The organism is Roseburia sp. AM16-25, assembly GCF_003473825.1.
Classification (GTDB): domain Bacteria; phylum Bacillota; class Clostridia; order Lachnospirales; family Lachnospiraceae; genus Pararoseburia; species Pararoseburia lenta.
Genome location: NZ_QUCW01000002.1, coordinates 346,030 through 403,700, shown reverse-complemented (window position 1 = coordinate 403,700; position 57,671 = coordinate 346,030). Strand labels below are relative to the sequence as shown.

The following is a 57,671-nucleotide window of genomic DNA, read 5'->3' as shown; positions in this document are numbered from 1 at the left end:
AGAAAAGGCTTCCTCGCTATGCTCCACCTCGTATGCCTTCTGTGCGATCAAGAAAATGTGCGGATCAAAATCTTTGACCTTTTCCATCACATGCAAGACCTGCATTGCCACATCTTTGGTAAAGGTCACATGTCTTGCTGCCCAGTATAAGATCTTGGTCGCATGCGCATCAAAGGCATGCAAAAGATAAGGATCCTGCACATACATGGCATATGCCTCAATATATAAAAACGGTGTATCGTTATCTGCTTCGATCCATTGTAAAATGGCTTTGAGTTTCCGCGCCGGATTTTCCATATATTCTTCTCGCAAAAAAGATAAAAACCAGAAGAGTCTGACATCCTCCGGGTGCTCTCGAAAGATAGTCTCGATCTCTTTTGTCAGGCGGTCGACATAGGACTTTTCCTGCTCGATCAGGGTGCAGAGATACAAAAGATATGCCCAGAGAACGCTCTGCTTGTCTGCGATCTCCCGCTTCATATCGGAAATGATCCAAAGTGCCTCCTGCCGCTTTTTGCCCACGATCAGGCACTGCGCCTTCATCAGGCGATACCATGCATTATTCGGGCGGCGCTCTAACAGTTCATCTAAGATCTGTACCGAGCCATCACACCACTCGCCTGTCGTGATCTGGCGGAAACGATACGCTTTGTAGGTATCCGTCAAATCTGCCAGACACTCTTTATCCCTGCGCCATGGAAATTCCTTTTTTTCATCTTCCTGATCAAAGGTCGCCATGATGTCAATGACACGCACCGTTCCCTTGCAGGAGAATGTGATCCGCGCACGGTTAATGCCCGCGTGCATGCGGTTCTTGTGTATATAATAATTGAGAAGCATGGTAGAACCAAGAAAATAGTCTGTCGTAATCAGATCTTTTTCCACAGTGACAAAAGGACTGTCACTCTCCACTGTGATCTCAATATAGCCCCATGTATTCTTGGCAACCACTAAGGTCTCCTTGCGATTTTCGCTCACGCGGTAAAATTCTTCCTTGCGCTCGCGCACCGTAAAATCGACGGCATCTTTTAAGCCCACCGCCACTAAAAATTCTTCTAAATTGGCTGAAGACGGTAAAGCCTTACGATAGCCGGTATAGACCATGCGGACTGCCTTTTCCTGTCTTGCAATGAACTTTTCAAAAGCCTGCGAATAAAACAACTGCATGGCTTCTGCCCAATGTCCCTGTGCAAGACTTGCAAAATCGGATAAACTTGTGATCTCGCCTGTAGATGCATACAGGCGGTCTGCCTCAAATTGCACATCAAAAGGAAGGCGACACTCCCTCTGGTTACATACAATGGTAAAATAACCGGTAAGCCTGTCCCCTTCTTGATAATCCTGACCCAGCACTTCAAAACGGATCGTCGCTTCCATCCCGTCAAACTGCGGCTTTACGATGCGCACATATGGATTGGAAGAATAGACGATTCCCCGGATAGAGACCTCATTGGTAGAGTGCATGAAAAACTCACCCTGTAAGCGTTCTCCCTGCCTGCCACGCACGGTGACTGTCTCCTCTGAAAATGCTATCTGCGGCCTTCTGTTGTCAAATTTATCTTCTGACATCCGCCAGATTCGTTTTCGCAAAATATGACACCCTTTTCCTGCCGTTTTGTCTTCTGTCGGTTGCAATTTTCGACGCAAAAAGACTATAATGAATTATAAACTATTTAAGAAGGACATGCAATAAACTTTGTCCTTTGCAGGAGGAAAGCATGCTTACACATAAAGACCATTTCCATGGCAGCGACTTAGAAAAAATAGAGCAGATCTACGGTATCCGCAAGGAAGATATCATAAGTTTTTCAGCCAATGTCAATCCCCTGGGTATCTCACCGAAGTTGCGGGAGCATCTGGCAAAACATATCGACTGTATCACGACCTACCCTGACCGGGAATATTCTTCCCTGCGTCAGTGCATGGCAGATTATGTCGGCACAGAAAAAGAAAACATCATTGTCGGCAACGGCTCTACCGAACTGATCTCCCTTTTTATACAGATCGAGCATCCAAAGAAAGCCATGATCTTAGGACCTACCTATTCCGAATATGAAAGAGAAGTTTCTCTCGGTGGAGGGACGACCGTCTACTATCCGCTCAAGGAGGAAAGCGGTTTTAAACTGGATACCACCCACTTTACCTCAAAACTGGATGATTCCATTGATCTTTTGATCCTCTGCAATCCAAACAATCCTACCTCCAGCTGCATTTCCTTGGATGATATGCGTACCATCCTAGATGTCTGCAAGGAGCATGGTATCTATGTCATGGTCGATGAGACCTATATCGAGTTCGTTGAAGATGTAACTCATACCAGTGCCGTCTCACTGACTGCCTACTACAACAATATCATCATCCTGCGCGGCACCAGCAAATTCTTTGCTGCACCGGGTCTTCGTCTCGGCTATGCCATTACCGGCAACGAAGACCTGCTCCGTAATATGAACCAGCGCAAAAATCCATGGATGATCAATTCACTTGCTGCGATCGCCGGGGAACTCATGTTTCAGGATGACGAATATATACAGGCGACCAGAGATCTGATCAGCACGGAACGCGCCCGCTGTTATCAGACAATGCTAAATTCCAAGCGTTTCCATCCATACAAGCCGACTGCGAATTTCATGCTCATACGCATTATGGATGAAGACTTAAACAGCGGTATCCTGTTTGACCGCGCCATCCGTGAAGGGCTTATGATCCGGGATTGCTCGACTTTCCCATTCTTAAATGACAAATATATCCGCTTCTGCTTTATGGATCCTGCGGATAACGACCGGCTTTTGGATTGTCTCTTACGTTAGATCACTTATTTCATATGATGCAAAAAAGAGAAAGGCGAATGCAAAAGATGCAAACGCCTTTCTCTTTTATTCTGTTCTCATAAATTATTTATTCTGGAAGTATTCGTGAATACCCTTTGCAGCAGCCTTTCCTGCACCCATGGCAAGGATAACTGTTGCTGCGCCTGTCACGGCATCACCGCCTGCGTAAACAGCTTCTTTTGAAGTTGCACCATCGTCCTCACAGATGATGCATCCTCTCTTATTCACATCAAGTCCTCTTGTCGTAGAAGAAATGAGTGGATTTGGAGAAGTACCAAGTGACATGATGACGGTATCTGCCTCGATCTCATACTCAGATCCAGGAATTTCCACCGGTCTTCTTCTTCCGGATTCATCCGGCTCCCCCAGTTCCATCTTGATGACACGAACGCCCTTGACACAACCGTTTTCATCTACTAAGATCTCGGTCGGATTCTGCAATAGATCAAAGATAACGCCTTCCTCTTTTGCATGATGTACTTCTTCCACTCGTGCAGGAAGTTCTGCTTCACTACGACGGTAAACGATATGTACTTCTGCGCCCAGACGGAGTGCTGTTCTTGCAGCATCCATAGCAACGTTACCACCACCGACAACAACGACTTTCTTGCCGCGTGCGATCGGTGTATCATAACCTTCCTTAAATGCTTTCATCAGGTTATTTCTGGTAAGGAATTCATTGGCAGAGAATACGCCCTTTGCCTGCTCGCCCGGGATTCCCATAAATCTAGGAAGACCTGCACCGGAGCCGATAAAGACTGCCTCAAATCCTTCTTTTTCCATCAACTCATCAATCGTTACGGAACGACCGATGATAACATTTGTCTCAATCTTAACACCAAGAGACTTTACATTTTCTACTTCTGCGGCAACAACCTTGCTCTTCGGCAGACGGAACTCAGGAATACCGTAAACCAGTACACCACCTGCTTCGTGCAGTGCCTCAAAAATAGTAACATCATAGCCAAGTTTTGCCAGATCACCGGCACAGGTAAGTCCTGCAGGACCGGAGCCGATCACTGCGACCTTGTGACCATTCTTTTCGCTAGCGCCCTGTGGCTTGATGCCATTTTCTCTTGCCCAGTCAGCCGTGAAACGCTCCAGTTTTCCGATGGAAACGGCTTCGCCCTTGATTCCACGGATACACTTGCCTTCACACTGGCTCTCCTGTGGGCAGACACGTCCACAAACGGCTGGAAGTGCAGAAGACTCGCTGATCACTTCATATGCCTTTTCGATGTCGCCATCTTTTACAGCTGCGATGAAATCCGGGATCTGAATGGAAACCGGGCATCCCTTGATACACTGTGCATTCTTGCAGTTCAAGCAACGGGATGCTTCTTCCATAGCCTCTTCTTTATTGTATCCTAAACATACTTCTTCAAAGTTAGTGGCACGAACCTTTGGATCCTGCTCACTGACCGGAACTTTTACTAAAACATCACCCATTACTTGTCACCTCCACAATGTCCGCATCCGCCGTGGTGTGTATCACCTTCCTGTAAAGCAAGCATCGCGCGACCTTCTTCTGTCTTATACTGCTGCTGTCTGGACATAGCCTGATCAAAATCAACCAAGTGACCGTCAAACTCCGGTCCGTCCACACATGCAAATTTTACCTGATCTCCAACAACCAGACGACAAGCACCGCACATTCCGGTACCGTCTACCATGATCGGGTTCATAGATACGATCGTCGGGATACCAAGTTCTTTGGTAAGTTTGCAGACGAATTTCATCATGATCATAGGTCCGATGGCTACACACCAGTTGAACTCCTGACCTTCGTCTACCAATGCCTGCAACTGATTGGTTCCCATTCCATGGAAGCCATAAGAACCGTCATCTGTTGTAACACAAAGTTGTGTGGCAACTTCACGCATTTCATCCACATAGAACAAAAGATCCTTGGTACGGGATCCCATGATCACGGTCGTTTCTACGCCATGCTCTTTCAGCCATTTTACCTGTGGATAGATCGGTGCGGTCCCCACGCCGCCCGCGATAAAGACGATCTTTTTCTTCTTTGTCTCCTCGAGGTTCTCCTCTACACACAGTTCTGACGGCTGTCCCAGCGGACCTACAAAGTCCATAAAGGCATCTCCCACAGCAAGGTGTGACATTCTCTCTGTGGATGCTCCTACGGTCTGGAATACGATCGTGATCGTACCAGCCTCTCTGTCATAATCGCAGATCGTCAGTGGAATTCTCTCTCCCACTTCATCGATCTTGGCGATGATGAACTGTCCCGGCAGACAATTATCTGCCACTCTCGGTGCCTTCACATCCATCAAGAAAATCTTGTCAGCAAGTTTTTCTTTTTTTACGATTGGATACATAGTTTTCCTCCCATTTTCTTATTTTCTATTTGATATGCCGATCCTTAGCGGATTTCTCGCCTCCTAAGTGGAATACACAGCATATAAAATACGATTCTTCTGTTAACCCTGTGTTAAGCCTGTCTTTAACTAAAGTAAACCAACTCGTCCTGTGGTTTTTCTGCCGGTTTCATCTCGATCGGATAAAGGATCGGACCCTTGCCCTTATATTCTCTTGCAAATTCAACCTTGATACGTGCGGTAAGGTCGATCCAGGAGCGATGCTCCGGTGTATTTTCCATGCCGGTCTTGCACATCATGCCAAGGAAGGTAATGTCCTCCACGCAACAAGTCATGGCAAAACGTCCCGGCACGATAACGCCGCGCTTTAACTTACCATCCTTTGGATTGTAGACCAAACCTAAGAAATGCACTTTCTTGCCATCGTATTTCTTTGGATTTTCCATGCAGTCCATAAACCAGAGGGCATAATCTGCATCGGAAATCTCGATCACATCTGCATTGATGTCAAAAGGAAGTTCTTCCTCACGATCGTCGATCGTACCATCGGCTCTCTCATAAACGATCTGCGCCGGACGGTTGACTGCCTTGATATTGCCACGGAACTTGCTCTTTGGCGTGTTGTCATCACAGCGGTTGAAGATAACAACTTCTGCCTGAAAGAATTGCTCCATCATCATGGAACGCATATTTGCCATATACATCTCAAAAGTCGTTGCATCCACAGTAGCGAGGGACTGCACGATCACCCAATTCTTTGGAAGCTCCATCTCATAGACTTCGCCTACGCCCCAGGTTCCATTGTATTCAACGAAAACGACATCCGGACGGTACTGGTCTGCAATTTCCTGTAAATGCTCTGTATTAAACTCTGCTTCTGTATCAATGGTTGCGACAGATGCGTTGATCGTCTTTAACTTTTCGGTGTCATACTCCACATCGCCGTCTTCACAGGCAATGATGAGAATACGGTCATCATCTTCAGCAAAGCCATTTTCAAATAGGGTTTCCTGGATCAAAGTGGTCTTACCACTATCCATAAAACCCGTGAAAAAATATACCGGTATTTCTGCCATAATCTTTCCTCTTTCTTATAATTCTATGTCCTATCAGAAGATAGAGTATCGCCATATTTAGGCGATACCGAAGAGTTCCTCTAACTGATGTTCGTCAATATCTGTACCGATAACTACCAGACGTCCTGTGTAATCCGGCTCACCGGTACGCAGTTCGTACTCGCCATCTACCAGATCAAAGTAGATCCATGTGCCGTCAGTAGACTGTACCATACCCTTGGAACGGATGACGGTTCCGTAGTCTTCTGTCTCAGCAAATGCCTTCAGAGCATTCTCGATCGTTGCACGTTCAAAGATGTGCGGTGTCTCTTTGCCCCAGCTTGTAAATACATCATCTGCATGATGATGTTCATGGTCATGGTCGTGACATCCACAAGTACATCCTTCGCCATGCTCGTGATGATGCTCGTGCTCGTGGTCATGATGGTGTTCATGCTCGTGGTCGTGATGGTGTTCGTGCTCGTGGTCATGGTCGTGATGATGTTCATGCTCATGTGCCTCGTGTGCTGCTTCTGCCAATGTCTTCATTTCAAGATTATCCTGTCCTTCGATAACCTTTAAAATCTGACTTCCCTGAATTTCATCCCAAGGTGTTGTAATAATCGCAGCTTTTGGATTGAGCTTTTGAATCTGTTTTACGCAAAACTCCAGCTGTTCCGGTGTAGCCTTCTGACTTCTGCTCAATACAACCGTTGTTGCATATTCAATCTGATTGTTAAAGAATTCGCCAAAGGCTTTCATCTGCTTCGATGCCTTTAATGCATTTACAACCGTAACAAGTGCGTTTACCTTAACATCATGTGTCTTTTCTAAATCAATCACAGACGCCATAACATCTGATAATTTGCCTACACCTGATGGCTCTATCAAAATACGGTCTGGTGAAAATTTATCTAAAACTTCCTGTAAATTCTTTGCAAAATCTCCTACCAATGAGCAGCAGATGCAGCCAGAGTTCATCTCTGAAATCTCAATACCGGAATCTTTTAAAAATCCACCATCAATACCAACTTCACCGAACTCATTCTCTATTAATACAAGTTTCTCACCAGTGTAAACTTCATCAATCATTTTCTTGATAAATGTTGTCTTACCTGCTCCTAAAAATCCAGAAATAATGTCAATTTTTGTCATAATTTCATCCTTCTTTCTCTTGACTTTCTGCTTATAAATATAGCAACATATATTATAGCATAAATCCATTTGTGTACAATGGTCGAAATTTTCCTTTTGTGGAAAAAAAGATTATGCAAAAACCACAAAATATTTTTTTAAAATGGAGGGTAATTCTATGGATCCAAAGAGAGAACATCACAAAATATTAGCCAATCAGTTGATTAAAAATCTGGCAAAACGTCATATGGAAGGATTTTACTGTGAAACACCAGAAGAGGCATGTAGCCTTGCTTCTTCGCTTATGAAACAAGGTTCTTCTGTATCCTGGGGTGGTACGATGACCATGAAAGAAATTGGTTTGGACAAAGTAATTGCCAACCGCTCTGATTTGATTGTCTATGACCGTGCTAACGCAAACTCGCAGGAAGAAATTGATGAAATCTATCGCAAAACTTTTTCTGCAGACAATTTTATCATGAGTACAAATGCCATTTCCCTTGATGGACAACTCGTAAACATTGATGGCACAGGAAATCGTGTTGCTGCACTTATCTTCGGACCAAAGCAGGTCATTGTTATTGCCGGCATGAACAAGGTCTGCCATGACTTAGATAGTGCTATGGTGCGCGCAAGAAATATCGCATCCCCACCAAATGCTCTTCGATTTGACAAAAAAACACCTTGTACCGCAAATGGAAGTTGCGGTGACTGCCTTTCTAATGATTGCATCTGTAATCAGATTGTAATCACCAGAAACAGTCGCGACGAAAACAGAATCAAAGTAATCCTTGTAGAAGGTGAATGGGGTTACTAAAATAACCCACAAAATGCCTGTCTTTCCTGTTCTCACAGAAACGGCAGGCATCTTTTATCTGTATCCTAAATATTCTAAGAACCCTTCGCATCCAGCCACAATATCGCGATATGTTGCTTCGAAGTCTCCCGTATACCAGGGGTCCGCCACATCATCTGTTTCCTGCAAGCACTGATTTTTCTTATAATCTGCAAAAGAAAGGTTGAAATCCGTGAAGAGCAAATCAACATTTCCGATGCTTCTCCCAGAATGCGACTGCATCCCGCAGCCAGCCATCTGCCGCAGTATCTATCCCCAGGCCAAAGCCATGACCCAGCTTATCATACATGACGATATCGACATTTTCCTGCCCCAGCGCTTTCCTGATGTCCGGGATGATTTTCTCCACGGCCGCAAAACCGGTAGGGTCATCCCGCCCGACCCTGGAAAATACAGCAAGCCCCTTGTCCTTCTCGTGAACCTTAAGCTCCCAGTGCAGGCCATAGATGGGGAAGATGGCGGCGGGCCTTGGCAGATTATGTTTATGGCAGCAGTCCTTATAATCAGAAAATGCGTAGGCTGTCGTCATCAGGCCTCCAGCGGAGAACCCGAACATACCAAAGCCGTCCATCGTATAGCCGTACTCTGCCTGATGCCCTATCAGATACCTTACCGCCGGCAGCACATCCTTGGATGCCTCCTCGCCCTTGGCCTGCGGTTCGGTTTCATGCAGCTCCACATTCACACGGTAGACCAGCACAAACACACTGTATCCCCTCCTGTGCAGCTCCATGGCTGCCGGGATGCTCTCCAAATAAGAGGCTACGCCGTCAAACCCGCCGCCCGCAATCTGCACAGCCACGGGCTTCCCTGGCTTCCCCTGGAACAGGATCCCCTGTACCTTTCCCTTGTCGGGATCACGCCTTACCTCATCCTCCGCATAAAGCCCGCTGATGAAATGCACCTTTTTCAGCCCTTTCTGCTCCACGACATAGTTGAAACCATCCACGATGCTCTGCGCCTGTGCGGGCTGCCCGATAAGATTGCACAAACCATGGACGCTCATGCCTGACATGGCATATATTTCCTTTGGCGACCCGGTCTTCATAAAAAGCTCCGGCCTGCCCTCCCATACGGGATGCTGCAGGAAGAACGCCATCTTGTCATTGATCGTAGCCCTGCGGAACCCTCCCGCGTCATTGTAAAACTCCGATTCCTTTACCTTCGGCATATGCTTGACGCCTAAGATTGCCGGCCAGAACAGCCCTTTGTACTTACCCATGTTTTTTCCCTCCTTATCTATTTCAGAACGGTCTCGGAAACTCCATAAAGCCCGAATCTCCGCTCTTTTTGTACTTGTTACTTTTTTCGTTTCCTCCCATTTTCAGAGAAGGATTTTAAATTTTTTCAGCAATTTTTCAAAAAACTATTGACATTTCTCGTGAATTGTGCGTTTCTTTATCCTGTTTTTTCTGCTCATTTCTATGGGACTTACTCCACCCTCTCTTACTCTTTGGAAAGCTCAGGAAATAAAGCCTAAAATTACGGAGGTTCTTGTAAACCGCCTGCTTAACGGAAAAATTATTCATTTTAATTTCGAGGCTACCCTTCAACATCTCTTTTATTCCGTTGCTGTTCTTCCCTCCGTTCAATGCGGTCTGATTTCTTCTGAAAACCTTACGGTTTCCGGCGACGGTACCGCTGTCCATACTCATGCCAACCCGAGGGGACACCGTTTAAATCCTGACCCCGATAAACCATACAACCCGGATGTTCCTCGCCATTTTTCAGCCCCCGATGCCTCATGGGGATGGGACAGCGATATGGAAAAATACTATTACGGATATACCCTCTTTCAGCTGTCCTGCCATAACCATTCACTACACGTTGATATTCCACTCCTTTTGCGGTTTACCAGTGCCAAAAGACATGATTCTGTCAGTTTTCTGGTAGCTTTCCATGAATTTGAAAAACACATGCCCGACCTGCACATATCAAATATGTGCCTTGATTCTGCCATGGATAACTATCCAACATATAACCTGTTAAAAGATCGGCATATTCATGCTTTTATTGACCTTAACGCTAAGTGTGGTCGCCCGAAATCTATTCCGGATAACATTCATATTGATAAGGACGGAACTCCTATCTGCCAACAGGGAGAACGCATGGCTCCCAATGGCTATGACAAAGCCTGTGGTTGTCTTTTATGGCGATGTCCTTATGGTAAAAACCACTGTTCTAAATGTGAGCACCATAGTTGGGGGGCTTTTGACCCCAACATCTTTTAAAAAGGTCAAATGTTTTATAATTTTATAAAACACTTGACCTCTCAAAGTTCACTCTTCCTGTTCTTGAAAAAATTATTTCCGATGTGCCTCCCAGAATTCCACTGCCTCTTCAAGCCAATGAGGTACTATGGTATTGGAACCAATACCAAATCCATGTCCGAGATTATCGTAAATCCGTACAGACACATTGTCCTCACCCAACACGGATTTCAATTGCGGAAGTCTCTTCTCTACATTTCCGAATCCATATTCGTCCTCGCGCCCTGCGATGGAAAATACCGCCAGTCCCTTATCCTGCTCAAGCGCTTTCACATTCCAGTCCAGACCATACATCGGGAAAATCACTTTTGGTCTCGGCAGTTTTACTTTGTGACAGCAGTCCTCGTAATTTGCGAAGGAATATGCCGTAGTCATCATGCCGCCTGCCGAGAAACCGAATATCGCATAGTCATCCATATCCACAGACAGTTCCTGCTCATGCTCCTTTAGATAACGGATTACCTGCACCAACTCCCTGACCGCTGCCTGCCCCTGTTTTTCCTGTTCCGTTTCTCCCAGCTGTTTGCCAATCGGGTAACTGATTACCAATACGGAGTACCCCAACTTGTGTAATTTCATTGCCACGGGATATCCCTCGCAATCCGTCACATTACTGATAAATCCACCTCCGGGAACGACCACCGCCAACGGTTTTCCTTGCTTTCCTTTGTAAAACATTCCGGTCAAATGAGACTGATATGGATTCTGTTCTATCATTTCCTTCGGGTTAATATCGGAAATCAACTGCGCCTCTCCACTTTCCACAAGCCGGGTCAGGTAATGAAAAGCCTCCAGTGCATTTTCCATCTGATCACTTCTGCCCTGCGCTTTTAGAAAATCTGCATATTTTGCCGGGGCAATCGCTTTTAACACGTTATCCTCAACATTAAAAAACATATGCTTATAGCCGCCAAACACCGGATGCTGCATAAAAAATGCCATTTTATCATCTTTTTCCGCTTTCCGGAATGTTCCGTCTGCCTGATAATAATCTTCCTTTTTTATATTCGGAAAACCGCCGATGCCAAACAGTGCCGGCAGAAACATCGCATTTTTCTTATAAACATACCCCACGAAGCCGACTGCCAAAATGAGCAGCACGAGTATTATCATTGCCAGAATTTTCATATGTTCTTTCACTCCTTATCTCTTGTCAGTTCCATCGCATTCTCCTTCAATATGTTACTTATTGCTGCGCGCTGCGATTGCCGTGTTCATTTCCTCTACTGCTTTTTTATCCAACGTATACTGTGTACCAAAAAGAATCGCCCCTGCGGAAGTCAGGATAATCGGAAGTATCAGTACGCAGAGGATAATTCCTGTATTGATACTCTCCGGCTGGACAGCCGAGCCGGTAACAAAACCTGTAGCTGCCAATACATACCCCGGAATCGCTCCTCCGATTCCCTGCGCCACTTTTGTAATAAAAGATGTAAACGATGCGATTGCCGCTTCTGCACGTTTTCCGGTTTTATACTGCACGTAAGTAGTATTATCTGCCTGTATACTGGTTGTCAGCGGTACTATACATCCGCCTGCCACACCTCCTGCCACTGTACTAATATAGATCAAAAGCATAGATCTCACATCAATCAAACGCAGTGCGGTAAACAGGATGGATACGACGATTGCCATTACATAAATCTTTTTCTTTCCAAACCGGTTTGCCAGAATTGGTCCAAGGAAAATTCCCACCAGAGCAGTTATCATTGAAACAAGTGACACCCCTGACATAAGCGTCATATCACCCATTATATATGTGTAAAAATAAGCGCCGGCTCCTCCTGCTATATTACTGCCCACCCCGGCTACCAGTGCCATTACAAACATTGCCCAGACAGGTTTATACCGCATAAACTGTAACAATTCCCTGAATGTATAACTTTCTTCTTTTTTTCCTTCAAAAGCTACTCTTTCCTTTACACAAAGAGCCCCTGCAATAGATAAAACCAACACCATGGCCATGGAACCGAAAATTAACACGTAATAGTTCTGTAACGTTCCTTCCGCCACAAGAATCGGTGCTGCCACAGCCAGTACCGCGCCACCTATCATTGTTCCCAACGCGTTGAAAAGTGACAAACTGTTTCTCTCCTTGTCATCCGCGCTCATGACCGGGAGCAGACTGTTCTTGGAGATATCCATAATATCAAACGTCCAGCCCAGCAGCAGATACGTCACATACACAATCACATATTTTCCGACCGGAATCCAGACTGCGCCAAACCACAGTAAAATATAATTTATAACACAGATGATTGTTCCCAGAATAATCATAGGGCGAAATTTTCCCATTTTTGTGACTGGAAATTTGTCCAGCAAATATCCCATAATCGGGTCGCTGATTCCATCCACCACCTTGGATATTAAAAACAGGGTCGCCAGTGCTGCCGGTTCCAGACCAACCACAGTCGTATAGTAAATCATAAAGAATCCTGACAATAATCCCATCAGTGGAATATTTCCCGCACATACCATGAATAAGCCCATTTTTTCCACGATACTAACCTTTTGTTCTTTACTCTTCCCACTCATTTGTTCTCTCCTCCTTAAAATTGTGATAATGCTGTATTCAACATCTCTGCCTGTCCTTCATCCATCGGTCCGGAAAACATCTCCGCCACCTGCCGAAACGACAATCCATAGACCGCATCCGGTATCATATCCACCTCGGTCATCGTCGACAAAAATGCCCGTATCTGCGGATGGTTCAGCAAATCCTCCAGCTTTGACTCCACGCTGTATATTTTCTTTAACTTCTCAGTTGCCTCATATACGACTTCATAGTTTCCTGCAGTGATATAACAAATACCGTTCACCACTGTTGCGAATAGTGGATTTGTCTTATCTTCAAACAGAATCTCCGGAGCATGCGGCAATCGCACCTCGCCTTCTCCACCAAACGGAATCGTAATTTTGATTCTAATCCTGTTATCCTCCATAATTTCCCAGCCGCACTCATACCGTCCGCTTGCCGAGTCATACACGGTCTTTACCTGTCTCAGGTCATAATGGACATTCGGACAAATTGCAACCCTTCTGCCTCCCGGAGATTCTTCCAAAAGATGGATTCCTCCCACATGGCGGAACATCCATTCCAGAATCGCCCCGTAAGAATAATGGTTGAGACTGTTCATCCCGGTACTGGATATCTTACCGTCTTCATCCAGTGAATTCCATCGCTCCCAGACTGTGGTGGCTCCCAGTTTCACTTCGTGCAGCCACCCCGGATACTCCTCGTTCAAAAGCAGGCGGTAGGCGGTATCCGTCATTCCGTTATCGGTCAACACATTACACAAAAGAGAGGTTCCCACAAATCCGGTATTCAATTTGTTTCTGCTCTCGCGGAAAAGTTTCTTTAACATCTCTCTGGTCAGCTCTTCGTCCTCTGACAAATGATATTTCAAAGCCAGCAGAAGTCCCGTCTGTGTCTTTACCGCGCATCTTCCGGTCGGGGTAAAATATTCTTCTTTTACCACACGCCATTGTTTTTCGGCGATTTCCCGATATTGTTTTTCCTCTTCCTTTCGCCCGAGAACCGCCGCTGCCTTCGCTGTAAGCTCCGCGCTTGCCGCATAATAAATATCCGCAATATAGCCTTCATCGGTCGCTCCGTATACATTTCCCGCCGCGGCTCCCACCCGGTCAAGCGCCAGCCAGTCTCCGTAATGGAAGGAATGTCTCCATCCGTGGTGCTCTCCGTCCACCTTACGGATATAGTCCACCCAAGCCTTCATACTGTCAAACTGCTGTTCCAATATGGCAGCATCCCCGCTGAACAGATAGACATTCCACGGAACGATACAGGCCGCATCGCCCCATGCACAGGAACATTTCGACGGACCGAAGGTCGGCACCACCTCCGGAACCATCCCTCCGGCAATCAGCTGTTCCTTATACAAATCGTACAGATATTTTCTGTAAAATGCATAGGTATCCGCCAGATAACATGCCGTACCCGAAAACACCTGTGTGTCGCCTGTCCATCCCATGCGCTCATCTCTCTGCGGACAGTCTGTCGGCACATCTAAGAAGTTATCCTTCATGCCCCATTCCACATTGGAAATCAACTGATTTACCAGTTCATTTCCTGTCTGTATACTGCCGGTACCTTCGTAATCACTGTAGAGTGTCATTCCCGTAAAATCTTCACAGGAGAGATTGGTTACCCCGCTGATTTTTACATACCGGTATCCGTAAAATGTAAAATGTGGGATAATGTCTTTTTCTTCTCCGTCAGAGATATACACATATTCTGATAAAGCGGTTCTTAAGTTTTCGTTATAAAAGCATCCGTCCTGCAGGATTTCGCCTGTCTGGATTCTGATCTCCTTACCTTTCGGCTCATGGACATGTAGTTTGAAAATCCCGGTAATCTCCTGTCCCAAGTCAAACACCCACTCATCCTTCGGGGTGTGGATCAGTTCCTTCGGTGTGAACTGCTCATGCGCTGTCACCGGCAGGGACAGCCGCTCCGTCAGATGACCCTTCGGTGCATCTGCAAGCTGCGCGCTGACAGGTGCGACAGGTTCCAGCGTATCATCCCGTTTCTCTCCGTCATAAATATTGGAAAAAAACAGATTGCTTCTTGTCACTTCCCATGTGTCATCCGTGCCGATTATCTCTTGTGTGCCATCCTCATATTCCAGATGCACCTCTGCCAGCAGTTTCCACTCGTCGCCGTAAAATCCTTTCTGTTCTGTCTGATTGAACCCGAACCTCCCTTTGTACCAGCCATTCCCCAAAAGAACGGACAACACACCTTCGCGCTGCATCTGCGCGGTCACATCATACGTCTGATACTGTAACCACTGATTGTAGTTATTGCAGTACGGGGTCAGATACTCCTCACCGATTTTTGCGGATTGAGGAATGTCTGTTTGGTCTTTGTCTCCATCCGTAAAATATGCCTCATAAAGACCCAGTCCACAGATATAAAGACGGGCTTTTTTCACCTTCTTCCGGAGAGTGATCTGCTTTGAAAAAATCGGATGGCGCGCCTCCCTGCTGTCGCAGGTAATCCATTTCCCCGCCCATGGCTCGTCCCTCTTTGCCGTCTCAAAGAACTGTACTTCGGACTCCAGCACTTCGTCTGCGTCCGTAGTAACGATTACCTTCCAGTAATATCTGGTACAAGGCTCCAGATTCATCTCCGCTTTTACAGCCAGACTGTCGAGCTTTGCCTCCCCGGTGTCCCAAAGAACATCCGCGAAGGTTTCATCCTTTGCCACAAGGATTCTGGCACATCTCTGGTTCTTTCCCCTGCAGTCTCTGACCTTCCACGAAAAAACCACCGGATTCAGTAAAAATCCCACCGGATTCGTGATATGATTTGTTTTTGCTGCGTAAATCTGATTCATATTGCTGTTTTCCAAGCTCCTTCCTTTTTTCATTGTGTCCACTGTAATTTGAGTATAATGGATTTCCCAAATAAAATCATTTACGGTATTTAATCATTTTACCTACCAAACTTAAGATTTATATTGATACATCCGCAAATGTTTTCTATAATGATAAAAATGCAAAGTGCCAAAGAGCATACCTTTGCATTTGCATGAAAGCCATGACTTTGAAACCTGAAAAACATGCGAAGGTAGCCGATGAAGGCGGATTTTTAAATATTTTTAAAAATATGGGAGGATATACCAATGTTGACGGATTCCGGACTGGATACTTATCTGCGAAAACACACTGCACAGGAAGAACAGAATCTCTTGGGAGCTACCAATGATTATCCCGGTATCGAGACAATCACTACGGCGTCGGGGGAACTCTGCTACTGTTTCACGCCTACCCCGCTCAGTATGCAGATGGCGCTCTCGGAGAACAAGGTTCTGGCCAATTACCAAAATTTTGCAGTCATCAAGCAGGACCGCTTTGAGACGGTTCCCCTGCATATTCACGAATGGCTGGAGCTTTGCTATGTCTATTCTGGTAGCTGTACATTTACGCTCAATGACGTATCCCTCACTTTATCTGCCGGAGAGATTCTTTTAATCAGCCCGAATACGCCTCACCGCACGACAAAATGTAATGAAGAAGATATTATGATTAATTTTTTGATTACCAAAAAATATTTAAACAACTTCTTTGAGAAATTCGCAAAAAAGAATTTTATCACGCAATTTCTCATTGAGGCGCTCAACAGCCAGTCCCGACGGGATAACTATATCCTGTTTTCCGCCCAAAAAAGAAACCGGCTGACATTATTTGCCAACCAGTTTCTGTGTGAATTCTACTCGCCCTCCGTTACGTCCGTCGCCATCCTTGACGCGCAGATGACTTTATTGATTTGCGAGTTAATCAATTACTTCCAGCACAACATGGCGCTGGCAAGCCTCTCTTCCTCCAACCATATTTACTCCATCCTGCGTTATATAGAAACCAACTACGCAGACTGTACGCTGGAATCGACCGCGGCTTTCTTCCATATGCATCCGAACTATCTCTCTTCGTATATCAAAAAGCATACAAACTATACATATAAACAACTCATCCAGAACCAGCGGTTATCACAGGCCGCCATGCTGCTGCGTACCACCACGCTGCCGACCTGCGACATCAGCATTGCCGTGGGATATGAGAATACTGGGTTCTTCTTCAAAAAATTTGAAGAAAAATACGGATGCACGCCAAAGGAATACCGCTGCCGGCAAACCATGTGATTCGCCATTGTCCGGATTATAACTTATTGATGTCGCTCTGTGTCACCATCACAATCTCATTTTCACAAAGCAATTCCGCGATTTTCGCTCTTTCCATCTCATCGGATTTCAGCCGCAGCACCATAAGCGCCTTGTTTCCGATAATGTAATTGAGTGAATACATGTACTCAATCGAAATATTATTTTCTTCGATAACCGCAAGCGCTTTGTCAAGACCTGCCGGCTGGTTCGGCACCGCAATACAGATGACATGATTCGTTTTTGCCATTAACAGTGCCTGACACCACTGTGGTCAACTTAATCCACAAAGCTTGATTTTAAAGGGCACTGAAAAAGTCTGATTCTAAAAAAAGAATTATCTGTACCCTAAATATTCCAAGAGGCCTTCACACCCCGCCACAATATCGCGATATGTTGCTTCAAAGTCTCCCGTATACCATGGATCTGCCACATCATTTGCTTCCTTTAAACACTGATTATTCTTATAATCTGCAAAAGAAAGCATCTTGTAGATCTTTTGATCAGGGTCTGTTCCTCCGGCGATCCGCGTCATATTGCGGATATTGGCAGAATCCATCCCGATCAGATAATCATAGTAGTCGTAATCGCCTCTGGTCATTTGTCTGGCACGGTGTGGTATGAGTGGAATACCCATCTGTGCCAGTTTATTTCGCGTACCATAATGCGGTGGATTGCCGATCTCCTCACGGCTTGTCGCCGCAGAATCAATTTCAAATTGTGACGTGAGCCCACGTGTGGCGACCATGTGAGTCAATACGCTTTCTGCCATGGTGGAGCGGCAGATGTTGCCGTGGCAGATGAAAAGTATTTTTATCATGTTCTTATATCTCCTTAAATCGTCGTATTTCCTTATATTTAAAGGGTTTTTACAACTTTCATTTTTCTTGTAGTTTCTGTATCTTCTTATAAATTCTCATGTTTTCGCAGTCAAAAGTTGTAAAATAATTACTCAACATCTTTATCTTTGTTGCACTCGGAAAATTAAAGTCTTTTTAGGTATCCCACTATATAAACATTGTTGAGATAAAAATTCTTCTAAATCTTCCAATATAATAGATATTACTTCATTTCGTTTATTATATTTATCTCGAAAAACAAATTCTATTTCCCCTTTTTTGTTCAGTAAAATTTCAATATGCCCATGCATTAAAGAATTTCTCATACGCTCAACAATATATTTCTGAATTGAGCAATTTTGTGTTTCATTTCTCCGTCTATATTGCTCCCAATTTTCATTTTGATACTTGAACTTAGATACATTAAGGTCTTGATATTTCAGTTTCTCGTAGTCATCATCTTCTGTTCGCAACGCAAAATTCATAGAATATAAATAAACAAAACCAATCTTAAATGAAATTTTTGCATTTTCATCTTCATATAATTCTAGTAGTGATTTTTCAAGTTGTTTCTTATATTCCTCAATTTCGTTTTGAGTAACATTCTTACTATCACGTTTCGTACAGTAGGCATAAAATACGTTATTAATCTGACTGATATGTACCAAAAAATTTGACAATTCCGTTTCAAAATCAAGAAATGTTTTTAATCCATAAAAATACTCATCATATGTTTGTATTTTCAATTTTTTTGTTAATTTTTTGTAATCCCGCATTTTTATAATCTTATTTAATTCTAGTTCATTAACATTAATTTTATCATTATTTTGTTGCAAAAACGGTAACAATTTTTTATTATCTCTGGACACTTGTGCCAACTCACTCATTATCCCTTTATTGTATCCATTATATGTGTTTTCATCACATATTCTAGGTGTAATTTCATAGAAATAATATTTCCAAAAACTTTTCTTCTGTAATCGCAAAGAATATTTTGAAAAAAAGGAATTTTTAAACAAAAGCCCCGAACTATAATTATTAAAAAAACGTTGAATTAATTCGTGAAGAACAAATTCAAAAACAATACCTGAATCCTTTCTTATTCCATCGTCTTTGTTATATAGCCAATAAAGGATTAATGTACCATTTTCTTGTGAGAAAAAATTTCCATATTGCATATGCGCCATTGAGTTTCGTATAGTCATAATTTGATCCCATGGTTTTTTCTTTTTATTTTCAAAAGAATGAAACAAGCAAATATTAGAAATATCATTAGTTAATGGTTCTTGTTTAATAAATTCAAAATAATCTTTTAAATGAATATCATTTTCTACTTCTCTGATAAACTCCTTAAAACTATATCCATTTTTATAATAATCATTCAATTTCTCTTTATTCAACAATAATAAACAACTATCAATAAATACACGAAACCTTCCGTAGTCGAAACCATTATGCTTAATTATTTCTCCTGTTCTGAATCTTTCGATTATCTTATCGATGTTAATCTCCTGAAAATATAGATTTTGATATTCATTAATTAACACCAAATTATTGTTTAAATAATTCAACATAACCGCTCATCTCTCTTTCTAAAGAACAAATTTTTATCATATCGGACATCTTTCAAAAATTGTAAACTCGTTGTAAATTTCTCTCTAACTTTCTCGAAATCCGCATAAAATAAGGAGATTTAGACAAAAGAGAAACTCCTGCCGTGGCAGATGAAAAGTACTCGTATCATAAAATTCTCCTATCTTAAAATACCCTGTAATGCCGAGTTTTGCGTTATTTTATCGGCTTTTCTGAGCATCGTATTTCCCCTGTTAATAACTACACTTTTGCAAAATACTTCAAAATGGTGCAATTCAAAGCAATGTGTAGTAGTCAAATCGTAGTCAGTTAAGGGGGTTCAGACTACTGACGGGGGTGTGCATTATTTAACAAAATGGGTGTACAGAACACAACATCGTATGCGTTCATTATAGTTCTTCTGCCATCACAAACCACTCTGGTTTAATATTGGCATCATCCGAAATCCTTAATATAAGATTCTCATCACAAATAAAACTACTTCCTACCCATTCATCATATAATCTTAATATTGCTTGCTTCAAAAATTCTACTGTCTTTTCATAATCTGTTTTTGGTGGATTTCCCATATCAAAAATCACATCTGACATAGGTATCAAATACTCAATACAATAATACTTACTATTATCATAGTAATCAGTGACCATTCCACGAATACCCAAAAGACTTTCTATATTTCCTACCAATTCTGGGCAACTCGACAATGACGAAAAATAACCATTGTTCTCTAAATATGACCGAAACGCAAACCCATTTACACAGTAATCTTGATTCTTATAGTATCCCAGCCTAGACTTTATATAGCAGACATTCCCACCATCATATCTAAATTCATTATCAAGTAATTGTAGTTCGTCCTTGTAATACAAGTCAATATGACCTTTGCTCGGTTTAAAGGTTATTTTATACTTTTTGAAAAAGTTTGATAATGGAGAATCTTCTAACAAGAGTTGCTCCAAATTGTTATTCTTCTTCGGATCAGTTCCTTCCAATCTTCGAGAAAGATGAAACATTTGAATATGTTCGAGTACCTCATCTACCATATTATCAGAAAGGAAATCACTAACCCATTCCCATGGCTCCTTTTCTGTATCTTCATAAATGGACATAAAAATCTGTATCATCTCACTTGCCGAAAGATTCAAGAATTCCATTATTCCTTGTTTTAAGGACTCTTGTGTTCTTGCATCTATATATTTCATTTTATTTGTCACATCCTTATTTTTTAAATTAAATAACAATTTGATCTCTCAATATAGATTCCACAGTTTCATACTTCTTATTCTTGTATGAAATCTCAATTAACTTTATTTTATGTTCCTTTGCATACTTTCTTTTTTCCTTATCATTTCTTTGTTGGATAATAAATTTATGTTCTCCGCCAAATTCTTCAACTGGCATAAGGTGCTGCTCACCTTGACATTCAATTAATGCCCATACCTTTCCTTCTTTATATATAGCAAAATCAAATCGTAGCGGTGTTTCATTATCAATTCCATGCACCCCATCAAAAGAGACTTCCACCCTATAATCAATACCATTTTTCATCAAAATATCAGTTACAATCCACTGAAACGAAGAAATCGCATGGCAATCACAGAAAACATCACTCCAATATCCTCCATAGGCTCTATATCCATATTCAGTAGGTGGAAAAATGCCAAATTTATCGCACTTTATCAATTTTTCTTTTCCACACAAATAACATCTGCAACGATACTCTTTATATATTGTAATATCATGATATTTCTTTTCATGTCGTTGAGTATAATATGGGGTAGGTACACTCTCTAATGAATCGTTCACACATTCAAGTACATCAAGCGACTCGTACCTTCTTCCCACATAATCAATATTATAATTCTTTGCCAGTTTTCTCGGAATTGTAGCTATTGTCCTTGCATCCTTTTCTGCTAATTTTATTAATTCCTTGCTTCTTTTTTCATTCCATGCATCACAATAGTCTGTTGCCGGAACAATCTTATCTTTATTATCTACCAAACATACTGCTTCATTGTTCTCATACTTCCTTCTTTTATTGTAATTAGCATTACTAGCTTTTATAGAATAAGTAAACTTCGATGAGCAATACATTGGCTTATAACAGACCTTCGGTTCTGTTTTCAATGTTCGTTCAGAATAATATCGTATTTTTCCACACTTTCTGCACTTACATTTATAATGTATGATTTCCTTTTCTTTATGTAAACTGGAAATAACTTTTTCAAAATCAGCAATCGTAACCGAATCACCATAAACTTCAAAATTAACAGGCTTATATAAATATGCTGGTGTAATAATACTTTTTTCTCCATTCCACCCATGCCAATCTCTTCGAGCATATTCACCTTTTTCCACAGTTTGAAGAAAATTTTTCTTTTCTTCTTCTATATTAGATATGCGTTTTTCTATAATTTTTCTATATTCTTCACCATCATCTAAAACTTGCAAACACCCACATTTCATTCCTACCATAACATCTATTCTTTCTACTACGGTTTCCAAAATAAAAATCATCCCTCTCCTACATAGTCAAAATCCGCTTTATGATATTTTACCATATAAACTACATTCTCACCAGTCAAAAAGGCACCCAAGCTATAAGCCTGAGTGCCACAAATTTATATCAATATTCTATTATCAAAACACCTTGAACATATTCTGTTTCAAAGGCTTGTCGTCCTTGTCCGAAAGTCCCATCTCTTTTCTTGCATTTTCCAATCCCTGCATCTTCTGAAGTTCTTTCTCCGCATCCTCAAGTCCAATGTGGGTGTAAACATTAAGTGTCACGGCAATATCCGAATGCCCCATCAGATACTGCAGAGTCTTAGGATTCATTCCCGATTTCGCCATGTTGGAGCAATAGCAATACGTATGACGGCATACATGAGGCGTGATATTTGGCATCTGAGCCTTATAAATCTCATTGTACCTGCCCACCATACTATTAAATCTGTGTTCCCAATGCATGGCAACCAGTGGCATTCCATTCTTATCCAGAAAAAGAAATCCTGTGTATCCACCTACCACTTTCTCCACTTTATATTCTGGTCTGTCCTGAATGATTGCCCGAAACATTTCTGTGACTTCTTTTGTCATTGGAATTACCCTTGTTCCGGCATTTGTCTTTGTCGGTTCAATCACATACTCCATCTTTGAAGTTCTCTGCAACTGATGGTCGATATTGATGGTTCTTTTTTCTAAATCAATATCTTTCATAGTCAATCCACAAAACTCAGAAATTCGCATACCTGTATGAAAAAGAATGTATACCACTTCATAATACTTGCAGTAAACTACATCATCATGTACAAACTTTAAGAATTTTCGCATCTGATCCTTTGTGATTGCCTCCCTTGTGACAGCATCATTTACTACCACTCCCGCAAGTTCAAATTGGAAAGGATTCTTCATAAGGACATCATCATCTACCGCCATTTGAAATGCCGGACGGAGAACTCCACGCACTGTCTTTATCGTGCTATGCCCTCTTCCGTCTTCCTGCTGCATTTTTATAAGAAACAGTTTTGCATCAGATGTCTTAACTTTTGAAATCTTTTGACTTCCGAAAGACTCCTTTTTCAGAATATTTCTCACAAAATTATAATTGGCTAATGTGTTCGGTCGCATTCCCACCTTAGTTCTGAGGTATCTCTCCACCAATTCATTCACCGTAATATTCTTTCCTAATGGATCCAATCGGTTATCCAGGTCATATCCTATCTGTTTTTCCAGTTCTCTCAGCGAAAGGCATGGCTTTTTACCAACCGGGAGTGGATCCGTAGGTTCTAATCTCCAGCTATATACAAAGTGTGGTTTTCCACCTATATGATACTTAAATTGATATTTTCCATTTGCTCTTATTGATTCTCCTCTTCTAAGCACTCTATGCTTTGAATCTCTTCGAAGTCCTGCTTTTCCTGCCATCAGCGTTCCCTCCTTCTAATCTCTGGATGTTTATTTAAGTATTTTTCAAATATTCGTTTCAGTTCTTCCTCAGCATCATCAAATCCGATATGTGTGTACACATTCATTGTGACTGATACATCCGAATGCCCCATAAGATACTGTAATGTCTTGGGATTCATTCCCGATTTTGCCATATTGCTGCAATAGGTGTGTCGGCATACATGAGGTGTGATATTTGGCATCTGCACCCGATAAATGTCATTGTATCTGCCAACCATGTGATTGAATCGATGCTGCCAATGCATTGCTACAAGGGGCATTCCATTATCATCATAGAAAAGGAATCCACTGTAGCCATCTATAGATTTTTCCACCTTGGGAGCATTCCTGTCCTCGATAATTGCCTGAAACATTTCTGCTACATCCTCTGTTATTGGCAGTACCCTTGTTCCAGCATCTGTCTTTGTGGTTTCTATGATATATCGCATATCCGATGTCCTCTGCAACTGGTGGTCGATATTCACTGTTCGTTTCTCCAAATCAATATCCTTCAGTGTCAATCCACAAAATTCAGAGATTCGCATTCCTGTATGAAAGAGTATGTACACCACTTCATAATATTTACAATACACCACATCGTCATGCACAAACTTTAGAAACTTCCGCATCTGGTCTTTGGAAATTGCCTCTCTTGTCACTGCATCATTTACCAATACTCCGGCAAGCTGGAATCCGAATGGATTCTTTACAAGAATGTCATCATCCACCGCCATCTGAAAAGTTGGTCGCAGCACTCCCCGTATTGTATAAATGGAACTGTAGCTTTTCCCATCTTCCTGTTGCAGTTTAATAAGAAACAACTTGGCATCCGATGTTTTCACACTTCGGATTGTCTTTTTCCCGAAAGATTCCTTTGCAAGTAATCTCTGCACTGTAACATATCCTTGCTTGGTACTCTGCCTTACTCCTGTTTTGGTTTTCAGATAACGGTCTACCAATTCGCACACTGTCATCTGCCAGTCCACGATATTTATAAGCAAATCCAAATCCGTATTGACTTGCTTCTCCAATTCTCTGAGTGACAGGCATGGCTTTTTGCCCTTTGGCAGTTTGTCCGTTGGTTCCAGTTTCCAACTATAGACAAAATGTGGTTTTCCATCGACATGGTATTTATACTGATATTTTCCATCTGCTCTTACGCTTTCTCCCGGCCTGAGAACTCTGTGTTTGGAATCCCGCCTTGTCTGTCCTCTTCCTGCCTTTGCCATTATCCCCGCCTCCTCAACTCTGGATGGTGCAGCAGATATTTTTCAAATGCAACACGGAGAATCAGCTTGCGTTCTCCGTAGTATGCCAAGAAATCCTCACCATCCGTATTTTTCAATAAATCATAGAACTTTCTTCGGCTCAGAACGAAATAGTCGATTGCCTCCGAAGGGTTCAATATATCCTTTTCTGCTAAATTTGGTCTTGCCATAATACACTTCCTTTCTGCCGAAAGTGGCTGTTTTCAAGGGTTTAATTGGTTCATCGTATATTCGCTCTACTCCCCAGAAATAGCAACTACTTTCGGCAGATAAAAGGAATTATATTTCTGATGAATTAAGGATAAATTCTTCAAACTTCGGACGGATAATCAAGAACCTGTTTCCACAATAAACTGCCACAGTTCCAAGGTTATCCTCTGCAATCCTTCTCATCTTTTTAATGCCAATATTAAAAAATAAACTGCTGCCTCCTTAATTGTGAGCATAAACTTCTCACTGACAGGCAACGCATCATTATTTTTCTCTGTTTCAACTATATGCATTATGCTCGCCTCCCTACATTCCCAAATTTGCGTAACTCTTGATTAAAATTTCTGCTATTCTCGGAATAACAACCATTATCATCACACCAATGTTTATAATGCTCATAGACCACAGAAGTTCTAACCTCTGCCGTTTCATCCTCAATTAACTTTTCCTCTGCAAACTGCGATATCTTGTCACTCTCATGGCAATAATTCGCAGTAGCCTCAATTACGGATTGTGGTGGTTTGAACCCCTCACCCATGAGAAGGTCATATCCATCAAGAAGCCAATTAAGAATAGCACTCTGCACCTCCGGCTTTTCGAACTCAGCCTTTAATGTCTTGTCCTGTTCCCTCTCTTCAAAATGCCTGTCAAATGGGATTATTAGAACACGATTACTTGTAAATACTGTCATATCTGTAATTACAGGCAGGTAATTGGTATTCACATAAAGCTTGAACTGTGGTTTGAAATCAAAACTGTTTTCATGAAGAAAACGAGCATTCAATGTATCATTTCCTGTCATGTTTTTGACCTGTGCAGCATTAAGAAGTAATCCCCGACTCGGTTCTGAAATATCGGCAAATCTGATGCCCGCCAGTCTTGATATATCCTCAGATGGACTCTGACTGTTAGCATTTGACTTAAGTGCTATGGTTTCTGGTCTAACAGTCGTTCCATAATCACCACAGACAAGAAGCACACTCTCCATCAAAGTTCCATTTCCATTTCTCGTAGTCTCTCCATAAAGGAAAAACATACATTCAAAACGAGTATCTCCGGTCAATGAATAGCCAAGAGATTTCTGAAGATATTTTGCTTTATCCGTATCTCCACTTGTGATTTCATCTACAAACTGCAAGAATCTCTCATTTCTTGCTAATGGCATATAGTCTACCGGAGACAGTTTTGTTATAAAGTCTTCCGGACGATGTTCTCGAAATGACCTATCCTTCAAATCAATGGTTCCGTTCTTAACATTAAACAGATAAATATCTGAATCAAACTTTTTCATTGGAACCGGGTAAACGCTCTCTGCATCAGAGATATAGGTAGTCCTCATCCCTCTCTGAATCCACTTCTTGACAAAATCATTTGTAAAGAATTCCCTTGTAGCCTCATCCTTTATGGTTGTGGAATAAATTGTAATTGCATCAGCCAGATCCTTTGTAATTTCCATAGCCTTTAATGAACCAACATCTGCTACCCATCGTATTCCATCGTAGATATACCACTTCTTGCGTTCAGGAACATACCTCGCAATATTCTTAAAAACATCTGCGAATAATCTGCCTTTACCCAAATCCCCATGTTTATAACGAGGGTTTGATTCCGGCTTTAATTTAATAAGTACCAAAACTAATTCATTGAAATCCTCTGTTGCCACAGTTTTACCAAGTGGCTTGTAGAACTCCTTGCAACTTCTAATTGCCTTTTTTATGGTTATATTCCCATAGGTTTCAACACCATGAACTTCATCCCACTTGTCACGGATTCTTGAAGATGAGCGAAATAATCTGTCCATCTGCTCTTCATCGCCTCCACACCAAAATGCAAGAATATTACAAAGAGCCAAGTCACCTTCACTTGCTGATTTCCCATCGTTACCACCATTCCACAATGCCTTGGTTTTCTCTCCGTTCGCGGAAGTAAACATCTTCTCAATAATAGTTTCATCAGACAAATAACTGCCCGGTGCATTTACTGTTACTTTTATATCTGCATTCGGCTTAACCATATAAGTATCAAGCCTGCCATTTTCTTCAAATTTGTTTTTCTTGCCTTGTTCTTTCCATAACTATAAGATTCAGCCGTTTCATTTCTGTCCGCAAAATACTTTTGTAGACACTGTGGAAGATCTGATTTTGTGGATTTCTCGTTTCTATGCATTTCCTCCGATAGTTCAGAAATAACATCCATAATATCTTTGACCTTTTCCTTTAACAAAAGAATTCCCTGATTGATTTCTTTAATCAAACGATTAAGGCTTCCTTTCTCTGTACGAATTCCTTTTGCCTCCATCTTTCGTACATTTGGTCCTTCATGAATCTGTGAAATCAGCATAATTCCCTGTGCTTCATAACTCCTGTGATCAATCCTCTCCTGCATTCCTTTTTTCTGAAATTCTTCATTTACCATATCCGCCCAGGCTTTTCTCCATGATTCAAGTGTTTCCGGTCTTCCCCAATCTGTCATAGGAACCGCATTGAACTTCTGATGTCCTTTTCCATCAAGAACAGGCTTTCCATCCTCATCAAAAAGGTATTCTCTTCTCTGCTTTTCTCCCCATGTTCCATCCGTATTCATTGGTCTGATTGGACAGAGTACATGAACATGAGGATTATCTCTTTCCTTTTTGTCGGGATTATGAACAGCCATATCAGCGATCATTCCTTTACTAATGAAATTCTCATTGATAAATCTTTTTGCAAGAATAATGTTTTCTTCCATTGAAAATTCATTCATAAGTGCAAAATCAAAGCTATATGCAAGCTGTGCTTTGGGATGCTTCTCTACCTTCTCTACTTCATTCCATAATGTTTCCCTGTCATGAAAAGACTCTGGCACATAATCAGGAGTTATAATCTCGGTGTAAACCACTCCACCTTTTGCTGTATAATCTGCATATTCTCCATAATAATGATCCTGTAGTCTTTCACCGGCTCGATACGCTGCTGCTGCGATTGCTGACTGCCCCCTTCCTCTGGAAACCTGTGTTACATGAAAATGATAAATCGCCATCAACAATCCTCCTGCTTGCTATTTGCCAAAGCCATATAAAACGCTTCATGAAGTGCATTGATATCCAGATGCTCCATCATCTGACCAAGCTGTACTTCCGATAACTCTTTCAGTTCTGGAAAATACTGTTCCATAACCGCACCAAGCACAATTAATCTATGTGTTCTTGCCTTCCTGCTCAGATTCTCACGATACTTCATACGATTCTCTGCTCTTACAATCTGCCTCTCTGCCTGTTGTTTTTCTTGTTTTGCTTTTTCAAGTTCTACACGAATCTTGTGTAACTTTTCATTTTCTTCCATTTGAAATCCTCCCTATCCAAAATTCATTTTTGTCATTTCACCTCATCATTTCCCGGCAGGTAACCTCTGGTTTTTTTAGCCTTATAGACTATTTTGGACTGTGCCGTTATCACGCTCTTGGCCGGCTCCCCGGATTATTTCCGGATCATCGCCCGACTTTCCCGATACAGTAGTGATTTGGAATGCTCATGAAGTTGTATAGAGATTTTCTCAAATTCAATGTGTGTTTCCCGTATATCCGAAAGGTAGGATTTTTGCAAAAAAAATAAAAATTTCCACTCTTTTGGAAATTCGTCTTGATAGGAACATATGTTCCGTTGTATGATATAAGAGATTTTATTGCTATTAAATAAAAAGGACTCTAATCTATGAATTGTAAATTGACGCTACAAGAAAAATTAAAAGATTTAAGAACAGGGACTCTCTCTCATAGAACTCTCTGAAAAAACAGGCATCTCAAAATCTGCCCTAGGAAGCTACGAAAGTGATGATACCAAGAATGCGATTACCATGAATGCAATCGTTACTCTGGCTGAATTCTATGGAGTAACCAGTGATTACTTACTGGGTATTACAGGAAACTGTGAATGCCATCCTTGCCCTGTTGATGAACTCGGTCTTGATGATGATACGATAGATTTGTTAAAAGAACGCAATCTGAATGTTCGGCTAATTTGTGAAATGATAAAGGATCCTCATTTTCCAGATTTTTTATCTGACCTTGAAATCTATGTTGACAATCTGGCATCTGCTCAAATCCGTAATATGAACAAATACATAGAGCACAACCGGGCAATGATAAAAAACAAATATGCCCTCTCTGACAGTGATCACTATATGCGTTCACTAAAAGCAGCTCTCATTGATGAGGATAATTATTTTGATAATCTGTTGGGAAATGATATTTCTGCGATTGCAAAAAATCTGCGTGAATTACATAAAAAAGATTCCAATACCGGAAGCGATGATACTGTTTTTGACGAATTCATGGATACCTGCGAGGAAGTCCAGAAAGCAGACAGCATAACGCAAAAGCAGATGCTGACATACAGCAAACTTTTTCAAATGAATTTTACGAAAATGGATCCTTATGAATTCAAGACTTTTATGGATATTGTGGAACGGTATTCGACAGCATTCAAATCTGCCAAAGGAAACGGACGTGGCAAAAAGAAGAGAAAATAGCGGCTTGCCGCAATGTGTGGATAGCGGACCTCGTCTGCGCAAGGTATAGCCTTGACCGGGATTTATCCCGCAACTCCCGAAATAAAATGAGGGCGCACATCACCTGCCGTATAGGTAGGTATAGAAGTGCGCCCTTAGTGACTAAGGGATATAGCATATGTCCCTACTGTATATACCATTTTTCAGTAATTTTTGCATTCTCACTATCTGTAGACGGATTTGCTTGTTCAAACTTTGTTAATGTAGGAATATTTATCGCCGTGCCAAATACTAATGCGTTGCCAGTCTGAAGATATGTTAATCTTTCAATCATATTGTTATTAATATACGGCACCATGCTTGATATATATTTCAAATCGTCCGGATTTTGCACTCTATGAATTATAAAATTACTGCATTGTGACACTACTGTTTTTGACAGTTCACTAGGTCGTTGAGATGATATTCCTAAAAGGAATCCATATTTTCTGCCTTCTTTTGCAATTCTCTCAAAAATGTTGTACCCAACAACTCCGTAATAAGAATCCTCTTTTACAAATCTATGAGCCTCTTCAATTATAAAATTAATTGGCATATCAGCTTTATGTTCTCTCCGTTTCACATAATCTAATAACAATTTAGCCAATACTTTTGCCACTACCTCTGCAGATGAATCATCCAAGCTGCTAATATCCACATCTATTATCTGCCAGTTTCCTACAAAATGATCAACATATTCATCTAATGAACTATAATTTGTCTTAGAAAGAATCTTTCCCTGTATACCATCTTTAACTGCTTGTAATCTAGTTGTTAATGTTGCTGTATATTCCTGGATTCTTTGTGAACTTACACTTCCTTCATAAAGAGTTGCAAATTCCACAGCTTGAGAAAACTCTGCTAAATCGTAAATTACTTCTTTATCTGTTGATACTCTTCCTATTAATTCCTGATCAACAAACTCAGTTAAGAAATTAATTGCATCCTCTTCATTATTCATATTTCCATATGTAATTGCTATAGCCTGCTTTAATGTTAATTGTTTATCTTCGCTTATTACTACGTTAATATTAATCTCCTCAGTTGCAAAATGTGTCATTATTGCTACCAATTTATCATATTTAGAAGGTGATGAATCAGAACTATTTATTATACCTAACAACGTTGAAGCAAGAATATGATTTTTAATAGCATTGTCTGTATTGTCTTCATCATAAAAAATTCTCGCTATATCAATAGCTCTTTTTATCACTGGTAATTGAGTTTTTTCAGATGCATGCAACAAAATCGCCCAGTCATCTGCTGATAAAGCCCATACAGGTATTTCAAGTTTTCCATCATTTGTATCGGAATCAACAACAAAAACAGTTTCTTTTATCTGGTTATTTATTCCATTAATATTTTCAAATGCCTTGTGGTACTCACCATTTGAATCAATAATAATAAATTTTGCTCCTTTCGCCGAATAATCTGTCTTTAAAAAAATATTCTGTAATATCCTCGCAATCGTATTCGATTTACCAGCTCCTGTATTACCAAAAACTGCAAAATGAAAGCCAAAAAATTTATCAATATTTATCTTAACTGTATAATCACTAAAAATTACTGATTCTCCTATTGGCAAAAGAAGTGCCCTAGTTTTCCCCTCTTCAACTTCCTCTTCTTCATTTCCAACTTCAAGCATTATCATTAAATCTTTTTCAGAAATAATATTTACTTCTGAAAATATCAATGGCATTTTTGAAACACCAAAGAAAAACTTATTGTCTATAATTTCTCCTATTAAATTCAAAAAAATTTGTCTATTACTATTCGCCTTGTTCAAATTATTTCCATTAACGATTGATGATTTTTCTGCAACTGATTCTATCTCAGCAATAATGGTTCGCCCTATCTCATATATTGAGACATAAGAGCCTACCTCACCAACAAAGCGAATTCCATCCACTGTGTTTACATAACTTCCTAAAGAATCATATACTTCTGCAACGATTCCATTAGTTCCAATAGAAACTATCTTTCCAATTGTTCTACTACTCATTTTTTCTCCTCAAACGCTCTAATTATTTTGGTAACAGTAGGCATGTCTATCATTTCTTTTGTGTTAATAGATTGTTCCGGCATAACCTTATCCACAAAATTTTTAAAGTAATGAATCTTATCATCTGAGTTAATGACAATTATTCTTTTATCATCTAAATCAATTAATTTCTCTATTGCATCACTTTGACCAAAAACTATTAACTTGAATGTTGGAATTGCCAATGCATTCAATATTAATCGATTTATATGATCATCTGCAAAACTATACCCTAAAGTTATCAGTACACTATTTTGCTTGAGTAACGAACTTTCAAAGTTTCTAAACAAATCAGAATATGGAACCATTAAAGTTGTCCTATCTTTAAGAGGTGTAGGATATATCATTACAGTTTCATCATTTTCAATATCCGCATAATCTTTTTCAAAAATATCTCCCTGATCTTTATACCAAGAAATTGACCCATGAATTTTATATAAATTAAAAAAATTTGGAACTCTCTCCCATACTTCTTTTGAAAGATTCATATCCTCTACATAGGCATACTTATAACTTGCTGGGTTAAATTTTCTTTTATATGTTCCTGTAAATCCATTATTATATGGAAATCCCAAAAAATCGAGTGCCTGTTCATTATATAAGTCATAGTTAGTAGTAAATATATTTATCGGAGCCTTCCTACTTTCTGAAATCATTTTTTTATAGAAGTCCTTATATATTGAAAGAACTTCTTTACCATGAAGTCCCGCAATAATCTTTTCACGAATGAATGTTTGCACCAAAGTGATTTTTTTATCTATTTCCTTATCAATCTCAACTATGCCATTTGCAACTTGAATTGCACCTAAAGCCTCCAACATCTTCTCTAAATTACAATCAAATTTATCCTTCAATTCAAGTCCAGCAGCACTAAAATCATCATGGTCTGTAAAGAAATCATCATATAATTTTTTCATTCCCGGAATTCCCTGTTCTACGCCATCAACAATATTACTTGAACACCCCGCTCCTATCAAAAAATTAATATTATCTAATTGTAAATAAGAAGATATTTCCTGTTGGATAGCTACCTCATCAACTTCATTTTTTATGGAACCTTTATAAATTCTAATCATTTTTGTTCTCTCTTTCTTCTTGCAAATCAACTTTTCCTTGCCATTTCATTTACGCGTTTGTAATACTCAATAAGCCTGTTATCCTGTCTATCAATAGAAGTTAACCACTCATTTATATTTGAAGAACTAATCGCATTTTCCCTAAGGATTTGTGCAATATCGGTAGCTGTCACTATAAGAATAGGATGTCCATCTTCTACAACTTCTTGATATGCCTGTTTATCCACGTAGCTAGTTGTTATCATTATTCCAAACTGTCTATATCTAATTCTCGATATCAACCGAGACATTTCTTTAACACCCACTCCATTATTAGGCGAATAACACTTAGCTTCCAGTGCACAATCAATCTTAAGCGACGCATTCACTTTCCCACCTGCACTTATGGAATAAAATCCAAGTGCATCACGCCCTCCATCTCTCCATGGTCTTGTAAGTGAAAAATCTACAAAATGCGAATCCATTTTGCTTACAATATTTGTGGCACAGGCTTCGAATCCCTGATTAAAACTATTATAGTGATTACGAATAGCATCCAGACATAAGAGTCCTTCCGTATCACTTCCCGCTGGAAGTTGTTCAAATCTATTGGGAATTTTATGCATTCTAGGTGCTGCTAATGGTGTAATTCCATTTCTACCTTGCTTTACAAATCTCACCCATGCCTCAGGAGCATACTTCAAATTATTCTCATGATCATAAATTAATGATTCAATCCATTTTCTATAAATAGGTTTTTCTCCTGTATCCAGTACAGTAAAATATGCTTCATAATTTTGGAATCTATTTTCCTTAACAGTTCGCCAAAACGCTACTAGATCCCTATCTGGAGAAATCTTTGGATTACCTGGTACAGCAAGTCCTAAAAACTGAATATCTCTTCCTGTTCCCGTTTTCTTAAAAATTAGAAACGGTGGCATATCTTCAAGATTCTTCCCTTCATTCAAAAGAGAAAATGCCATTTCTAATATTTTATTTCCCTTCTTCTTTGTATCTGTTAATTCTCGACCAGGTTCTCTATTATCTCCATAATATCGAAATATACCTGTCTCTTCATCCAAGTAGTCCGGCCATTCTAGTTCCTCCATTGATGTATATAAAACAACATACGCATACTTACCTGATCCATCTTCACGAAACTTCTTTCTAACCCCTCCAGCATTTTCACATCCCGGAATCAATTTATGAAATGGCTCTGATGACATATTAGGAGCCTTTCCACCTTTGTATACACAATCAATAAAAAAATCTGATTTGTCTAAATCTTCAAATTGTATCTCCATAATAATCACCTTTTATCATCATATGAACAAATCCCTGCAAATTTATATATCTTTCATTTCCTTATTTTTCTTCTAAATTGCTATAATTTTCTCTACTTCAATCCCTTTGCATATGCATAAATTCTTTTCAAGAAGTTCTCATCAACAGAAGTCTTTCCTTCTATCAATCCCGAAAATCCAATATATGAACTGAATCCAAGCATATAGACAGCAAGAGCCATTGCAAGATTCTCTGATTGTTCCCCTGAAATTTCTGCAATCTTTTTCAACTCCTCTGCAACTGTATCATGTGGGACTTTAACATCTCCACCCTTTGCCACCACGGACTCTATAACTTCCGGAAGTACCATACACATCTGGTAAAATGCATCTTCTTCTCCTGTTACAAGTGCATAGAATTGATCTATGCTTACTCTTCTGATACGTTTATGAGAAATCTTCTTACCATCAACCGTTGGATTCCAAGTAATATTTTGTGATTTTTGCGCAATCGCCTCTACTAGAAAACATGCACAATCATCATCATTCAATAATTGGTTCTGCATTTTCATATATGTCTTTCCGGTAGATGCAGAATTCATCGTATTATGTTTATTCTTCATCTCAACATAAATCTTATGTACTACATCACCCTCTGGCAATTGAATTCCATCTGCATTTTCATAGATAACATCCCATCCGCCTTCTTTACCATTTTCAGGCACATGACAATTTTTCATGTACTGAAATATTGTCTGATGAAAATATCCGATATCGTTATTATTTGATTTGTCCCTTTGTCGGAATATCTCGTTTCCCACCATTTCTTCCCAAGTTGACTGATATACTGTTTTATCAAATATCAACTTAATCGGATCAATAATATTCTTGTTAAACCGCTTAATATCAAAAGATTCCAGTTTTTCCCCATACTTGTCAATTGTCGCTTCCACATGTTTAACAAAGTTTTCCTGACTAATAAATTTCAGTTTCCAATCCATTACATTGCCTCCTTTACTTTCTGATTTTCCGCAAGCATATCTAGCGAATTTGCAATTTCTTTTGCAATATCATATGCTAAATTAACTGGGACAGCATTTCCTACCTGTTTATATTGAGCCGAAACATTTCCACAAAATTCCCAATCATCTGGAAATGTCTGACACCTTGCATTTTCTCTAACAGTAAAAGGTCTTGCTTCCAATGGATGACATCTTTCTGTTTGCTTTTGGGATGGAGATGTTAATACGGTTAAAGATGGTTCATCCAAACTCATTCTTCTCAAAATTCCAGTTCTTCCGCCTTCCATATCCCAACAACTCTTCATATATTCTTTGGCAATTGCCGGATCTATATCTCTCCAATATCCACCAGCTGGAACCAATTCAAAAATCTTTCTCTTTTTTTCTCCATACGGAACCCCCGGACCATCTGGACAATCCAAAAGGACATCCCTAAGAACTGGTTTATAACTATGTGCTTTCGGAAATCTGTATTTGGTCTTTCCTACTAAATCATTACGAATTCCAATGGTAATAAGTCGTTCCCTTTTCTGTGGTACACCATAATTCCATGCATTTAATACTTGTTTGCCAATGGTATAACCCGCTCTTGTAAAAATATCCAGCATTGTTGCATAAGTCTTTCCGTGATCATGAGTAAGCAATCCTCGGACATTCTCAAACAAGAACATCTTAGGTTGCAATTTTTCAAGGAATAACGCATAGTGATAAAATAAGGTTCCTCTTGCATCTTCAAGCCCAAGCCTTTTTCCTGCATATGAAAATGCCTGACAAGGTGCACCACCTGAAAGAAGATCTAACTCTCCCTTTTTAATAGAGAAATACTTTTCCAAATCCAGACACGATATATTTGCAATATCATCATTTATAACATTCCAGTTTGGTCTGTTCTTCTTTAATGTATCCGCTGCGTCCTTATCAAATTCTATTAAACCTAATGTATTAAATCCCGCTTTTTCGACTCCTAATGCCAATCCGCCAGCTCCAGCAAAAAGCTCTATACTTGTATACATTCAATTACCTCTTTACTTTTTCTCTAATAATATCATAGTATGTGTCCCATAAAACGGACTCTTCTATGCTAACATACCTCTTTTTCTTCTTCATCAACTAATTCGATTACATCTTCTACCTGACATTCCAATACTTTGCATATTTTACATATGATTTCTGTCGAAACATTCTCATTTTTTCCCATCTTTGCCATTGCATTTGTTGTTATACCGGCTTTTTCTCTAAGCTGAGTTTTGCTCATATTTAGATCTATAAGTCTTTTCCATAATTTATTATAGCTTACAGTCATAGTTGATCCTTCCTATCCTAATAATAAACTGGTCATAAACTCGTTACAGTTCCATAGTTCTGTACACCATTTACTTAAATAAGTATACTTGATTATATTGATTTCCTCAATATTATTTTGATGTATTCAAGTTATAAAACAAGAAAAATCCCTCAGTCTATTCATTCAGCTAAGGGATTTTTACTTATCGGGTAGTCCTATAATTATTAGGGGCAAAACAGGGGCAAATTCACCCTGACAATTTCTTAAATCATTGATTTTGCAGGCATTTTAAGCATTTACACAGATAGTGCCGTGGCAGATGAATAAAACTCTAATCATAATTTCCTCCTGTCCTAAAATGCCAAGAAATGCCGTGTTTTGCGTTGGTTTATCGACTTTCCTGGGCATCGTATTTTTCTTCTCTAAAACTACACTTTTTGCAAAATAATGCAAAATGGAGCAAATAAAATATTTAAAATGAATTTCTAAATATATCCGCCATATCTGATTTGATGTGGCGGATATTTACTAAATCAATAAAAATAATCGAAAAAATCACATATGAAAAAAGGATTTGCAAACTTTGATTTCAAATGCTAAATCCAAAATCCTTGATCTCGCCATCCGTGGACAGCTTGTACCGCAACTCCGGACTCAACTTATCGATAATCGCATGTAACTTCAAATCTGACAATCTCGAATTCACTTCGTATGTCGCATATACTCGGAATGCGAACGGAATACATCCGCCGCGATTCAATTCTTTGTTTACCCTTTTTCAAAAGTCATTTTACCTATTATATAGTCTGGAAATCAGCTCGTTTAATATTCAATCCTAAAATAATCCAAATATGCTTTATATTTATCTTGTGCTGTCAGACAGGTATCTGTCAGATAACCTTTTTCGTTGTCCCATTCCTTCAATCCACGGTAATAGAACATTTTCAGATTGTCCTCAATAATAAATGGAACAATATTGTATTTCAGGCACTCCTTGAACATAATCAGTCTTCCCACACGACCATTACCGTCCTGGAACGGATGAATCCGCTCAAACTTCACATGGAAGTCCAGAATATCCGCAAAGGTCTTTTCTTCTTTGGCGTTGTATTCCATCAGCAAGACCTTCATTTTATCGGCAACTTCTTCCGGAAGGGCTGTATCCATGCCACCGACTTCATTCGGAAGTTTCTTATAATCCCCAACAGCAAACCAATCTTTTCTGGAATCGCTGGTACCATTCTTCAAAATCAAGTGAAGTTCTTTGATGAACTTCTCCGTCAGAGCTGCTTTTGCATGAACAATAATCATGTCAATGCAACGGAAGTGATTTGCAGTTTCAATCACATCATCCACATTCAGCACTTCTTTTTCTACACCGATGGTGTTGGTTTCAAAGATATATCTGGTTTGATCGTGAGTCAGGCGGTTGCCCTCCATATGATTAGAGTTATAGGTCAAGTCAATCTGCGTCTTATGGTAAATCCCACCGGAATAATTCCTTGACTTCTGCTCTTTTAGAATATCTAACAGAGTAATCGGTTCCTCTTTTTTCTTGTTGATACGCTCTGGTTTCTCCGCATTTTCCGGAATGTTCCAAGTTTTACCGATAAGAACCGCGCCGTTCACACGCCCCTTTGCACAGTAATTTCTAACACTACGTTCTGACACATTCCATTTTTTTGCTATTTCAGCAACCAAAAGGTATTTCATCTGCCACCCTCCATCCATCATAAATTAAATCCAAAACGTACTAATCTTTTGATTAGTATATCGCACTATCGGCAAAAGCACCATTCGTTTTATCTATTACACTGTTTTTAGCCGATATAACAACTGTTTCCTAGTCAGATAGGTTTATTAAAACAGCTACCTATAAATAGCTAATATTCTTTCAAATTATGAATTTATACATTATATCGTCCACTAAGTTTTACCTTCATTTTTGCACATGACCATGAGTTTTTTCCGCTGAAATTGTGCGATTATATGTAAAAGGCGTAGGATTTCTCCCACGCCTTTATATTATTTCAGCTATTCCGATCCGGTCTTCCAAAGGTATAAATAATGTGTAAATTATTGGTTAATCCCCAAGAAATCCAATAAAATCAAGGTTTTCACGGCATCCATTAAATCCTGCCCAGTGCAAAATAGGTCAGACACGCCGTAACAAGCAGACAAGTAACATCAAAAGTTATCTTTACCCTTGCATATGGCTTTTGGATGATTTCTGCCAAATCTCTCGGAAACAGATCTGTTGGTATGATTGGAAGTTTACATCTGTTTGACAATGCTATGCCGATGCAAAGTATCACACCCTTTCTTGAGAACCATAAGTGTAATCACCAAAAGTCCCTGAAAGATGTATGTCCATGTTCCAAGTGTTAGTTTAGGAAACACCTCGCTAAACGCATATGGCACACTTGAATTTGTTTAGGATGGCAAGACAAAATCCTCCTCATGCGAATATTTTCCTAAATGCCGTTCAGAATCAATCCTTACCTCTCCACTTCATGCTTCCGGCTCAGTTCCTCTTTCAACTTCTTCCATTCCGCGCCCACCAGCGGATAGGCTTTCATGGCAATGGCAGAAATGATAAAGAGCAATGCCGGCAGTGCCATCCAGGCAACCTTAACACCAAACTTTGCCATAGCATCCTGCGCCCCTGCCTTGACGGCATTGTCATAGCCAAACCATCCAATGATCATGACAAATGCTGCATTTGCAAAACTGATCGCCGGTTTCGTGATCAGACTATTCACACCTGCATACATGCCCTCTCTACGAAATCCGGTCTTGGCTTCATCATAATCAATCACCTCGCCATTCATCAGCGGCACCAGATACATACCACCGGAAAAGCCCAAACCAATAATAAAGAAAGCGATCATGGCAGGAATGACATATTGTCCGGCAAAAATAACCAAGGTTGCACCTGCCGCAAAGGCAACACTCATCACGATAATACACTTGGCAACACCGATCTTTCCCATGCTCTTGATCCAAAGAATGATGCCGCACACCGCACCAACGCCAAGACTGGCATAAGCCAAAGGCATCGGAACCGTGAACTCATCAAAATAATAGACCACGCCCTGCATCAAAATGGTCTGCACAAAAATAACCGTAAAACTAATGACTTCATACACCAGAAATGCCCTGTTTTTAAAGCACTGACAGATAGACTCCCAGAGTCCCGGTGCTTCCTCAGCATCAGACGTATATTTTTCTTTATAAAAAAATGTGGAAAAAAAGATTACCAGAGTCGTAACCACGCCAAGCATGATCATAATGGTCTGAAAACGACTTGCGCTCTCTCCTACATCCGGTCTGACCAGAGGAAAGAGTACCAGCGGTGCTGCCAGCGACAAGAGCGTAAAGAAGATCTTCCAGACAAAGATCCCGCTCCTTGCCTGATTACTCTCTGCCATTGTATAAGGAAGAACATACAAAGAAGTTGCGATTGCCGTATAAAACGTATCAAAAAAGAAAAGTGATACTAACATCTGCACAAAGAGAGCCGTCTGGCTGCCGCCCAGAGGCCACAAGAACCAACTTAAGATAAAGATCACGCCATAGAGTAGCGCACCATAACGGATATAAGGGATCCGTCGTCCCAATTTTGATTTCGTCCGGTCCGAAATATAGCCAAATAAAGGATCATTCAAAGCATTCCAGACAGCGAAGATCATCCAGACGATACTTGCCAGTCCCTCATCCAATCCCAGATATTTGGTATAAAAATAGGTCATGCCTCCCCCTGTGATCAGACCGGACAGTGTTCCACACAAACAGTCTGCACTGCACAACCAAAACTTACTGCTTACGCTTACCTTCTCTTCTTTCATCATTTTACCCCGATTTTCTTACAATACCTTTGCTACAAAACCTCTCAAAATACCCTCATAACGTTCTACATCGGAATCCAGTGACTGCGCATGATCCGCTTTTGGAAATGTATGCAGTTCACTATAGCCTTTATTTATCTTATGCATTCTTTGACTCTGGCTGCACGGAATGAAATTATCATCTTCCCCATGGATAAAACAAACCGGAATCTCATTGTCATACAAGGACTCCTCCGGACTGACTTTTGCCAAAGAAAATCCATACAAGATCCTGCACACCCAGGATGCCGGATAAGCAAAAAACCCCGGCAGATGGAAGATTTCTTTGACCTTTCCACACAAGACCTCCAACAATCTGCCGTAACCGCAGTCCGCTACCAAAAACTTAACTTTCGGCTTGTACTGCAAAGCCATAAGACTCAACCCTGAGCCCATAGATTCGCCATGCAGTCCCAAAAGAATATCATCCCCAAACCGCTTGTAAGTATCATCGATCATTGCTAAAAGATCTTTGGACTCACGGATGCCAAACATGCAGCGACACCTCTTGTTCTCGCCATGCCCCCTGTCATCATAGATAATGCAGTTGAATCCCAACTTCTGGAATAGATAGACATACTTATAAGATCCATATCTGGTATAAGTATAGCCATGACTGATAATCACAAATTTTTTCGACTGCGGGTCTGTCTCAATATACTCCGCATGCAAGACATAATCATCATAAGACCGTACCGTGTAGGTTTCCTTTGCCGGAAAATCCATCCCCTTTAAATATGGCTTTCCCAGTTCAATTTTCCTGGTTTCTTCCAGACCAAACCTTTTCGGAAAAACTGCATAGGTACAAAGACCGACAGACACCAAAAACAGCAGTACGACCAGCACGATCACAATGATAAGTAAGATATGTAATGCCCCCATTTTACCCCCTCCTTCTCGTAAAGCGGCATATTCTTTCGTCTATTCTCGCGCCAACTAAAAATGACATTAGCCGGCACATGCTAACTAATGTCATTTTAACATACTTTTATAAGAAAAATAACGGATTATTTTATGAAACGCTTATGTCCGTCTCGACCGGTTCCAAGCCCTCTCCAGAAACTTTCACATGAATACAGCCCGTTTCATATCCAGCGCGGATAACAGCAAGGGATTTGCCAAGGAAAGTCTTGTGCTGATCGGACACAAAATCATCTGCAATATTTGGTCTCGCAGAGCCATATCCCTGCAAGCACCCGGCACCTGTGACTTCCACCTTTAAAACCTGATCGACAGATGATTTGGTAATACCGTTTTCGCCCACCAGATCAATGTTTAAAAAGCAAAGATCCTGCCCGTTAGCCCGCAGACTCTGACATTCCGGTCTTAAAGAAATCTTTGTCTTTCCGCTGGCAGAGACCAATTTACTTCTTCCTGTCTCCTTGCCGGAAGCATCGTATGCCACTGCCTCGATCTGCCCCTCTTGATAGGTCACTTTCTTAAACTTCGCCATATCCTGCTTGGTCTTTTTCTTGCCCAGACTCTGACCGTTTACCAAAAGTTCTACCACCGGCGCATCGGAATAGACGGTTGCCAGCGTGTGCTTTCCCTCACAGCCTTCCCAGGACCAACTCTCCACGGCATCCGTGGTACGCCACATGGAAAGCGACTGGAAATGATCTGCATGGGTCAGCGGATCTACCCCAATCGTCGGCACATCCTGCAAGCCCCAGATGATCTTGCCCCAGCCCACTTCCGGACGCATCTTTCCGCAGATATCAATGATACCGGGACCGCCTGTCATAATAAGACCCGGATCAATGTTTTCTTTTGTCTTCTTATCAACATAACGCACGGTTCCTATACCGGACTCGCCCAGATAATCCCAGCCCGTCCACATGAAATCGCCTGTCATGGTTGGCAATTTCTTTACCAGTTGCCAGTTTTCATACAAAGATTGTGGCAGGGTCTCGGATCCGGTCGTTGCTTGATTTGGACAATCTCTGGCATCTTTTTCATAGCGGCTGGTCGCATAATTATATCCCGGAATATCAAAGATCTCACGCATCTTGACAGCCACGGCATTTGCCTTTTTGGAAGACGCAGCCTTAGTCATCAGTTTTCCCATCTTATTCATGAGCAGATTAAAGAAATCAGAGGTTGGCATAGCATCCATGCCACCAGTTCCACTGTCCTTGACCTGTCCCTTGTCATCCGTTCCGTAAATGCTCTTTTTGCCGCCAGCCATCATAGCAAGCATCAGGTTGATACCTGCGGTCACCGGACGCGTCTTATCTTTTTCATGGCAAAAATCTACCATGACTTTCGCCTGCTTCTGTCCATCTTCCATACCGAGTTCTGTGATCTCATTTCCGATCGAATACATGACAACGGATGGATGGTTGTAGTCTTTGGAGATCATAGCCTCCGTATCCGCTTTCCACCATTCCTTGAACTTATCACCTGCATAGTCATATGGATTTTTGTGGATCAGCCACATATCAAAAGTCTCATCCATCACATACATACCCATAACATCGCAGGCATCTAACATTGCCTTTGAGATCGGGTTGTGTGCAGACCGGATGGCATTAAATCCTGCTTCTTTTAAAATGCGCACACGCCGGGTCTCAGCATCTGCAAACCCACAGGCGCCCAGCACGCCATTGTCGTGGTGGATACATGCACCGCGAAAGAGGACTTCTTTTCCATTTACAAGAAATCCCTCTTTTCCCCATGCAAGAGTACGCATACCAAAATGACTTTCATCACAATCAAGCACACTGCCGTCCTGCACAAGTTCTGCTCTTACCCGGTAAAGATGCGGATCTTCGGCAGACCATGGTTTCGCATTCGGTATCATGATCGTAATACCCTCGGTTTCCAAGTGGGTCAGATCTTCCACGACCATATCCGTCACGACCGCATTTTGATCCAGAATCGTGATCTTTGCCTGGGCATTTTCCGCCACACAGGCAAGGCGCAGGCAGATACATTCCTGATCCAATACCTGTACCTTGATTCCTTCCGGCTTGATATAAGATGATCCCGCCGTATAAAGTGACACCGGGCGATAAATACCACTGCCGGAATACCATCTGCTGTTTGGCACATCTGCATTATCCGCGATCACCTGAATCTCATTCTGACCGACCGTCAAAAGATCTGTCAGATCTACATAAAAATTCGTATAACCATAAGGTCTTTCCGCGATCTGCTTTCCATTGAGGCTGATGCGCGCATTCTGATAAACTCCCTCAAACTCCAAGATATTGGTCTGCTCTGCTGTCTGGGCATCCACATCCCAAATCTTCTTATAAATGTACTTGCCACCCTCAAAATAAGCACTGGCGCTGGCTGTCTTATTTTCTTTCGCCCTTTTTTCATAGAGCATGGCATCATGCGGCAGATTAACGTGTTCTACCCTCTCCTGCCCTTCTTTTTGCACCGTCCAGTCCCGGTTAAAATCGATTTTTCTCATAGACGCTCCTCTTTTCCTCTGTTTTCACGCTAGTATATTTTCATATCTTACAAGTATTATATCTGTTGTCTTCTATCGTGAAAATATCATAAAGCGTCCTATTTATGTCATTTTTTATCATATCCGATGATTCTATCCCCAGAAGTCCCCGCTTTCTCATCCAGAGTAAAATTTATTTCTATATGCGATAACGGTTAAAGCAGGCATAGATCTCCTGTTTTCTTGGAATTGCCAAGCCTCCGGAAAGCGTACCGCGCCCTGCTGTAAATTGCATGCCCTCCTGCTCCAGTTTGACTTGCAGATATTCCACGACATCCGCAATACTTCTTTTTCCGTCCACCAGATTTTCTACGGCATATTTTAAGAGTTGTCCCAGCGCCGCTGTCTGTTCGCTGTCAATCAGTTGTTCTAAATAACGCAGATCCACGTTTTGTTTTCCCAGTGCAAAACCATCTACACCCAGTATCTTTACCTTAAGATGATCGCCGGCATCTTTAATCGCACCGGTCCGATAATCTCTGCGCTTGACGGCTCCATTTTTATCTTTTTCCATGATACGATGGAACACCGGATTTGCAAAAGGCTTTGCCACATCCTCTGCTATCGGAAATTCCCTGCACAAATCTTTTGCCTTTTGGGTGATATCCACCGGCTCATACTGATCCATCTGGATCACGGTGTCCGCAATATGGAAAAATGCTCCCGAACTCCCGGCAACCAGAATGGTCGAAATATCCATCTTTTCATAGAGTTCCCTTGCTCTTGCCAAAAATGGCGTGATCGGCTCCTGATCCGGACTAACAACCTTTTGCATAAAAGCATCCCGCACCATAAAATTCGTTGCAGAGGTATCTTCATCCAGCAAAAACAGTTGACTGCCTGCCTCGATTCCTTCTACGATTCCTGCCGCCTGGGATGTACTGCCGCTGGCGTCTTTTGTAGAAAAATCATGGGTATCCCTGCCATTTGGCAGATCATTGATAAACATAGAGATATCTACATTTTTGATGAATCTTCCATCTTCAGCACACAATTTGAGCGCCGTATCATCTGCAATGACATACTCTCTGCCATCGCCTGCAATATGATCGTAGACACCAAGTTCCAAAGCATTTAACAGAGTGGACTTGCCGTGATAACCGCCACCGACGATCAGGGTGATTCCCTGTTTCACGCCCATGCCCTTGAACTTTCCTTTATGTGGTAAATCCAAGGTGACCTGTAAAGACTCCGGCGATACAAATGCTTTAGCCCCCTTCATAGGGCGTGAAGATATTCCGCTTTCTCTTGGCAGAATAGAACCATTGGCAACAAAAGCAACCAGACCTTTCTCTTTTAACTGCTGCCGGATTGCTCTCTGGTCTTCTGCCAGGTCAATCGCTTCTTTTATCCGCGTCGCATCCAGATTTTCATAATACAGAGCCTTTTCCACGCAGACCGGCAGAAAATCAAAGAGGATCTTATCCAGTTCTCTGGCATTGATCGTTCTGCCATTTGCCGGAAAACCAATGGAAAAGCGCACGATGATCTCATTGGTCCTGACTTGGCATGCCGTCCGTCGCAAAACTTCCTGTCCCGCATGAGAAACCGAGATCAGACCACTCTTACCAGAGCCTTTTGCCTTAAAAGAAAAGGCATTGACCTGTCTTGCAAACTCCCGCACTAAAAGATCTGCCAGCCGATCTCTCGTCAAGCCATCTTTCATGGCAAAATCGGGAAATCCTGCCTTTGTTGCATCGATGGTCACACGCACATCGGACGGTGCCGCAAAAGGGTCTCCCTGCACATGATCGATATGTAGTATGTATTTTGGAAATCGATAACTGCCCTTTAAAGACTTATACTGCGGATAGGATTTGTGATCGATATTTCGTAATTGCTCTCTTAGTTCTCTGTCTGACTGCATGGCTGCTCCTTACTTTACCCGATTGAATTTATCCATCTCAACTTCCACTTCCGGGATCTTCTTGACCTGCGGATGGTCGTAGATAACGCCATCTTTTACTACCATCTCTACATGACGCAGAACAGAAAGATCCTCCAGCGGATTGCCCTTGGTCACGATCATATCTGCACATTTGCCGACCTCAATAGAACCTGTGACATCACCAACCCCGGCAAGTGTCGCATTCAAAAGTGTTCCGGTATAAAGAGCAAAGGCATTGGATACCCCACAATATTTTCCATAAAAATCCAGTTCTCTCCACATATCATACTGGGTCACAAACGGGCAAGCCGTGTCCGTACCAAGTCCCACCGGAACCCCTTGTGCCAGATTTTCTTTTGCCATTTCAATGACACCGTCAAAGACAACCTTACCATTTGCCTTCTGTTCCTTGGTCGCATGCGATACCTGGCAATCAAAAAGACCATATGGCAGAGCCGGACAAAGTGTTGCCACCTGAAAAGCACCGTTTTCTTTAAATAATGCTGCAATGTGCGCATCCGGTTTTGCCCCATGCTCGATCGAATCCACACCGTTTTCCAGTGCTACGGCAACGCCCTTTGGACTCTCCACATGGGCAGCCACCTGAAAGCCCAGTTCATGTGCCCGGTCACAGGCAGCCTTTACATACTCCGGTGGCATACGAAGTACACCCGGTTCTCCGACCACTTCTGCATCCATGACGCCACCTGTGATCATCAGTTTGATCAGATCCGGTTTATCCTTTGCAATCACATCCACATAATCTCTTGCCTCCTCGGCACTATGCGCTATGTATGCCAGCGATCCCGCCATATGTCCGCCCGGAACCGAAATCGCCATACCACTGGCAAGAATACGCGGTCCGATACGTTTACCCGCATTAATCTCATCACGGATCCTTGTATCAAAATCAGCAATTCCTCCCACGGTACGGATCGTCGTCGTTCCACTCAAGAGTTGGGTCTTGGCAAAATTTGCCACCATAGCATGACCGACCGCACGCATAAGCCCTGAGGATGTGATCTGCTTGACAGATTTGACCGGGTCGATCGGCTTCTTTTTGGGTTTACCTGATCCTGCTAAATGCACATGCAGATTGACCAGTCCCGGCATAAGATATGCACCTTGCAGATCAATGATCTGAAAGTCCTGATATGCTTCCTTATCCTCTTTATCTACAATTCCTGTGATCTTGCCATCTTCCACCAAGACCACTCGATCTTTCTGTGGCACCATATCCTGTCTGCCATCCAAAAGAACTCCATCTACAAATGCTTCTTTCATTGTGCTCACCTCGTATTTATTGAATCTAAAGTTTATTTCTATAAACCACACAAAATATATCTGTCTTGTATTGTAGCACTTTTTTGCTAAAATCTCATCCTATTTCACAATGACTGTGGTAAGATAGCCTGCATCCTCCTCCAAGACATCCAGGCCGATCATGACCTTTTCGTTTTCCATACCACAATTTGCCACGGCATATACCTCCAGAGTTTTCCCGCTTTCCACTTCTCTTTGCAGTCCTGCCTTTAAGTGAGCCAGACTTTTTCCTGCTTTCATATAGATGCGGGTACCCGGATAATCTTTTGCATTTTCCGTATCATAGGATCCCGGGATCACATGGATCTGCTGATCCCGGTCTGCCAGTGAGATACCAAGTCTTGCCGCCACTGCCAGAAAAGAAGGAATCCCGCTGATGATCTTCGCCTCATAGCCCTGCGCCACCACACGTCTGTAGATATAATGATAGGTTGCATAAATACTTGGATCTCCGATCGTGACAAAGACAATATTTTCATTTTTATTTAACCACGATATAATTTCCTTTGTATTTTGATCCATCTGTGCATCCAGAGCCTTCTGATCTTTTATCATAGGAAAATCCATATAAAGACAGGCTTTCTCTGCCAGTTGTGGTACTGCCTGCACTGCGATCTGATAGGCATAGCATTTCTCCTTTGTCTTTGCTGGCAAAACCAAAAGATCACACGCTTTTAATGCCCTACATGCTTTTATCGTTAACAATTCCGGATCTCCCGGGCCGACGCCCACGCCAACTAATATTCCTGCCATGCTTTTTCCCTTCGACACTCTTCTATAAAATGCTGCACAAAGACCGGATTGGATGGATAATACAAATGTGCAAAACCTAAAAACTGCTTTTGGTTTTCATGCACACATTCCCAGGAACGACCGCCCACCGGTTTTTTTGCTATACAATCCCTTCCATTATCACTGCTATCATAATAGTGAAATTCATGTCCACGGATCTGGTCTGCTTCCGACAAAAAATTGGTCTCTTTTTCTGTGATCCCCACATAGCCAAACCGTACCAGATGCCCTGTATAATGGCAGTCGCCGTCTACGACTCCTACCATCTTGTATCTTTCCCCCTCCTTGGTTTCCAATGTCTTATGCAGATACATAAATCCACCACATTCTGCCAGAATCGGCATACCCTGCGCCACTGCCTGTCGGATGTCCTGACGCATAGAAAGGTTTTCCGATAATTCCTTAGCATAAAGTTCCGGGTAGCCTCCCCCCAAGAGCAGCCCTTGGATTCCCTTTGGCAGATGCCCATCATCCATTGGAGAAAAATAGCAAAGTTCTGCACCCGCGGCTTCTAACAAACGCAGGTTGTCGGCATAATAAAAACAAAACGCCGCGTCTCGGGCAACCCCGATCTTTACTTTTGGAATAGCAGTATCTTGTCCTCCCATGCAGATATGTCCTATTTTCTCTCCCTCCAGATCAGCGGCTTGTCCTGCGATTCCCAGTAACGTCTCCAGATCGATCGTCTCTTTCATCTGATCTGCAATCCGTTCTAAGACCTCTTGCAGATCCCGGATTTCATCCGGCAACTGTAAGCCCAGGTGCCGGCTCTGAAATTGCAGATCTTTCCGCACAGGGAAGTATCCCAATACCGCCAGCCCCACTTCTTTTTCAATCATCCCTTTCAACTGCTCATAAAAGTTTACAGAACAGCGGTTTAAAATGAGTCCTTGGATCAGGTGGCCTGTATCCATTGCCAGAAACCCCTTCACTTCTGCCAGAACAGACCTCCCCATGCCATGCACATCAATGACTAAAATAATGGGTGTCTGCAAGACCTTTGCCAGATGATAGGCGCTTGCTCTTTCCTCAATGCCACCCAGTCCGTCATACAGCCCCATGACACCTTCCACCACAGAGATCTGGCTTTCATTTTCTGCCAGAAAAAGCCCCCGTGTTGTCTTCTCATCCGTAAAATACAGATCCAGATTTTTGGATGGCACACCCAAGACACGCTCATGAAACAGGGGATCGATATAATCCGGTCCACACTTAAAAGCCGCCACGCTCTTGCCGCTATCCAAAAGCGCCTGCAAAAGTCCACAGGTGATCAGGGTCTTACCACTGCCACTGTGTGGGGCTGCGATCATAATACGATTGTGAGGATTGTTTTGTATTTCTTTCATATATTAAATCATCCTTTAATTACTCGTAAATTGAAAAGATACTATAGTGACCGGATTCTGTCCCATCATCATATGATAGTCTCCCAGAGTCTTGGCTTTGCTGATCTGTACCTGGGTAATGTCCAGATCCGTCACTTTCCATGTCTTCAGACAGCCCATAATCTCACTCAAGGTCTCCAGACTGATAGCATTGATGACAACACGCATAGATGGATTTTTTGCATACAAGTTTTTTAGGATGGCTGCCATATTTCCACGACTGCCCCCGATGAAAGCATGGGTCGGTTCCGGGAAATTCTCCATCCCTTCCGGTGCCATACCCTGCACCACCTGCACGTTTTTCAGTCCAAAACGATCCGCATTCTTCCTCGTCAAAGCAACCGCTTCTTCCACCGAATCTATGGCATAGACCCGGATCCCCGGCGACAACATTGCCATTTCCACGGAAATGCTGCCACTGCCACAACCGATATCGTAGCAGACTGCCTCCGGTGTCAGACGCAATTTTGCCACGGATAAATGCCGGATCTCCTCCTTTGTCATAGGCACCTTGGTACGCAGTATCCACTCATCCGAAAGACCTGCGCCCGAATAGATCGTCTGCGGCATATCATTATAAAGCATGCCCACATAAAGTCCCTCTTTTTCCAGAAGCAGACACTCTCTCGGTGTCAGACATAAGACATCTTCTTCTGCATAGGACAACTGATAGCCCAGATATATCTTTAACTGCGGTGCGTAGCGCATAAAAAGGCTTCCGATCTTTCTGACATCTTCCAGTCCCGAAGTCAGAAAGAATACTTTTTTCTCGTGCAGACCGCTCCATAAAAGACGGCTGATCCATTTATCTTCCGCGACACCATGGGTAGAAATGATCTTGGCATCCTCCCATGAAGTCGGGATCTTGGATGCCAGATAGACCAAAGAGGAAATCCCCGGAATGATCTCCACAGAAAGCCCCTCTATATTCTGCAAAGCCTCATAGAGTTTCTTACAGCCACTGTAAAATCCGGTATCACCGGAAAATAGGATTGCAATATTTCCCCTCTTTTTTTCTGCAAGAAGTTCCTTTATTTTCGGCACAATGTCCGCAGCCAGATAATAAGGATATTTTTCCACGCCTGCCGAAAAAGGCTCGATTATACGGCTTGCGCCAAAAATATAATCTGCATTTAAAATCGCACCTTTTCCGCGACAGGTCAGATAATCTTCTGCCCCCATCCCGATGCCGACAAGAGCCACATGCATTTGCCCGTATGCCTTATCTGCTTCCGACAAAACCTCTGCCTCATTTTCCTCTGTCAGACCATCATCTGCTTGGAGCCTACGGCCCAGCAAATCTTCCAAGGCTGCTAAGATTTCTTTCTCATCATAGATCTGCCAGTTACCTGTATCAGTTTTCGGACGCGCGATCACATAAGACCTGATCCCCATTTTTCTGGCAGCCGAAAGTTTCTCTGCCATGCCACCAATAGAGCCACTCTCCTTTGTCACCATATGTTGAATGTCGTACTGCCTATAAATGGCAGTATTGATCTCCTCGGAAAAAGGTCCCTGCATGGCGATGATCTGATTGCCCTCCAGACCATTCTCATAGCAGAGGGACAGACTCTCCATCCCCGGCAGGACACGCACGATCAGACGTTTTCTCAGCCTTTCATCCCGGCAAAAAATATGCAGTTCTTTACTTCCTGTCGTAAGCAAAATATTCCCTTGCCTAGCAAGCAGTGCCTGACAGACCGCCTGACTGTCCGCAAAGACTTCTTCCTTTCCAAAGTCTTCCTCCGCATCCAGCCGTCGCTCCAGACGCACATAAGGAATCCCACGGTTCCGCAGACTCTCTCTTATGTTTTCCGAAACGATCTTTGCAAAAGGATGGGTCGCATCGATCACCACATCCGGTCTGATGTCTGCGTATAATTCCTTCATGGCATCGACATCCAATCGCCCCATATGCACCTGCATAAGTTCCGATGACTCCATGACCTGTAGGCCATATTCAGTCGCCACACAGACATGGCAAAAAATCCCATTTTTCACTAAAGTTTCTGCCAACCGGCGTCCTTCCGTTGTCCCGGAAAAAATCAAGACATTCTTCATAGCCTATATCCTCTCGGTGTGACCAAATGGTCCCCATCTATCCTTGTTTTTTCATTTCCCACAAAGACTGTGGTAAACATATTGACCTGACACTCCCGCAATTCCGCCAGCGTACATACATGACTCTGGCATCCCTCACGTCCAATATTTTCTACATAGCCACAAGCGCGCATAGGATCGGCTCCAGCCGCCAACATGATATCGCAGGCACGTTTCAGATAATCTTTCCGTTTATGACTGGACGGATTGTAGATGGCAATGGCAAAATCCCCCTGGATCGCCGCCACCAGTCTTGCCTCGATCTTTTCCCAAGGTGTTAAAAGATCACTCAGACTGATCACACAATAGTCATGATTTAAGGGTGCTCCCAGTACCGCCGCCCCACTGTTTGCCGCTGTCACGCCCGGAATGACCACCAGTTCAACCTCAGGATAGCCTTCTGCCATTTCAAACATAGGTGCCGCCATCCCATAGACACCGGCATCCCCGCTACAGATCATAGCTACCTGCTTTTCTTCCATGGCATAGTCGAAACATATGCGACAGCGTTCGATCTCCTGACGCATAGGGGTCGTCTTAAATTCCTTATCTGGGAAATGCTGGCGCACCAGATCCACATAGACCGTATAACCGATAATCATATCGCTCTTGTGCAATGCCTCCACAGCGTCACCACTCATGCCGCTGATACTGCCCGGTCCCATACCTACAATATAGATCACTTTCTTATTCTCGCTCATGGCTTGCCTTTCTTCTTACTTTGATACGTTCGTCTGCCAAGTTTGGATCCGCGGGATCTGCTTTGCCAAAGCAAAAGTCATACCATCCTTTGCCTGTTTTTTTACCAAAAGCCGTCCCCCCTGCCCTGCACATGCCAGTGCAGCCCGCTCACAGACATTGGATACACCTGTCACATGTGAGACAAAGGCAGACTCGGAAAACTGCCCTTCCACCTCTTGTAAGTCATCTGCCCCATAGGTATAAAAGGGCAGATGATAAAAACAAGCCAAGGTCTCCAAGCCCATTTCTCCCTGCTTTAAGTCAATACTTGCAAGGGCAGCCACCTGATCCATGGCAATTCCTTCCTTTTGCAATTCTTCCAAGGCAAACGTCTGCAAGGCTTCAAAAGACTTTCCCTTCTTACAGCCCATGCCAAGGACATAGGGTTTATGGATCAGTTGCAGGTCTGTTTCCTGGTCCAAGGGATTGCACCCGATCCACAGATCAACATTTCCATCACTTGCCTCTACCAGATGCAGCCCTTCCGGCAGATCCTCTTTGAAAAAGGTAATCGCAGGATCAATGGCAAGCCGGATTTTTTCACCTTCCAGCAGCCTTTGGGAGATCCTGCGGATGCCAGCCCGGTCACAAATGCAAAAACCGTTTCTCCTTGCAAAGACATCCACGGCAAAGAGATCTTCCACGTCGGTCGCCGTCGTCAAAATAACCTCTGCCCCAACCCGGTCTGCTAAATTCCTCGCGATCTCATTGGCGCCGCCCATATGACCGGACAAGAGGGGAATGACGTGTCTGCCTCTCTGATCCATGACGATCACCGCACTGTCCCGCAATTTATCCTCGACAAAGGGCGCGATCAGACGCACGGCAATCCCCGTGGCTCCCACAAAAAGAAGCGGTATGTGATAGGAGAACTTGTCCCTGATCCATGCCTCCCGCGGCATATCCCCATCATAATACAAAGGACTGATCTCCTTGCATTTTTCAAAAAGATCTTCTGCCGTCTTTTGCCCCCGCTTAGAAAAGGTCATCACCCCTAAGATCATTGTTTTTTCCTCCGATATTCGGTTTCAAAGTCCGGCGCATAAAGGCGGGATCTGGCATAATTGCTGTGTGCAATGACCTGTCCCACCAATACCATGGCGGTCTTTGAGATATGATTTTCCTTTGCTACCAGTGGCAGGGTATCCACGGTACAGACAAAAGATCTTTCCTCCGGCCAGGTCGCCTTATAGATCAGCGCCGCAGGCGTATCGGCAGAATAGCCACCGGCGATCAGATTTTCCCGCAGAGTATCTAACATACCGACACTCAGATAGATTGCCATGCTCGCCTGATGCGCCGCAAGACTCCGGATCTTTTCTTTGTCCGGCACGCCTGTCTTTCCCTCCTGCCTTGTGATAATGAGGGTCTGAGACACTTCCGGCAGGGTAAATTCCAGATTCAGACCTGCCGCCGCTCCAAAGCAGGCACTGACTCCCGGACAGGACTCATAGGCAATCCCCAGATCATCCAATCGATCCATCTGCTCCCGCACAGCGCCGTAAATGCTGGGTTCTCCGGTGTGCAGACGCACCGTGTTAAGCCCCTCTTTCTCGGCATCCTCGATCACGGCAAGCACTTCCTCTAAAGTCATATAGGCGCTGTTATAGACCTTTGCGTCTTTTCTGGCATAACCTAAAAGTTCCGGGTTTACAAGCGATCCGGCATAAATGATCACATCTGCCTGCTCCAATAGATTTTTTCCGCGCACCGTGATCAGGTCCGGTGCACCGCATCCTGCTCCCACAAAATAAACCATTCTTCTATCCTTTCAGTTCCTGTAAAAGACTCTGTGCTCCGGGACTTTCTGCCAAGAGCCCATAATCTGTCGCATACATCATACATTCGATCTGCATCCCATCACCGGCACGCTTTCTCAAGTAAAATAAGATCCGCTCCATGGCACGCTCCATGGTCGCCTCCAAGATGCCTGCCTCCGACAGGAGTTTGACGCCTTCCTCCGTCGTGACTGCATCCAGAAGATCTTTTGCCGTCTTGGCATGACAGCCCGCATAAATAGCAGCCGCCGCTAAGAGTTCCATACGACAGTCGCCCTCTTTGGAATGGGTATTCATCATGCCGCCGGAAAGTTTAATGAGTTTGCCGATGTGCCCGGTCAAAAGCATTGCCTCAAATCCCATCTGCTTTGCCATATCTATAGTATCTCCGATAAAATTCGAGCACTTGACACTGCGATCCAGATCATAGTCATAGGTCTTTTTCATAAAATCCAAGCCGTAATTTCCCGGCGAGACTGCCACGGCTTTTTGTCCCAAAGCCTTTTTCTGCCGCAGTTCGACCGCAATAGTGTCTTTGAGTGCCTGCGCACTCATAGGCTCTACGACACCGCTGGTTCCTAAGATAGATATACCGCCCAGGATCCCCAGTCTGGGATTAAAGGTGGATTCTGCCAGTTTCTGACCCTCCGGCACGGAGATTTCCACCGCAAGGTCTTTGTGATAATCCAAAACATGACAGACCTCACGCATTTCCCTTTCGATCATCTCTCTTGGCACATGATTGATCGCCGCATTTCCGACCGGCTGATCCAGTCCCGGCTTGGTCACACGACCGACGCCGATCCCGCCATCGATCAGTATCCTGCCCTCTGTGCCTGCCTCTTGCCCCTCCAAAAAAGAAACTTTTGCCACCACATGTGCCCCGGTCGTAATGTCGGGATCATCCCCGCCATCTTTTATGACTGCACACTGCACTGCCCTCTCACCGCGCAAAATATCCACAATACTCGCATGAAAGGTAATGCCCTTTGGCGTAATGATATCGATCTTTTCTTTTTTTCTCCCGGTCAAAAGCATATAGCAGGCCGCCTTCGCCGCGGCTGCCGCGCAGGAGCCTGTTGTAAATCCGTTTCGCAGTTTTTCTTCCAAAGACCTACCCTCTAATCTCTGATATTGTTGCTTGCCAGATAAAGCAAGGCATTGCAGATGGCAGCCGCAATGTTGCTTCCACCCTTGCGCCCCCGGTTAATGATATATGGCACATCGCCGTCAAGGAACAATTCTTTTGCCGCCTCCACATTGACGAAGCCGACCGGAACTCCAATGATAAATGCCGGAACATAGGCTCCCTGCTCAATCATCTCGTGCAGTTCGATCAATGCCGTCGGCGCATTGCCTATAGCAAAAATGACAGGTCCGGGCAGTCTTGCCGCCGTCTCCATGCTGACAACCGCGCGCGTCACGCCGCGTTCCTTTGCCTCTTTTGCCACGGCTTCATCTGCCATAAAGCAGTGTACCTGTCCGCCCAAACGAGCCAGAGTCTTCTTATTGATGCCAGCCTTAGCCATATTGGTATCGGTCACAATATGTGCACCACCTTTGATCAGTTCCAGCGCCTGCTCAATGGCTCCCGGCGAGTAGGTCATGGTCTCGGCATAGGAAAAATCGGCACTGGTATGGATAACACGTTTGGTGATCGGCACTTCTTTTTCCGGCAGAACGATTCCCCGCTCCTTCAATTCTTCCTCAATGATCTCAAAACTCCGCTTCTCGATCTCCTGCGGTTTTACGATTTCTATTTCCATCTGACTTTCTCTCCCTTTTTGACTGCCTGCATGGTCTCCACCAGGACCTGGTTTTCTTCCCGCCTGCGGATCGCTATGCGATAAAATCCCTTGGAGAGCCCGGCATAATCACTGCAATCCCGGATCAGTATCTTTTGTTTTAATAAGGCGGCATACCAGTCTATGCTGTCTTCATAAAACAAAAGGAAATTGGCTGTCCCCGGATAGACTTTTGCGCCGAGTTCCTGCAAACTCTGTGTAAGATACGCTCTTTCCCTTTCCAGAAGCTGCCTTGCCTGCGACAGATAAGTTCCATCTGCCAAGACCTGCATGCCCGCAATGCCCGCCCTCTGCGCAATAACAGAAACATTCCATTCACTCACCTGTTCCTGCACCTTTTTTGCATCCTGCTCCTTAGGACAGAACAGATAGCCCAAACGGATACCCGGGATCGCCATGCTCTTTGTCAGTGCCTGTAAAATAAAGATATTCTTTGTCCCGGAAGATGCCTTTAAGAAAGAATTGTCTTTACCTTCTCCGGTCAGTTCGATAAAGCACTCATCGATCAAAAGTCGAATATTCATGTGCCGGCAGAGCCATGCCACTTTTGTTAAAAATTCTTGTGACAGCAGATGTCCACTGGGATTGCCGGGATTGGTCAGGATCACCAGATCCGGTGCTTCCGATCTAATGCGATCCAAAAAGGCCTCGGACAGGGCAAAATCCTCGTCCTCTTTGGTATCAAATAATGCAACATGACATCCAATACTTTTTAGGGCATAGGCATAGCCCGAAAATCCCGGTACCGGCAGGAGTGCCTTCTTTGGCATAAAAGCACGGGCAAAAGCAAGCAGCAGGTCAGATGCCCCATTGCCACAGACAATACATGCTGCGTCCTTTTGATAGACTCCGCCGATTGCCTGACGCAGTGCCTGACACTGAGGATCCGGATAGACCATGGCTTGCGTCAGCGACTGCTGCATGGCATCTGCTATCTCCTCCGGTATGCCAAGCGGATTGACATTGATTGAAAAATCCATATTCACTTCATTGCGATAACAATCTCCTCCGTGCATGCCGTTCCTTCCTATCATCTGCTATGTTCTTAAAATGCCAGGATCAGTCCCATGATCCCAAGGCACAGGAGCAGGCAAAAAACAGCCGCCCCATATGCCAGCCGGTTCATGCGCAGAATATCCTCATAGACGATCGCGCGTGTCGCATCCCCAAGTGTTGGCTTATTTACGATTTTTCCAAAATAAGAAGCGTCTCCCGCAAGCCGGATACCAAGGGATCCCGCTGCCATGGCTTCTGTCTGTGCCGAATTGGGACTGGCGTGCTGGTAACGGTCTCGTCGATAGATCCGCCATGCCCTTTTTGCATCATAGTCCTTGCCTAAGAAAACCGATGCCACCCAGAGGCATAAAGCACTGATCCTTGCCGGCAGAAAATTGACCAGATCGTCCAGTTTTGCTGCGCATCTGCCAAAATCTGAATAGCGGTCATTCTTATAACCCACCATGGAATCCATAGTATTGATTGCCTTGTAGGTAAGTCCCAGAATAGGACCGCCCAATGCCAGATATAGCATCGGTGCGATCTCTCCATCCGAAGTATTCTCCGCAACCGTCTCAATGGCAGCCTTGGCAACCCCGGTCGGGCTTAAATTCTGGGTATCCCTGCCAACGATCATAGATACCGCATATCTGGCATCTTCTAAGGTTTTATCCCGCAGGCATATATATACTTTTTTGCTCTCCTTGCAAAGACAGCGGAGTGCCAATGTCTGATAGGTCAAAAACATTTCCACCAGACATCCTGCCATAGGATGGATCCCATATGCCAAAAGCAGAACAAACGCCGTCACCAGAATAGTTGTCCCACAGACTAGTAGGACCAGTCTGCGCCCACATCTTCTTTTTTGCTCTCCCGATAAAGCCTTGGTATCTTCCTCGCCCAGATCATGCTTTTCGATGGCAGAGATCAGGCGGCCGATCCAGCGGACCGGATGGGGAAAATTGTAGGGATCTCCCATGATCAGGTCGAGGAAAAAGCCACCCACAAAGGCAATCATATGATAGATCAATCTTCCAACTCCTCTAAGGCATCCTGCATGCAGTTATCTTCTTTTAAGAGCGGCTTGAGATCCAGCAGTTTGCCGTCGTCATCCAGCGTCAGACGAAATCCTGCGCCATTGTTTACCATATATTTATAGTAGTCGTCATCAGCCAGTTGGGAAACGATGGACATGATCGTACCGCCATGAGCCACGACTGCCGATCTTTTGATCCCCTCTGCCTGCATATCGCCAAGTACCTGTGTGAAAGCATCCATGGTACG

47 protein-coding genes and 4 pseudogenes (2 of these 51 only partly in view) are annotated in these 57,671 nt (G+C 42.7%); 5 read left to right on the top strand and 46 right to left on the bottom strand.

From position 1 onward, the window contains the following. On the bottom strand, positions 1-1,590 hold the 5' portion of the coding sequence (locus tag DW183_RS05840) for a DUF5717 family protein (RefSeq protein WP_147403369.1). 1,947 nt of this gene lie to the left of the window's left edge; only the first 1,590 of its 3,537 coding nucleotides appear in the window; the start codon lies at positions 1,588-1,590; the stop codon falls past the left edge of the window. A gap of 128 nt (positions 1,591-1,718) precedes the next feature. Between DW183_RS05840 and DW183_RS05835 the strand changes: the two genes are divergently transcribed. Further along, positions 1,719-2,807 carry a pyridoxal phosphate-dependent aminotransferase gene (locus DW183_RS05835; protein ID WP_118281040.1) on the top strand — a complete coding sequence of 363 codons (1,089 nt, stop codon included), beginning with the start codon at positions 1,719-1,721 and terminating at the stop codon, positions 2,805-2,807. 84 nt (positions 2,808-2,891) lie between these two features. Here the strand turns inward: DW183_RS05835 and gltA are convergent, their stop codons facing one another. From gltA to DW183_RS05815, 4 genes are all read right to left on the bottom strand, one after another. Continuing rightward, positions 2,892-4,277, bottom strand: a complete 1,386-nt coding sequence (gene gltA, locus DW183_RS05830) for an NADPH-dependent glutamate synthase (protein WP_118281039.1) — start codon at positions 4,275-4,277, stop codon at positions 2,892-2,894. After that, positions 4,277-5,167: a sulfide/dihydroorotate dehydrogenase-like FAD/NAD-binding protein gene (locus DW183_RS05825; RefSeq protein ID WP_118281038.1), complete on the bottom strand. Its 891-nt coding sequence runs from the start codon at positions 5,165-5,167 to the stop codon at positions 4,277-4,279. Before DW183_RS05825 ends, gltA begins: the two co-directional genes overlap by 1 nt. 125 nt (positions 5,168-5,292) lie before the next feature. Further along, a complete protein-coding gene (locus tag DW183_RS05820) occupies positions 5,293-6,246 on the bottom strand; it encodes a TIGR03943 family putative permease subunit (protein WP_118281037.1) in 954 nt (317 codons plus the stop codon). A gap of 54 nt (positions 6,247-6,300) precedes the next feature. Then, entirely contained in the window at positions 6,301-7,377 is a 1,077-nt protein-coding gene (locus tag DW183_RS05815; RefSeq protein WP_118281363.1) for a CobW family GTP-binding protein, read from the bottom strand. A gap of 157 nt (positions 7,378-7,534) precedes the next feature. Here DW183_RS05815 and DW183_RS05810 point away from each other — a divergent pair, with 157 nt between their 5' ends. Then, positions 7,535-8,173: a lactate utilization protein gene (locus tag DW183_RS05810; protein ID WP_118281036.1), complete on the top strand. Its 639-nt coding sequence runs from the start codon at positions 7,535-7,537 to the stop codon at positions 8,171-8,173. Between the two features lie 54 nt (positions 8,174-8,227). Here DW183_RS05810 and DW183_RS12865 read toward each other — a convergent pair. Together DW183_RS12865 and DW183_RS05800 are read right to left on the bottom strand one after the other, a co-directional pair. Continuing rightward, a pseudogene (locus tag DW183_RS12865) lies at positions 8,228-8,326 on the bottom strand (low molecular weight protein-tyrosine-phosphatase); the annotation flags it as partial. Between the two features lie 70 nt (positions 8,327-8,396). After that, positions 8,397-9,434: an alpha/beta hydrolase gene (locus tag DW183_RS05800; protein ID WP_118281035.1), complete on the bottom strand. Its 1,038-nt coding sequence runs from the start codon at positions 9,432-9,434 to the stop codon at positions 8,397-8,399. A 202-nt stretch (positions 9,435-9,636) separates the two neighbouring features. Here DW183_RS05800 and DW183_RS05795 point away from each other — a divergent pair, with 202 nt between their 5' ends. Next, positions 9,637-10,443, top strand: coding sequence for a hypothetical protein (locus DW183_RS05795; RefSeq protein WP_243069520.1), 807 nt, complete (start codon positions 9,637-9,639; stop codon positions 10,441-10,443). A gap of 72 nt (positions 10,444-10,515) precedes the next feature. Here DW183_RS05795 and DW183_RS05790 read toward each other — a convergent pair whose 3' ends face one another. From DW183_RS05790 to DW183_RS05780, 3 genes are read right to left on the bottom strand one after another with little or no spacing between them, the layout of a single operon-like run. After that, complete coding sequence (locus DW183_RS05790; RefSeq protein ID WP_118281034.1) at positions 10,516-11,610, bottom strand: alpha/beta hydrolase; 1,095 nt, start codon at positions 11,608-11,610, stop codon at positions 10,516-10,518. Between the two features lie 54 nt (positions 11,611-11,664). Next, entirely contained in the window at positions 11,665-13,017 is a 1,353-nt protein-coding gene (locus DW183_RS05785; RefSeq protein ID WP_118281033.1) for an MFS transporter, read from the bottom strand. Between the two features lie 14 nt (positions 13,018-13,031). Then, positions 13,032-15,842: an alpha-L-rhamnosidase gene (locus DW183_RS05780; protein WP_118281362.1), complete on the bottom strand. Its 2,811-nt coding sequence runs from the start codon at positions 15,840-15,842 to the stop codon at positions 13,032-13,034. 288 nt (positions 15,843-16,130) lie between these two features. Between DW183_RS05780 and DW183_RS05775 the strand changes: the two genes are divergently transcribed. Further along, positions 16,131-17,147, top strand: a complete 1,017-nt coding sequence (locus DW183_RS05775) for an AraC family transcriptional regulator (protein WP_118281032.1) — start codon at positions 16,131-16,133, stop codon at positions 17,145-17,147. Between the two features lie 16 nt (positions 17,148-17,163). Here the strand turns inward: DW183_RS05775 and DW183_RS05770 are convergent, their stop codons facing one another. The 12 genes and pseudogenes from DW183_RS05770 to DW183_RS05715 all read right to left on the bottom strand — a co-directional run bounded on the left by DW183_RS05770 (position 17,164) and on the right by DW183_RS05715 (position 28,343). Continuing rightward, positions 17,164-17,415 carry a hypothetical protein gene (locus DW183_RS05770; RefSeq protein WP_118281031.1) on the bottom strand — a complete coding sequence of 84 codons (252 nt, stop codon included), beginning with the start codon at positions 17,413-17,415 and terminating at the stop codon, positions 17,164-17,166. Positions 17,416-17,502: 87 nt separating this feature from the next. Beyond that, positions 17,503-17,985: a low molecular weight protein-tyrosine-phosphatase gene (locus DW183_RS05765; protein ID WP_118281030.1), complete on the bottom strand. Its 483-nt coding sequence runs from the start codon at positions 17,983-17,985 to the stop codon at positions 17,503-17,505. Positions 17,986-18,126: 141 nt separating this feature from the next. Next, positions 18,127-19,578, bottom strand: a complete 1,452-nt coding sequence (locus tag DW183_RS05760; protein WP_118011674.1) for a hypothetical protein — start codon at positions 19,576-19,578, stop codon at positions 18,127-18,129. Between the two features lie 408 nt (positions 19,579-19,986). Then, on the bottom strand, positions 19,987-20,799 hold the full coding sequence (locus tag DW183_RS05755) for a hypothetical protein (protein ID WP_147403368.1): 813 nt from the start codon (positions 20,797-20,799) through the stop codon (positions 19,987-19,989). A gap of 28 nt (positions 20,800-20,827) precedes the next feature. Continuing rightward, the gene (locus tag DW183_RS05750; protein ID WP_147403367.1) at positions 20,828-22,102 is read right to left on the bottom strand and encodes a hypothetical protein; all 1,275 of its coding nucleotides are present in this window, start codon (positions 22,100-22,102) and stop codon (positions 20,828-20,830) included. A 135-nt stretch (positions 22,103-22,237) separates the two neighbouring features. Beyond that, entirely contained in the window at positions 22,238-23,524 is a 1,287-nt protein-coding gene (locus tag DW183_RS05745) for a site-specific integrase (RefSeq protein ID WP_118281027.1), read from the bottom strand. Then, positions 23,524-24,774 carry a tyrosine-type recombinase/integrase gene (locus DW183_RS05740; RefSeq protein ID WP_118281026.1) on the bottom strand — a complete coding sequence of 417 codons (1,251 nt, stop codon included), beginning with the start codon at positions 24,772-24,774 and terminating at the stop codon, positions 23,524-23,526. Before DW183_RS05740 ends, DW183_RS05745 begins: the two co-directional genes overlap by 1 nt. Further along, complete coding sequence (locus tag DW183_RS05735) at positions 24,774-24,983, bottom strand: excisionase (RefSeq protein ID WP_118281025.1); 210 nt, start codon at positions 24,981-24,983, stop codon at positions 24,774-24,776. Before DW183_RS05735 ends, DW183_RS05740 begins: the two co-directional genes overlap by 1 nt. A 109-nt stretch (positions 24,984-25,092) precedes the next feature. Then, a pseudogene (locus DW183_RS12860) lies at positions 25,093-25,316 on the bottom strand (excisionase). Further along, positions 25,316-27,037, bottom strand: coding sequence for a DNA primase family protein (locus DW183_RS05725; protein ID WP_118281024.1), 1,722 nt, complete (start codon positions 27,035-27,037; stop codon positions 25,316-25,318). Before DW183_RS05725 ends, DW183_RS12860 begins: the two are co-directional and overlap by 1 nt. Continuing rightward, complete coding sequence (mobQ, locus tag DW183_RS05720) at positions 27,013-28,041, bottom strand: MobQ family relaxase (protein WP_118281023.1); 1,029 nt, start codon at positions 28,039-28,041, stop codon at positions 27,013-27,015. The genes DW183_RS05725 and mobQ overlap by 25 nt, the downstream gene beginning before the upstream one ends. After that, the gene (locus DW183_RS05715; RefSeq protein WP_118281022.1) at positions 28,041-28,343 is read right to left on the bottom strand and encodes a DUF3847 domain-containing protein; all 303 of its coding nucleotides are present in this window, start codon (positions 28,341-28,343) and stop codon (positions 28,041-28,043) included. The genes mobQ and DW183_RS05715 overlap by 1 nt, the downstream gene beginning before the upstream one ends. Positions 28,344-28,766: 423 nt before the next feature. Here DW183_RS05715 and DW183_RS05710 point away from each other — a divergent pair. Beyond that, positions 28,767-29,528 (top strand): annotated as a pseudogene (locus tag DW183_RS05710) (helix-turn-helix domain-containing protein); the annotation flags it as partial. A 163-nt stretch (positions 29,529-29,691) separates the two neighbouring features. Here DW183_RS05710 and DW183_RS05705 read toward each other — a convergent pair. The 24 genes and pseudogenes from DW183_RS05705 to DW183_RS05590 all read right to left on the bottom strand — a co-directional run. Beyond that, on the bottom strand, positions 29,692-31,548 hold the full coding sequence (locus tag DW183_RS05705) for an ATP-binding protein (RefSeq protein ID WP_118281020.1): 1,857 nt from the start codon (positions 31,546-31,548) through the stop codon (positions 29,692-29,694). After that, positions 31,545-32,663, bottom strand: coding sequence for an SIR2 family protein (locus DW183_RS05700; protein ID WP_118281019.1), 1,119 nt, complete (start codon positions 32,661-32,663; stop codon positions 31,545-31,547). The genes DW183_RS05705 and DW183_RS05700 overlap by 4 nt, the downstream gene beginning before the upstream one ends. A gap of 26 nt (positions 32,664-32,689) precedes the next feature. After that, on the bottom strand, positions 32,690-33,946 hold the full coding sequence (locus tag DW183_RS05695; protein WP_118281018.1) for a restriction endonuclease: 1,257 nt from the start codon (positions 33,944-33,946) through the stop codon (positions 32,690-32,692). Between the two features lie 92 nt (positions 33,947-34,038). Further along, positions 34,039-34,926 (bottom strand): Eco47II family restriction endonuclease, encoded by an 888-nt coding sequence (locus tag DW183_RS05690; RefSeq protein WP_118281017.1) that lies wholly within the window; start codon positions 34,924-34,926, stop codon positions 34,039-34,041. Then, a complete protein-coding gene (locus tag DW183_RS05685; protein WP_118281016.1) occupies positions 34,926-35,960 on the bottom strand; it encodes a DNA cytosine methyltransferase in 1,035 nt (344 codons plus the stop codon). The genes DW183_RS05690 and DW183_RS05685 overlap by 1 nt, the downstream gene beginning before the upstream one ends. A gap of 68 nt (positions 35,961-36,028) precedes the next feature. Then, on the bottom strand, positions 36,029-36,250 hold the full coding sequence (locus DW183_RS05680; protein ID WP_118281015.1) for a helix-turn-helix domain-containing protein: 222 nt from the start codon (positions 36,248-36,250) through the stop codon (positions 36,029-36,031). Between the two features lie 804 nt (positions 36,251-37,054). Beyond that, positions 37,055-37,945 (bottom strand): Fic family protein, encoded by an 891-nt coding sequence (locus DW183_RS05675; RefSeq protein WP_118281014.1) that lies wholly within the window; start codon positions 37,943-37,945, stop codon positions 37,055-37,057. A 419-nt stretch (positions 37,946-38,364) separates the two neighbouring features. Next, positions 38,365-38,659, bottom strand: a pseudogene (locus DW183_RS12855) (DUF6198 family protein); the annotation flags it as partial. 71 nt (positions 38,660-38,730) lie between these two features. Continuing rightward, on the bottom strand, positions 38,731-40,080 hold the full coding sequence (locus tag DW183_RS05665) for an MFS transporter (protein WP_158573028.1): 1,350 nt from the start codon (positions 40,078-40,080) through the stop codon (positions 38,731-38,733). Positions 40,081-40,098: 18 nt separating this feature from the next. Continuing rightward, entirely contained in the window at positions 40,099-41,001 is a 903-nt protein-coding gene (locus tag DW183_RS05660; protein ID WP_118281012.1) for an alpha/beta hydrolase, read from the bottom strand. 130 nt (positions 41,002-41,131) lie between these two features. Beyond that, positions 41,132-43,540 carry a glycoside hydrolase family 2 TIM barrel-domain containing protein gene (locus DW183_RS05655; protein ID WP_118281011.1) on the bottom strand — a complete coding sequence of 803 codons (2,409 nt, stop codon included), beginning with the start codon at positions 43,538-43,540 and terminating at the stop codon, positions 41,132-41,134. 178 nt (positions 43,541-43,718) lie between these two features. Beyond that, the gene (locus DW183_RS05650) at positions 43,719-45,446 is read right to left on the bottom strand and encodes an ABC-ATPase domain-containing protein (RefSeq protein ID WP_118281010.1); all 1,728 of its coding nucleotides are present in this window, start codon (positions 45,444-45,446) and stop codon (positions 43,719-43,721) included. A gap of 9 nt (positions 45,447-45,455) precedes the next feature. Beyond that, positions 45,456-46,751, bottom strand: a complete 1,296-nt coding sequence (locus DW183_RS05645) for an amidohydrolase family protein (RefSeq protein WP_118281009.1) — start codon at positions 46,749-46,751, stop codon at positions 45,456-45,458. 99 nt (positions 46,752-46,850) lie between these two features. Further along, a complete protein-coding gene (cobI, locus tag DW183_RS05640; RefSeq protein WP_118281008.1) occupies positions 46,851-47,543 on the bottom strand; it encodes a precorrin-2 C(20)-methyltransferase in 693 nt (230 codons plus the stop codon). After that, entirely contained in the window at positions 47,528-48,928 is a 1,401-nt protein-coding gene (locus DW183_RS05635; RefSeq protein ID WP_118281007.1) for a cobyrinate a,c-diamide synthase, read from the bottom strand. The genes cobI and DW183_RS05635 overlap by 16 nt, the downstream gene beginning before the upstream one ends. Positions 48,929-48,943: 15 nt before the next feature. Continuing rightward, a complete protein-coding gene (gene cobK / locus DW183_RS05630; protein WP_118281006.1) occupies positions 48,944-51,028 on the bottom strand; it encodes a precorrin-6A reductase in 2,085 nt (694 codons plus the stop codon). Then, on the bottom strand, positions 51,025-51,768 hold the full coding sequence (cobJ, locus tag DW183_RS05625; protein WP_118281005.1) for a precorrin-3B C(17)-methyltransferase: 744 nt from the start codon (positions 51,766-51,768) through the stop codon (positions 51,025-51,027). The genes cobK and cobJ overlap by 4 nt, the downstream gene beginning before the upstream one ends. 15 nt (positions 51,769-51,783) lie before the next feature. Continuing rightward, complete coding sequence (locus tag DW183_RS05620; RefSeq protein ID WP_118281004.1) at positions 51,784-52,812, bottom strand: cobalt-precorrin 5A hydrolase; 1,029 nt, start codon at positions 52,810-52,812, stop codon at positions 51,784-51,786. Further along, a complete protein-coding gene (cobM, locus tag DW183_RS05615; protein ID WP_118281003.1) occupies positions 52,809-53,567 on the bottom strand; it encodes a precorrin-4 C(11)-methyltransferase in 759 nt (252 codons plus the stop codon). Before cobM ends, DW183_RS05620 begins: the two co-directional genes overlap by 4 nt. Before the next feature lie 4 nt (positions 53,568-53,571). Beyond that, positions 53,572-54,684 (bottom strand): cobalt-precorrin-5B (C(1))-methyltransferase CbiD, encoded by a 1,113-nt coding sequence (gene cbiD / locus DW183_RS05610; RefSeq protein ID WP_118281361.1) that lies wholly within the window; start codon positions 54,682-54,684, stop codon positions 53,572-53,574. Between the two features lie 23 nt (positions 54,685-54,707). Beyond that, positions 54,708-55,352 carry a precorrin-8X methylmutase gene (locus DW183_RS05605; RefSeq protein ID WP_118281002.1) on the bottom strand — a complete coding sequence of 215 codons (645 nt, stop codon included), beginning with the start codon at positions 55,350-55,352 and terminating at the stop codon, positions 54,708-54,710. After that, the gene (locus DW183_RS05600) at positions 55,343-56,407 is read right to left on the bottom strand and encodes a pyridoxal phosphate-dependent aminotransferase (protein ID WP_158573027.1); all 1,065 of its coding nucleotides are present in this window, start codon (positions 56,405-56,407) and stop codon (positions 55,343-55,345) included. Before DW183_RS05600 ends, DW183_RS05605 begins: the two co-directional genes overlap by 10 nt. Before the next feature lie 29 nt (positions 56,408-56,436). Continuing rightward, positions 56,437-57,417, bottom strand: a complete 981-nt coding sequence (cbiB, locus tag DW183_RS05595) for an adenosylcobinamide-phosphate synthase CbiB (RefSeq protein ID WP_118281000.1) — start codon at positions 57,415-57,417, stop codon at positions 56,437-56,439. Next, positions 57,414-57,671 carry the 3' portion of a histidine phosphatase family protein gene (locus DW183_RS05590; protein ID WP_118280999.1) on the bottom strand. It continues 384 nt past the right edge of the window, so the window shows 258 of its 642 coding nt (coding positions 385-642); the start codon falls outside the window, past its right edge — the gene reads right to left on this strand; its stop codon occupies positions 57,414-57,416. The genes cbiB and DW183_RS05590 overlap by 4 nt, the downstream gene beginning before the upstream one ends.

Bases quoted from the DNA above. Each gene is read 5' to 3' on its own strand.
- DW183_RS05835 (WP_118281040.1), top strand. From the start codon at position 1,719: ATGCTTACACATAAAGACCATTTCCATGGCAGCGACTTAGAAAAAATA.
- gltA (WP_118281039.1), bottom strand. From the start codon at position 4,277: ATGGGTGATGTTTTAGTAAAAGTTCCGGTCAGTGAGCAGGATCCAAAG.
- DW183_RS05825 (WP_118281038.1), bottom strand. From the start codon at position 5,167: ATGTATCCAATCGTAAAAAAAGAAAAACTTGCTGACAAGATTTTCTTG.
- DW183_RS05815 (WP_118281363.1), bottom strand. From the start codon at position 7,377: ATGACAAAAATTGACATTATTTCTGGATTTTTAGGAGCAGGTAAGACA.
- DW183_RS05810 (WP_118281036.1), top strand. From the start codon at position 7,535: ATGGATCCAAAGAGAGAACATCACAAAATATTAGCCAATCAGTTGATT.
- DW183_RS05800 (WP_118281035.1), bottom strand. From the start codon at position 9,434: ATGGGTAAGTACAAAGGGCTGTTCTGGCCGGCAATCTTAGGCGTCAAG.
- DW183_RS05795 (WP_243069520.1), top strand. From the start codon at position 9,637: ATGGGACTTACTCCACCCTCTCTTACTCTTTGGAAAGCTCAGGAAATA.
- DW183_RS05790 (WP_118281034.1), bottom strand. From the start codon at position 11,610: ATGAAAATTCTGGCAATGATAATACTCGTGCTGCTCATTTTGGCAGTC.
- DW183_RS05785 (WP_118281033.1), bottom strand. From the start codon at position 13,017: ATGAGTGGGAAGAGTAAAGAACAAAAGGTTAGTATCGTGGAAAAAATG.
- DW183_RS05780 (WP_118281362.1), bottom strand. From the start codon at position 15,842: ATGAATCAGATTTACGCAGCAAAAACAAATCATATCACGAATCCGGTG.
- DW183_RS05775 (WP_118281032.1), top strand. From the start codon at position 16,131: ATGTTGACGGATTCCGGACTGGATACTTATCTGCGAAAACACACTGCA.
- DW183_RS05770 (WP_118281031.1), bottom strand. From the start codon at position 17,415: ATGGCAAAAACGAATCATGTCATCTGTATTGCGGTGCCGAACCAGCCG.
- DW183_RS05765 (WP_118281030.1), bottom strand. From the start codon at position 17,985: ATGATAAAAATACTTTTCATCTGCCACGGCAACATCTGCCGCTCCACC.
- DW183_RS05760 (WP_118011674.1), bottom strand. From the start codon at position 19,578: ATGTTGAATTATTTAAACAATAATTTGGTGTTAATTAATGAATATCAA.
- DW183_RS05755 (WP_147403368.1), bottom strand. From the start codon at position 20,799: ATGAAATATATAGATGCAAGAACACAAGAGTCCTTAAAACAAGGAATA.
- DW183_RS05745 (WP_118281027.1), bottom strand. From the start codon at position 23,524: ATGGCAGGAAAAGCAGGACTTCGAAGAGATTCAAAGCATAGAGTGCTT.
- DW183_RS05740 (WP_118281026.1), bottom strand. From the start codon at position 24,774: ATGGCAAAGGCAGGAAGAGGACAGACAAGGCGGGATTCCAAACACAGA.
- DW183_RS05735 (WP_118281025.1), bottom strand. From the start codon at position 24,983: ATGGCAAGACCAAATTTAGCAGAAAAGGATATATTGAACCCTTCGGAG.
- DW183_RS05725 (WP_118281024.1), bottom strand. From the start codon at position 27,037: ATGGTTAAGCCGAATGCAGATATAAAAGTAACAGTAAATGCACCGGGC.
- mobQ (WP_118281023.1), bottom strand. From the start codon at position 28,041: ATGGCGATTTATCATTTTCATGTAACACAGGTTTCCAGAGGAAGGGGG.
- DW183_RS05715 (WP_118281022.1), bottom strand. From the start codon at position 28,343: ATGGAAGAAAATGAAAAGTTACACAAGATTCGTGTAGAACTTGAAAAA.
- DW183_RS05705 (WP_118281020.1), bottom strand. From the start codon at position 31,548: ATGAGTAGTAGAACAATTGGAAAGATAGTTTCTATTGGAACTAATGGA.
- DW183_RS05700 (WP_118281019.1), bottom strand. From the start codon at position 32,663: ATGATTAGAATTTATAAAGGTTCCATAAAAAATGAAGTTGATGAGGTA.
- DW183_RS05695 (WP_118281018.1), bottom strand. From the start codon at position 33,946: ATGGAGATACAATTTGAAGATTTAGACAAATCAGATTTTTTTATTGAT.
- DW183_RS05690 (WP_118281017.1), bottom strand. From the start codon at position 34,926: ATGGATTGGAAACTGAAATTTATTAGTCAGGAAAACTTTGTTAAACAT.
- DW183_RS05685 (WP_118281016.1), bottom strand. From the start codon at position 35,960: ATGTATACAAGTATAGAGCTTTTTGCTGGAGCTGGCGGATTGGCATTA.
- DW183_RS05680 (WP_118281015.1), bottom strand. From the start codon at position 36,250: ATGACTGTAAGCTATAATAAATTATGGAAAAGACTTATAGATCTAAAT.
- DW183_RS05675 (WP_118281014.1), bottom strand. From the start codon at position 37,945: ATGAAATACCTTTTGGTTGCTGAAATAGCAAAAAAATGGAATGTGTCA.
- DW183_RS05665 (WP_158573028.1), bottom strand. From the start codon at position 40,080: ATGAAAGAAGAGAAGGTAAGCGTAAGCAGTAAGTTTTGGTTGTGCAGT.
- DW183_RS05660 (WP_118281012.1), bottom strand. From the start codon at position 41,001: ATGGGGGCATTACATATCTTACTTATCATTGTGATCGTGCTGGTCGTA.
- DW183_RS05655 (WP_118281011.1), bottom strand. From the start codon at position 43,540: ATGAGAAAAATCGATTTTAACCGGGACTGGACGGTGCAAAAAGAAGGG.
- DW183_RS05650 (WP_118281010.1), bottom strand. From the start codon at position 45,446: ATGCAGTCAGACAGAGAACTAAGAGAGCAATTACGAAATATCGATCAC.
- DW183_RS05645 (WP_118281009.1), bottom strand. From the start codon at position 46,751: ATGAAAGAAGCATTTGTAGATGGAGTTCTTTTGGATGGCAGACAGGAT.
- cobI (WP_118281008.1), bottom strand. From the start codon at position 47,543: ATGGCAGGAATATTAGTTGGCGTGGGCGTCGGCCCGGGAGATCCGGAA.
- DW183_RS05635 (WP_118281007.1), bottom strand. From the start codon at position 48,928: ATGAAAGAAATACAAAACAATCCTCACAATCGTATTATGATCGCAGCC.
- cobK (WP_118281006.1), bottom strand. From the start codon at position 51,028: ATGAAGAATGTCTTGATTTTTTCCGGGACAACGGAAGGACGCCGGTTG.
- cobJ (WP_118281005.1), bottom strand. From the start codon at position 51,768: ATGAGCGAGAATAAGAAAGTGATCTATATTGTAGGTATGGGACCGGGC.
- DW183_RS05620 (WP_118281004.1), bottom strand. From the start codon at position 52,812: ATGATCTTAGGGGTGATGACCTTTTCTAAGCGGGGGCAAAAGACGGCA.
- cobM (WP_118281003.1), bottom strand. From the start codon at position 53,567: ATGGTTTATTTTGTGGGAGCAGGATGCGGTGCACCGGACCTGATCACG.
- DW183_RS05605 (WP_118281002.1), bottom strand. From the start codon at position 55,352: ATGGAAATAGAAATCGTAAAACCGCAGGAGATCGAGAAGCGGAGTTTT.
- DW183_RS05600 (WP_158573027.1), bottom strand. From the start codon at position 56,407: ATGCACGGAGGAGATTGTTATCGCAATGAAGTGAATATGGATTTTTCA.